Genomic DNA, 56,906 nt, shown 5'->3' with positions numbered 1-56,906 from the left:
CCGCGTCGACACGACGACGACATTGCCGTGACTGTCGGCCAGGCACTGGGTCTCGACGTGCCGGGGCCGGTCGAGGTAGCGCTCGACGAAGCACTCGCCACGGCCGAAGGCGGCAACCGCCTCGCGCACCGCGGACTCGTACAGCTCGGGGACCTCCTCCAGCGTCCGGGCGACCTTCAGGCCGCGACCGCCGCCGCCGAAGGCGGCCTTGATCGCGATCGGCAGACCGTGCTGCTCCGCGAACGCCACCACCTCGTCGGCGCCGGACACCGGGTCGGGCGTACCGGCGACCAGCGGCGCACCGGCGCGCTGGGCGATGTGGCGCGCGGCCACCTTGTCGCCGAGGTCGCGGATCGCCTGCGGGGGCGGACCGATCCAGGTCAGCCCGGCGTCGATCACCGCCTGCGCGAACTCCGCGTTCTCCGACAGGAAGCCGTAGCCGGGGTGAACGGCGTCGGCACCCGATTCAGCGGCCGCGCCCAGGACTTTGGCGACGTCCAGATAGCTGCTCGCCGGGGTGTCGCCGCCCAGCGCGTAGGCCTCGTCGGCCGCGCGGACATGCAGCGCGTCCCGGTCGGGCTCTGCGTAGACGGCTACGCTGGCGATCCCGGCGTCCCGGCAGGCACGGGCGACGCGGACTGCGATTTCACCGCGGTTGGCGATGAGCACCTTGCGCACGATGGCTCCCTCCTTGAAACAAGCCGAGTTTAGGTACTGGTGACACTTCGTGCCGAGGCACCCCTGGGGGTGAGCTTGCCCACACGGAGGGTGATCCGGACGCGGCGGTGGTGTCGTATTGCCGCGTAATTCCACGCTACGGCCGTATATCTCCGGGCGCTTGCACCACGCTTGAGTGAGCTGCATCTCTGCACCCCACCGTGGCCGACGTGACTCGAGCTTTGTGGGAACTCCACGAAGGCGCGGCGAAAACTTTGCCCGACGTCCGCCCCGTAAGGGTGGTGCCCTCCGAACTCTTGCCGCGGCACTTACCCGTTAGTAGCGTTTGCGATGCGGGATACCGCCGGTAAGGAGCTTGCAATGACGCAAGGGGGCACAGTGCGAAGAGGTGTGGCCGCTACGGCGGCGGTGGTGCTGGTCCTGGAGGCGCTCGGACTGGCCTTCGTCAACTGGGTGATGGGCATAGCCGTTCGCCACCAAGCCATGTCTCTTGCCGGCCTCGACCCGGCCGCGATGGCCGCCGGTGCCTGGGTAGCCGGCGGCCTTCTCGCCCTCTTCCTCATCGCCTGCGCCGTCGTCCTCGCGGGCACCGCCCGCCACGACCGCCCGCCGCGCGGCTTCGGCCGCCTGCTCCTCATCGCCGCCGCCGTCCTCAACGTCATCCTCGGCGCCGTCGTCGTCGGCCTCGTCGGCTGGCCCGCGTACGTCCTGATGATGCTGATCTTCGCCCTCATCGTCCTCAGCCTCACCCTCTACGCCGTCGAGCGCCCCGCCCCCACCGACGACGACGCCCCGCCCCCGGGCGCCCCCGTCGCCGCCTAGGGCCTGTCCGGCCCTAGACCCACAGGTCCGTGATCCGGACCCCGAGCTCGGCCAACAGACGCCGCAGCAACGGCAACGACAGCCCGATGACATTGCCGTGGTCGCCCTCGATGCCCTCGATGAACGGCGCCGACCGACCGTCCAGCGTGAAGGCCCCCGCCACATGCAGCGGTTCGCCGCTGGCCACATACGCCGCGACCTCCGCGTCATCCGGCGTCCCGAACCGCACCGTCGTCGACGCCGTGGCCGACACCCGCGCCCCGGCGGCGACATCGATCACGCAATGCCCCGTCTGCAGCACCCCCGCCCGCCCCCGCATCGACTTCCAGCGAGCGATCGCCTCTTCCGCATCCGCCGGCTTCCCCAGCGCCTCGCCATCCAGCTCCAGCACCGAGTCACACCCGATCACCAGCTCGCCGCCGGCCAGCTGACCGGCCACCGCCTCCGCCTTCGCCTCCGCCAGCACGCGGGCCAGCTCGCCGGGCGTCGGCGCGGTGATCGCGTCCTCGTCGACCCCACTGACGATCACCCTCGGTGCGAGCCCCGCGCTCTTCAGGAGCGCGAGCCGGGCAGGAGACGCGGAGGCGAGCACGACGGTGCGGGGGCCTGGGCTGGTGGTCATGCCCGCCATCGTAATGAAACGCTCAGAAGTGCCACCCCACGATGAACATGATGATCGGCATGGCCAGTGCAATGAGCCAGATCGCGCGGCGCATCATCCTCTGCGCCTGGCGCATCTCCTCCGGGGGCTCTTCGGGCGGATCCGACCACAACATGCGTTCCAGGTTCCGCCGGAACGCGGGCCGGCGCCTGAGTACCCGTACCTAGGCACGACCTATTTCCGGGGTAATCCGGGCCCGGGCGGCCACCCGCCGTGGGGCTGCGGCCCGTCGCCGGGTGCCCGGGTTGGGCCAGCCTCCCCCAAAGCTTCCTTTGGGAGGTGCCCCCACCCCAGCCTTCGGCCGGGGGGACCCCCACCTCGCTTCGCTCGCCCAGGCGGACGGCCTACCCCCAACCCGGAGGGGAGAAGTAGACGGCGCGAGGACCAGAGTCGCACCCACCCACCCACCCACCCACCCACCCACCCGACCGGCAGGCAACAGCGGTGGGGAGGGCCGGGGTCGGAGGGGTGGGGGTTCTGGACGCTCCGCATATTTGTGTGCGGCATGCCGGGCAAGGCAGCGGAGGGACCCGTCACGCACGTAAATATGTCGGTCCAGGACCCCCAGCCCCGGAGGCCCCGGACCGGACCGTCAGCGCGGCCAGTACGTGGCCCGCCAGGCCCCGGCCCCGTGGCGCAGCGCGCGGCTGGGGACGTTGCGGGCCGGGTCGGCCCATTCGTCCTGGGTGCGCGGGCCACCGTCAAGACCGCCGGAGGCCCCGGCGCCTGCGGCGGCCCGCGCCTGGACCAGGGCGACGACGGCCGCGAGCTCCTCAGGGGTGGGGTTGCCCCGCTCGACCTTTATGACCATGTCAGAGCACGCTCCTTCGACCAACCTCAGAGGGGAATGTTGCCGTGCTTCTTCGGCGGCAGACTCTCCCGCTTGTTCCGCAGCGTCCGCAGCGCCTTGACCAGATGCCCCCGCGTCTCGGACGGCACGATCACCGCGTCCACATAGCCCCGCTCAGCCGCGACGTACGGGTTGAGCAGTGTGTCCTCGTAGTCCGCGATGAGCTCCGCGCGCCGCGCCTCCGGGTCATCGGCGTCAGCCAGCTCGCGGCGGTGCAGGATGTTGACCGCGCCCTGGGCGCCCATGACCGCGATCTGGGCGGTCGGCCAGGCCAGGTTGAGGTCGGCACCCAGGTGCTTGGAGCCCATGACGTCGTACGCGCCGCCGAAGGCCTTCCGCGTGATCACGGTGATCAGCGGAACCGTGGCCTCCGCATACGCGTAGATCAGCTTGGCCCCGCGCCGGATGATGCCGGAGTGCTCCTGGTCGACGCCCGGCAGAAAGCCCGGCACATCGACAAAAGTGATCACCGGAACGTTGAAGCTGTCGCACGTCCGTACGAACCGCGCGGCCTTCTCGCTCGCGTCGATGTCCAGGCACCCCGCGAACTGCATGGGCTGGTTGGCGACGACACCGACCGGCCGCCCCTCGATGCGGCCGAAGCCGGTGAGGATGTTCGGCGCGAACAGCCCCTGGGTCTCGAGGAATTCACCGTCGTCCAGGACATGCTCGATGACCTTGTGCATGTCGTAGGGCTGGTTGGCGGAGTCCGGGATGAGAGTGTCGAGCTCAGGATCCGGCTCCAGGTCGGCCTCGGCCGGATACGCCGGGGCCTCCTCGAGGTTGTTGCTCGGCAGATACGACAGCAGCGCCTTGACGTACTCGATGGCGTCCTTCTCGTCGCCCGCCATGTGGTGCGCGTTGCCGGAGACGGTGTTGTGCGCGCGGGCGCCGCCCAGCTCCTCGAAACCGACGTCCTCACCGGTCACGGTCTTGATGACGTCGGGCCCGGTGATGAACATGTGCGAGGTCTGGTCGACCATCACCACGAAGTCCGTGATGGCCGGCGAGTACACCGCGCCGCCGGCGCACGGCCCGACGATCAGCGAGATCTGCGGGATGACACCGGACGCGTGCGTGTTGCGGCGGAAGATCTCGCCGTACAGGCCGAGCGCGCTGACGCCCTCCTGGATACGGGCGCCGCCGGAGTCGTTGATGCCGATGACCGGGCAGCCGTTCTTGAGGGCCCAGTCCATGACCTTGACGATCTTCTGGCCGTAGACCTCGCCCAGGGCTCCGCCGAAGACGGTGAAGTCCTGTGAGAAGACCGCCACCGGGCGGCCGTCGACCGTGCCGTAGCCGGTGACGACGCCGTCACCGTACGGGCGGACCTTGTCGAGGCCGAAATTCGTGGAACGGTGTCGGGCAAGTTCGTCCAGTTCGGTGAAGGAACCCTCGTCCAGGAGCAGTTCGATCCGCTCCCGGGCGGTCAGCTTGCCCTTGGCGTGTTGCTTCTCCACCGCACGGGCGGAGCCGGCATGGGTCGCCTCCTGGGTACGGCGGCGCAGATCCGCGAGCTTGCCCGCGGTGGTGTGGATGTCGATCTCCGGCTCGGCCATGGGAGGCGGCTCTCCTGCTCTCGTCGGGTCGCATTTGACTGGCGAGTAACTCTGTTTCGTAGCGTAACCGCGTGGCTGCTGCGCGAGCACTGCGGCGTTCGACACACTCCCGCTCATAGGGTGGGGCACATGACCTCAAACCGCTGGTCCGACCTGGACCGGCCGCCGCTCAACGCGGCGGCGCTGCAGCGCGCGATCGTCACTCCGGACGGCCTGTGGACCGCCCTGGACGTCGTCGAGACCACCGGCTCGACCAACTCCGACCTCGCCGCCCGTGCCAAGGCCGGGGCTGCCGAGGGCGCGGTACTCGTCGCCGAGGAGCAGACCGCCGGGCGCGGCCGCCTCGACCGGCAGTGGACGGCGCCGCCGCGCTCCGGGCTCTTCTTCTCCGTGCTCCTTCGGCCGTCCGAGGTGCCCGTGCGCCGCTGGGGCTGGCTGCCGCTGCTCGCCGGGGTGGCGACCGCCACGGCGCTGGCACGGGCCGGGGGCGTCGACACGGGCCTCAAATGGCCCAACGACCTGCTGGTGACGATCGACGGCGAGGAGCGCAAGACCGGCGGCATCCTCGCCGAGCGGGCCGGCGACGACGGCGTCGTCATCGGCATCGGCCTGAACGTCACGCTCCGCGAGGACGAGCTGCCCGTGCCGGCCGCCGGATCGCTGGCCCTCGCCGGCGCCAAGGGCACCGACCGCGACCCGCTGCTGCGGGCGGTGCTGCGGTCCCTGGCCGAGTGGTACGCCGAGTGGCGTGCCGTCGGCGGCGACCCCGACGCCTGCCGGCTGCGCCAGGTGTACGCGGCCGGGTGCGCGACGCTGGGGCGGCCCGTACGGGCCGAGCTGCCGGGCGGGGAGACCGTGACGGGGAGGGCGGTGGCCCTCGACGACGACGGACGGCTGGTCATCGCGACGGAGGGCGGCGAGGAGCGGCCGGTCGGTGCGGGCGACGTCGTACATGTGAGGGCGGCATAGGCCGCTGTGCGAGAGTGAGCTACGGCACACCTGCCGTATTGTTGAGGCGGCAGCCGACCCAGTGATCGGAAGGGCAGTGCGCACGCGCAGGGACCGAAGAGGGGGCGGGCGGTGACCGTGGACGACGCGAGCATCCCCCCGCCGCACGGCGAAGAACCGGCGCGGCCGGATGAGCCGGACGGCGGCGCCGAGCACGCCGCCGAGCACGCCGCCGGGCCCGCCGCCGGGCCCGCCGCTCCGGATCACCTCGCCGACGAGCGGGCCGCCGAGCATGTCGACGAGCATCTCGACGGCGAGGATCCCATCGCTCTGCAGCTGGAACAGCTCATCCTGGGCGCCGAGCGCAAGTACACCCCTTTCCAGGCCGCCCGCAGTGCCGGCGTCTCCATGGACCTCGCCGCCCGCTTCTGGCGTGCCATGGGCTTCGCCGACATCGGCCAGGCCAAGGCGCTCACCGAGGCCGACGTCCTCGCCCTGCGGCGGCTGGCGGGTCTCGTCGAGGCCGGGCTGCTCAGCGAGCCGACCGCCATCCAGGTGGCCCGTTCCACCGGGCAGACCACAGCCCGGCTCGCCGAATGGCAGACCGACTCCTTCCTCGAGGAGCTGACCGAGCCGCCCGAGCCCGGCATGACCCGGGCGGAGGTCGCCTACCCCCTGGTCGAGCTGCTGCTGCCCGAGCTCGAGGAATTCCTGACCTACGTCTGGCGGCGCCAGCTCGCGGCGTCGACCAGCCGGGTCGTACGGTCCGACGACGAGGAGGCGGTGGACCGCCGCCTCGCGGTCGGCTTCGCGGACCTGGTGGGCTTCACGCGGCTGACGCGACGGCTGGAGGAGGAGGAACTCGGCGAGCTCGTCGAGGCCTTCGAGACCACCGCCGCGGACCAGGTGCACGCCCATGGGGGGCGGCTGATCAAGACTCTGGGCGACGAGATCCTCTACGTGGCCGATGATCCCGGCACCGCCGCGGAGATCGGGCTGCGGCTCATCGAGACGATGACCGGTGACGAGACGATGCCCGCCCTCCGGGTCGGCATGGCCTTCGGCACGGTCACGACGAGGATGGGTGACGTCTTCGGGACGACGGTGAACCTTGCGAGCCGGCTGACGTCGATAGCGCCCCGGGACGCGGTCCTGGTCGACGGTGAGCTGGCGCAGGCGCTCGGCGAGAGCGGCGACGCGCCCGTGTCGGAGGTCGACGTGGAGGCGGGCTCCGAGGACAAGTACCGCTTTGCCCTCCAGCCGATGTGGCGCCGCCCGGTGCGTGGGCTCGGCGTCGTCGAACCCTGGCTCCTGTCCCGCCGAGGGTGACTCGCCGGGGCTGACTCTACGATGACCCCTGGGTTCGTGGTTCACGGTCGTTAACCAACCTCGGAGGGCGGGCGGCGGATGTCGGAGCAGCGGGTTTCGGAGCAGCGGTTCGGTGAGTTCGTGGCGGTGCGGCGCCACGGGGAGCACGGGCGGGTGGCGGAGCTGGTTCTGGACCGTCCGAAGGCGATGAATGCCGTGTCGACGGCGATGGCGCGGGCGATCGGGGAGGCGTGCGGGGCGCTGGCGGGCGATCGTGGTGTGAGCGTGGTGGTGCTGAGCTCCACGCATGAGCGGGCGTTCTGTGTCGGCGCCGATTTGAAGGAACGGAATTCTTTTACCGAGGCTGATCTGGCGCGGCAGCGCCCTTATGCCCGGGCGGCGTACACGGGGGTGCTGGAGCTGCCGATGCCGACGGTGGCGGCGGTGCATGGCTTTGCGCTCGGTGGCGGTTATGAGCTGGCGCTGGCGTGCGACGTGATTGTGGCTGATGTGACGGCGGTGGTGGGGCTGCCGGAGGTGACGGTGGGGGTGATCCCGGGGGGTGGTGGGACGCAGCTTCTGCCGCGGAGGGTGGGGTCGGCGCGGGCGGCGGAGCTGATCTTCACGGGGCGGAGGGTTGCTGCGGCGGAGGCTCTGGGGTTGGGGCTGGTGGATGTGGTGGCGGAGGAGGGTGCGGACCGTACGGAGGCGCTGGTGCTGGCCGGGCGGATCGCGGGGAATTCGCCGGTGGGGCTGCGGGCGGCCAAGCGGGCGCTGCGGTTGGGGCAGGGTGTGGATCTGCGGGCGGGGCTGGACATCGAGGACGCGGCTTGGCGTGCGACGGCGTTTTCGGGGGACCGGGCGGAGGGTGTGGCGGCGTTCAACGAGAAGCGTGCGCCGGAGTGGCCGGGGGAGTAGGGGGCGGCCGGGCCCTTCTGCGGTGCCGGTGCGGTCCGGGGCCTCCGGGGCTGGGGGTCCTGGACCGACATATTTACGTGCGTGACGGGTCCGTCCGTTGCCTTGCCCGGCATGCCGCACACAAATATGCGGAGCGTCCAGAACCCCCACCCCTCCGACCCCGGCCCTCCCCGCCGCCGTTGCCCGGTGGGTGGGTGGGTGGGTGGGTGGGTGGGTCGGTGGGTGGCCCTCCGTCGCTGTTGCCCGGTGGGTGGGTGGGTGGTTCCGGTTCTGGCCCTCCCTGTCGCTGTTGGCTGCCGGTGGGTGGGTGGGTGGGTGGTTCCGGTTCCGGACCTCTCCGTCGCTGTTGGCTGCCTGGGTGGGTGGCTCTGGCCCTCCCGCTGTTCTCTTTTGCTTCCTCGGGCTGGGCCAACCCGGTCGTACCCGGCGACGGGCCGTCCCCGGCGGGGCGTGGTGGGGTTGTTGGCCCTGCTGGGCCGAATGGAGCGCGCGGGTGGCCGGGGGAGTGGGGGGTGGCCGCGTGCCGCGTGCCTGTGGCGGGTCGGTGGTTCAAAATGGTGCAAACGTCCCGCGCGGGGAGTAAGCCTGAGGTGCGCGCTTGACGGTCGACGGCCGGCACGGATCTGCGGAGGCGAACCGAGCCTTGAAAAGAGAGGGAGATCGGCTGCGGGCCGTCGCTGAGCTGGCGCGGGCGGTGGCGGCGGCGAGGTCGCCGATGGAGGCCGTGGCGGCGGCGGCGACGTCGGCGCGGGTGGCGCTGGGTGGGTCGATGTCGGCGGTGTCGCGGTGGGAGCGGGACCGGGGGCGGCTGCGGGTGCTGGTCAATGACGGGGAGCTGGCGGAGGGGGAGGAGCCGCAGCCGAGGAATGAGGTGTACTCGGTCGCCGACTTTCCGGAGATCGTGGAGTTCCTGCACGGCCGGTGGACGGAGGGCGGCGAACCGCATGCCTGGGTCGAGACGGCGGACGGGCCGGCCGATGAGGGGGCGTACTGCCATCAGCGGGTGGCGGCGCTGCGGCGGCGGGGGCGGTCGTCGTGTGTGGTGGCGCCGATTTTGCTGCATGGGCTGGCGTGGGGTGAGCTGTACGTGGCCCGGGCGGCGGGCCAGCCGGTGTTCGACAGGGCGGATGCGGAGTTCGCCACGGTGCTGGCGGCCCTGATCGCGGCCGGGATCGCGCAGACCGAGCGGCTTGCGGAGGTGCGGAGGCTCGCGTTCACGGACCCGCTGACGGGGCTGGCGAATCGGCGGGCGGTGGATGCGCGGCTGGAGGCGGCGGTCGAGCGGCACCGGGGGGAGGGGACGGCGGTCAGTTTGGTGGTGTGCGACCTGAACGGGCTGAAGAGGGTCAATGACGAGCTCGGGCATGCGGTGGGGGACCGGTTGCTGGTGGGGTTCGGGTCGGTGCTGTCGCTGTGCGGGGCGGAGCTTCCGGGGAGTCTGGTGGCGCGGCTGGGCGGGGACGAGTTCTGTCTGCTGGCGGTGGGCCACAAGGCGGCGGAGGTGGTGCGGGCGGCGGAGGAGCTGTGCGACCGGGCGAAGTGGCTGGGGCTGGGGGACGGGGTCGCGGTGGGTGTTGCTTCTACGGATGCCGCTATCGGGCCGGTGACGTCGGGGCGGCGGCTCTTCCGGCTGGCGGACGCCGCGCAGTACCGGGCGAAGGCGCTGAAGTCGGACCGGCCGGTGGTGGCGGGGGTGGGGGCGCCGGAGGATCCCGTCGTGCGGCTGGCGGACGAGCCGCCTGCGCGGGAGAACGAGCGGCGCCGGTTCCGGGGGCGGGAGTAGGAGGTGACAGCTCGCGATTCAGTGCCTAAGGTGCGTGAATATGGATATGCATAACGTGGTCATCGGGGCCGGCGGGGTCGCCGCGGAGGATGTGCTGGCGGTGGCGCGGGGTAATGCGCGCGTGGAGCTGTCGGCGGAGGCGCTGGCCGGGATCGCGGCCGCGCGGGACGTGATCGAGGCGCTGGCGGCGAAGCCGGAGCCGGTTTACGGGGTGTCGACGGGCTTCGGGGCGCTGGCGGTGCGGCATATCAGCCCGGAGCTCAGGGCGCAGTTGCAGCGGAGCCTCGTACGGTCGCACGCGGCGGGGATGGGGCCGCGGGTGGAGCGCGAGGTGGTGCGGGCGCTGATGTTCCTGCGGCTGAAGACGCTGGCGTCCGGGCGGACCGGGGTGCGGCCGGTGGTGGCGGAGACGATGGCGGCGCTGCTGAACGCCGGGATCACGCCGGTGGTGCGGGAGTTCGGGTCGCTGGGCTGCTCCGGGGATCTGGCGCCGCTGTCGCACTGCGCGCTGGTGCTGATGGGCGAGGGCGAGGCGGAGGGCCCGGACGGCGTCGTCCGTCCGGTGCCGGAGCTGCTCGCGGAGTACGGGATCGAGCCGGTCGAGCTGCGGGAGAAGGAGGGCCTGGCCCTCATCAACGGCACGGACGGCATGCTGGGCATGCTGGTGATGGCCATCGCCGACCTGGAGCGGCTCTTCACCTCGGCCGACATCACGGCCGCGCTGTCCCTGGAGGCGCTGCTCGGCACCGGCAAGGTGCTCGCGCCCGAGCTGCACGCCATCCGCCCGCACCCGGGGCAGGCGGCGAGCGCGGAGAACATGCGGCGGGTGCTGGAGGGCTCGGGGCTCACCGGGCACCACCAGGACGACGCGCCGCGTGTGCAGGACGCGTACTCGATCCGCTGCGCGCCGCAGGTCGCGGGCGCGGGCCGGGACACCATGGCGCACGCCCGGCTGGTGGCGGACCGCGAGCTGATCTCGGCCGTGGACAACCCGGTGGTGCTGCCGGACGGCCGGGTGGAGTCCAACGGCAACTTCCACGGCGCGCCGGTGGCGTACGTCCTGGACTTCCTGGCGATCGCCGCCGCCGACCTGGGGTCGATCGCGGAGCGGCGTACGGACCGGCTGCTGGACAAGAGCCGCTCGCACGGGCTGCCGGCCTTCCTGGCGGACGACCCGGGGGTGGACTCGGGGCTGATGATCGCGCAGTACACGCAGGCGGCGCTGGTCAGCGAGAACAAGCGGCTGGCGGTGCCGGCGTCGGTGGACTCGATCCCCTCCTCGGCGATGCAGGAGGACCACGTGTCGATGGGCTGGTCGGCGGCGCGCAAGCTGCGGCAGGCGGTCGACAACCTGACCCGGATCATCGCGGTCGAGCTGGTCGCGGCGACGCGGGCGGTGGAGATCCGGGTGCAGGGCAGTGAGGTGCTGCAGGCCGCTCCGGCGACCGAGGCGATCGTGAAGGCGGTGCGCGAGGCGGGCGTGGTGGGCGTCGGTCCTGACCGGTTCCTGGCGCCGGATCTGGCGGCGGCGTACGAGTTCGTACGGTCCGGTGGGCTGACGGCGGCCGCCGAGTCCGTTACGGGGCCGCTGGCCTAGGCCTGTCGTCAAAATGGCGCCGGACAGGCGGGATTTTGACGACAAGGCCTAGGCCGGCGGGCCGGCCTCCGCCTCGCGGGAGCGGCGGGTGGCGTTGACGAGGAGGGCCGCGCCCATGCCGAGGAAGGCGGTACCGCCGATGAGGTAGGGCGTGGTGTCGGCGCTGCCCGTGTCGGCCAGCTGCTCCTGGTTGCCGGCGGTGGCCGCGGACGTCTTGACCGTGGTGGCGGCCTTGGTCGTGACGTGCTCGGCGCTCGCGGAGGCGTTCGGTACGAAGTAGAGCGCGCCGAGAACAGTGGCCGCGGCGGCGGCGATGAAAACGGGCGGGCGGTGCGAGGTCAACGGATCCCCCAGCGGTAGCGGCGACTTGACCGTGGAGGCCGATGGTAGTGAGCCGGTGGCCCCGGTGGGAAGCTCAGACCCGGAAGGCTTCCCTCCGGTCACCCTTTGTCCGCATAATGCGCGCCGCCTCCGCCTGAGCGGCCCCCGCGCCGCCTACGCTCCGTCGCATGAGCACTACTGACATCCCCCGCGGCGAGAGCGGACCGCGCTACGTACGCCTCCAGGTCGAGCTGGTCCTGGAGGTCAACGACCAGGACCAGCTGACCGGCGCCGCGCTCGACCACATCGGCGCCGACGAGTTCATGCCGGACGAGGAGCGGTCGCATGCGGAAGCGGCCGTCAGACAGGACGAGTCGGAGGCGCTGGCCTATCTGGTCGACCCGTTCGACCTCGTCACGACGGTGCCGGGGATCGAGCTGGTACAGGCGTCCTGGTCCTGCGCCCACACCGAGTATGATCCGGACTCCGATGAGTGGGACCTCTACGAAGACGAAGATGTCGCAGCGGACGAGGAACCGGACGGGCCCTGAACCCGTCTGAGACTGTGCGTGATTCACAGGCCCCGGGCTCATCATGGTCCGGGGTTTCCATGTGCCAGGCACGCACCTGCACGTGGTCTTCCCCACAGTTTCCCGAGGTGGGGAACGGACCAAAGACCCTGGAAGTTCCACAACGTACGACTGAGGCTCGAATGAGGGCTGCGGCTCGCGATGCACGGGTGCAGGCGGGCTGGGGGAACGCGTACCGAAGAACCATTGGAGATTCGTGTGAAGCCGTCCGACTCCGGCACCGGCATAGCCAACGACCCGCGCCCGACCGTCTCGCGACGGCACGGCCTCGCCGCCATCGCCGCCCTGGTCGCAGGCGGAGCGGTCACGCTGACCGCCTGCGGTGGTGACAAGACCAGCGCCGGCTCCGGTTCCAACGCGGTGAAGTCCGAGCAGTCCGCGGGCGCCGCGGCCGCCAAGGACACCTCGGACGCCGGCATCACCGTCACGCCGGGGGACAACAAGACCAACGCCTCGATCCAGAGCTCCGGCGTGGTGACGGTCACCAAGGGCACGCTGATATCCGTGTCCCTGAAGACCGACGCGGGCAGCAAGGTCTCGGGGACTCTTTCGACCGACCGCACGAGCTGGAAGCCGGACGCCCAGCTGCAGCGCGCCACCAAGTACACGCTGGTCGCGACTGCCGAGGACAGCCAGAAGCGCCAGGTGGTCGAGAACGCCACCTTCACCACCGTCTCCCAGGCCAACAGCTTCATCGGCTACTTCACGCCGGACAACGGCACCACGGTCGGTGTCGGAATGCCGGTGTCGTTCAACTTCGACAAGGCGATCACCAACAAGAAGGCCGTCCAGCAGGCGATCACGGTCACCACCAGCACCGGCCAGGAAGTCGTCGGCCACTGGTTCAGCGACACCCGCCTCGACTTCCGGCCCGAGGAGTACTGGACGGCCTACTCGACCATCACCGTCAAGATCGCGCTGGACGGTGTCGAGGGCGCCAGCGGCATCTACGGAGTCCAGGCGAAGACCGTCACGTTCAAGATCGGCCGCAAGCAGGTCTCCACGGCCGACGACAAGACCAAGACGATGACCGTGGTCCGTGACGGCAAGACGATCCGCACCATCCCGGTCTCGCTGGGCGCGCCGGGGCACACGACCTACAACGGCATCATGGTCATGTCCGAGAAGCTCAAGCAGACCCGGATGAACAGCCAGACCGTCGGCCTCGGCAAGGCGTACGACATCAAGGACGTGCCCCACGCCATCCGGCTGACCACCTCCGGAACCTTCGTGCACGGCAACTACTGGCGGCCTGTGTCGGTCTTCGGCCACACCGACACCAGCCACGGCTGCATCGGTCTGCACGACACCAAGGGCGGCAACGACACCTCGACGCCCGCCTATTGGTTCTACAACAACTCGCTGCTCGGCGACGTCGTGATCGTCAAGAACTCGCCCGACAAGACGGTCAGCGCGGACAACGGCTTCAGCGACTGGAACCTCTCGTGGGCCGCGTGGAAGGCCGGCAGCGCGGTCTGATCGACCCCGCGGTCTGATCCACCACGGCAGGCGCAGGGGCCCGGGACCTTTCGGTTCCGGGCCCCTGCCTCATTCTCCGGACCCTCAACCGGAGAAACTCAGCCGCGCCAGCCGCAGCGCCCCCCGCAGCGTGACGTGCAGGTCGTGCAACCCCGCCGGGAGCGCGTCGAGTTCGAGGCGGACGGCGGTGTACGCGTACGGGTCGCCGGTCGACGGGACGGTGACGGTGCCGACCCGGGTGCCGTCGCCGAGGTGCAGCTCCACCACGGCCTCGCCGGGCTCGGCGCGGGCGGCGTCCAGGACGACGGAGGCGGGGCCGGCGCCCTCGCCGCTGTGGGCGCCGAAGTCGCAGGCCCGGAAGACCAGTCGGCCCGGCTCGTCGGCGCCGGAGGCCACGGCGTCGCCGCGCACCTTCGTACGGTCGACGATCGCCACCGCGTGCTGCGCGTCGAAGTCGGCCGCCTCCAGGCCGCGTACGAGCACCGGGCGCGGCGCCGGGGGCTCGCCGGCCACGGCGAACGCGGCGGACAGGCCGCCGGCCAGGACCTCGTAGCCGCCCGGGTCGACGGTCCAGGCGCCGTGCGCGACGTCCCAGAAACCCAGGGTGTGCAGGGGGAGGGTGAAGGCGAAGTCGCGGGACTCGCCGGCGGTGAGGTGGACGCGCTGGTGGGCGGCCAGGCGGCGGACGGGGCTGGGCAGCCGCGGGTCGACGGCCCGGGTGTAGAGCTGGACGACCTCGTCGCTGTCGCGGGCGCCGGTGTTGGTGACGGTGAAGGACACGGTGAAGGTGTCCTGGCCGACGGTGACGTCCAGGTCCTCGTACCCGAAGGTCGTGTACGACAGGCCGTGCCCGAAGGGGTAGAGCGGGCTGCCGGTGAAGTAGAGGTAGGTCGCGCCCGCGCTGATGATGTCGTAGTCGAGCACCTCGTTCGGCAGGTCGGTGTCGCAGGCGTACCAGGTCTGCGGGAGCCGGCCGGCCGGGGAGACGTCGCCGAGCAGCACGCGGGCCAGTGCGGTGCCGGCCGCCTGGCCGCCGTGGGCGGTCCACAGCAGGGCGGGGAGGGCGGCGTCGGCGTCGGCGACCGCGTAGGGGTAGGCGCTGGTCAGCACGAGGGCGGTGCGGGGGTTGGCGGCGTGGGCGGCCCGCCAGAGGCGGTCCTGCTGCGGGGGGAGTTCGAGGGTGCGGCGGTCCTCGGTCTCGCGGCCGTTGATGTGCGCGTCGTTGCCGGCGACGACGATCACCGTGTCGGCCTGGGCGGCGGCCCGCGCCACCGCGTCCTCGCCGCGCTCGACGACCTCCAGCGAAAACGGTGTGCCCTCCTCGGCAACCTTCAGGCCGTCGGCGGCAACAGAGATGTACCGGCCTGTCCCTGTGTGCTTGAGGAGGTGGCTCCCTTGGCTTCCACCGTGTTCTTCGAGGCTGAACGTCTCCTGCACGATCCAGCCGCCAGGACGCTCGGCCGCCGCCCGTACGAAGCCGTCCTCCGCGACCGTCAGATACAGCCCGTTCGGGGCCCGCAGGGTCAGCGCCCCGCCGCCCCAGTCGATCAGGGCCAGGTCGGTCGGCTCGCCGCCGGTGGTCAGCGGCGGCAGATCGGTGCGCCCCTGCGCGGTCGCCGGGTTGAACGAGCCCTGGTCCGCCCGCTCCTCGACCACCGCGTCCGGCACCCGCACCCATCCGCCGTCGGCTGCCCGCAGGCGTACGGTGTCGGCGCCCTCGGCGAAGACCACCCGGTCGGGGCCCAGCCGCTCGGCCAGCGCCTCGCGCAGCGACGTACGGCGGATGAGGCTGCCGCTGTACCAGTCGAGCTTGACCTCGTCCGCGAGGAGGCCGACGACGGCGATCCGCTGGTCTGCGGCGAGCGGCAGGATCCCGTCGTTCTTCAGCAGCACGATCGCCTGCTCGGCGGCCTCCTGGGCGAGCGCCTGGTGCTCGGGCGTATCGAAGGACTCCTTGCCGATGCTTGCGTACGGGTCCTTGTCCGGGTCGAATTCGCCCAGCAGGAAGCGCATGGTCAGCAGCCGCCGGACCGCCGCGTCGATGTCCGACCCGTCGATCAGGCTCCGGTCGAGAGCCCCGCGCAGCCGGGCGGTGATCTGCGAGGAGTCCTGGTCGTGGTCGGTGAAGCTGTCGACGCCCGCGCGCAGGGAGGCGGCGGTGGCCTCCTCGTGGGTGTCGTAATAGTGCTCGGAGTTGACCAGGTTCGAGGGCGCGCCCGCGTCGGAGCACACCACCAGCTCCCGGTCCGTCCAGGCGCGCAACTGCTCGCGCAGCAGCGGCGACACGTGGTTCGGGCGGCCGTTGACCAGGTTGTACGCCGGCATCACACCGATCGCCCTGCCCGCCTCGATCGGTCCGCGGAAGGCCTCGAGGTCGTACTCGTGCAGCACGCGCGGGCGCACCGAGGACGAGGTGATGTCGCGCTCGGTCTCGTTGTTGTGCGCGAGCCAGTGCTTGAGGATGGGCGCGGTGCGCCAGTACGTGGGGTGGTCGCCGCGCAGTCCGCGCGTGTACGCGGTGGCGATCGCGGACGTGAGGCGCGGGTCCTCGCTGTACCCCTCCTCGTTGCGGCCCCAGCGCGGGTCCCGCAGCAGATTGACCGTCGGCGCCCACACATTGAGGCCGACCCGCTCGTTCCAGCCCCGCATGGCCCGTACCTCGGTGGAGACCGCCTCGCCGACCCGGCGCACCAGCTCCTCGTTCCAGGTCGCGCCGAGCCCGACCGCCTGCGGGAAGACGGTGGCCTGGCCCATCCACGCGACCCCGTGCAGCGCCTCCTGCCCGGTACGGAAGGCGCCCACCCCGAGCCGGGGCACTGCCGGCGCGAACTGGTGCAGCATCGCGATCCGCTCGTCCAGGGTGAGACGGCCGAGGAGGTCGTCGACCCGCTTCGATACAGGCAGGTCTTCATCCCGGAAGGGCAAGTGATCGGTGGTCACGGGAGGTACCTCTCGGTGGAACCGTCGGGGGAGACGGTCGAACGTTTCGAAGCGCTTCGATGCTGGGCCTTCTGACCAGGGCTGTCAAGACGCCGGTCGGCAACAACCCTTTAACCACTTGGGCGAGCTGCACTCCTGTATTTCCGCACCGCTCCGATGTTTCTTGAAGCCGACTCTTGCGAACTGCGCCCCTCGCATTTAACCTCGCAGCAACATCGAAGCGCTTCGACCAGACGCTTCAGTCCAGCCAGTTACGCCAGCAGTAACGCCAGCACCTCCACAGAAGAAGCCGACCGGCGGCAGACCCGCCGTGTGTCTTGGCGCGCCACGAAGGGTTGACGCTATGCCGAACTCCCAGGCCTCGGCCAACGGATCCGCCCCAAGTCGGAGAATGTTCCTGAGCGGGGCCGTGGCCGTTGCCGCCACCGCCGCAGGCGGCTCGCTTCTCTCCGCCTGCTCCACGCCGAACAGCACCTCGGGCAACGGTGGCGTGGCGACCGGCAGCTCACTGCAGAAGCTCCTTCCGGCCTACGTCGCCTCGAACGCGGTCAAGCCCGACATCGCCGGCGTGAACGGATCGACCCCCGGCTTCCTGAAGTACCCGGCGAACCTGGTCACCTCGGTGAGCGGCACCCCCGGCAAGGGCGGCTCCTACAAGGCCATGACCCCCGCCTGGTGGTCCATCCCGAACAGCGGCAACGCCTACTTCCAGGCGGTCAACAAGGCGCTCGGCACGAATATCAAGATCCAGGAATCCGACGGCAACACCTACCAGGACAAGATCGGCGCCATCCTCGCCTCGTCCGACATCCCGGACTGGATGACGCTGCCCACCTGGAACCTCACCGGCCAGATACCCAACGCGGTGGGCTCCAAGTTCGCGGACCTCGGCCCCTATCTCTCCGGCGACAAGATCAAGAAGTATCCCAACCTGGCCGCTATCCCCACCGCCGCCTGGCAGTACGCCACCTTCGACGGCAAGCTCAAGGGCATTCCGCTGTCCGGCGAGCTCAAGACCAGCAACCCGACGTACTACCGCAAGGATCTCTTCGACACCCTCGGTGTCGAACCGCCGAAGTCCGCCGCCGAGTTCCTCTCCCTCGCCAAGGAGATCACCGACGCCAAGAAGAACCGCTGGGCCTGCGACGACATGTGGGTGAGCGCCCAGGCCTTCTTCGGCTGCGTGCCGGACCGCCCCTCGTACTGGAAGCTCGTCAACGGCAAGCTGGTCAACAAGGTCGAGACTGAGGAATACCTTGCCGCCCTGGACTGGACGCGCAAGCTGTTCAAGGCGGGCGTGGTGCACCCGGACGCCGTGGCTCTCAAGACCGCCGATGCCAAGACCCGCTTCGAATCCGGCAAGACGCTCATCTACAACGACGGCAACGGTGCCTGGCACGAGGCGGTCGCCCGGCAGGCCGCGATCAATCCCAAGTTCGACATGCAGGCGATGGACTACTTCGCCGCCGACGGCGGAGACCCCACCCTCTGGTACGCCGCCCCTGCCTACATGTTCAGCTTCCTGAACAAGAAGCTGAACGCGTCCCAGATCGAGGAGCTCCTCGCCGTCGCGAACTATCTCGCCGCGCCGTTCGGTACCAAGGAGTACGAACTGGTGACGTACGGCGTCGAGGGCACCCACTTCAAGAAGGACAAGGACGGGATCCCGCAGACGACGGACCAGGGCAAGAAGGACGTCACCAGCTCCTACGGCTTCCTGTCCACTCCGCCACCCGCATACGCGTACGTCGCCTATCCGCAGAACGTCAAGGACTACTGCGCCTGGGACGCTCGGATGGCCCCCTTCTTCAAGAAGCCCCTCTTCTACGGCATGCAGATCCAAGAACCGACCCGCTTCGCGACCCTCGGGGCGGGCTTCGTCGACCTGCAGAACGACTACACCCGTGGCCGCAAGTCGTTGTCGGACGTCAAGTCGGCGATCTCGTCGTGGCGTTCGACCGGCGGCGAGGACCTCCGGACGTTCTACAAGAAGATCCTGGATGCGAACGGCGGCGCTTCCTGATGTCAGTCCAGGCGGACGGCCGGGCCGGCATCCAAGCACCCGCCGAGGGCACTCCCGCGTCCACCGTCACGGCAACCCGTACCACCCGCCTGGGCAGGCGCGGAAAGAAGAAGCCCGCTGTCCGCCTCGAGGGCGGCATCACCTGGCGTCACCGGCTGCGGCGGGACCGCACGCTGCTGCTGATGACCATGCCCGTCGTCGGCCTGCTGCTGGTCTTCAACTACATCCCGATCCTCGGCAACGTCGTCGCCTTCCAGAACTACGACGTCTACGGCGGCGGCATCTGGCACAGCCAGTGGGTCGGCTTCTACAACTTCCAGCGGATCTTCGAGGACGCCCGCTTCTGGGGCGTGGTCGGGAACACCCTGAGCATCACCTTCATCCAGCTGATCCTCTTCTTCCCGATCCCCATCCTGCTGGCGCTGTTGCTCAACAGCGTGATGAGCAACAAGCTCCGCACCGTGGTGCAGAGCATCCTCTACCTCCCACACTTCTTCTCCTGGGTCCTGGTCATCACCGTCTTCCAGCAGATGCTCGGCGGTGCGGGCCTGATCGCCCAGCAGTTGCGCGACCACGGAGTCAGCGGCTTCGACCTGATGACCAATCCGGGAATCTTCAAATTCCTGGTCACCGCACAGTCGGTGTGGAAAGACGCCGGCTGGGGTGTCATCGTCTTCCTCGCCGCGTTGTCGGCGGTCAACAACGAGCTGTACGAGGCGGCGGCCGTGGATGGCGCCAACCGCTGGCGCCGGATGTGGCATGTCACCCTGCCCGCGCTGCGGCCGGTGATCGCGCTGCTTCTGGTACTGCGCGTGGGCGACGCCCTGACGGTCGGCTTCGAGCAGATCCTGCTCCAGCGGGACGCGGTCGGCGCGGGCGCCTCCGAAGTGCTCGACACGTACGTCTGGTACATCGGAATCCGCACCGGCGACTACGCGTACGCGGCAGCCGCCGGCCTGGTCAAGGGCCTGTTCAGCCTGTTGCTGATCCTGCTGGCCAACAAGATCGCCCACAAGCTGGGCGAGCAGGGGGTGTACTCGAAATGACGGCACCGACGATCGGTCCGGCGGACAGCGCCGTGATGGCCGCCCCCGCAGCACAGATCCTTCGCAGCGACAGCCGACGGCCCGTATGGGAGGAGGAGCCCACCAAGGTGGGGCAGAGCCTCAAGGGCCTCACCCTGACCGTGGTCTGTGCGCTCATCCTCGGCCCCCTGTGGGTCGTGGTCGTCACCAGCCTCTCCGACCAGAAGACGATCACCGAGGCCGGTGGTCTGGTCATCTTTCCGAGGACGATCACCTTCAACGCGTACACCGAAATCCTCAGCGGCGGAGTGGTGACGCGAGCTGTGATGGTCAGTCTGGGACTGACGCTGATCGGTACGGCCATCTCCATGGCAGTGTCGATCCTCGCGGCCTACGGTCTTTCGCGACCGGGCTCGTTCGCGCACCGACCGCTGCTGCTGACCTTGCTCATCACGATGTTCTTCGGCGCCGGCCTCATTCCGACATACCTGCTGATCAGTGGGATGGGCCTGATCGACAGCTACTGGGCGTTGATCCTTCCGAGCGCTGTGAGTGTTTTCAACATCCTGGTGCTGCGGTCGTTCTTCATGTCCACCGCACCGGAGCTGATCGACAGCGCTCGGATCGACGGCGCGGGGGAGTGGCGGATCCTTCTGCAAATCGTTCTGCCGCTTTCCCGGGCGGTCACCGCGGTGATCGCGCTGTTCTACGCGGTCGGCTACTGGAGTTCGTGGTTCAACGCGATGCTCTACATCAACAGCCCCGAGAAGTGGCCGCTACAGCTGATACTCCGTTACTACGTGCTGATGCACCAGTCGTTCCCCGGTTCTGGCACGAACAACGGAATCATGACGGTGGGCGAGAACCAGGTCCCGGGCCTTGCCGTGCAGATGGCCGTCATGGTGCTGGCACTGATCCCGGTCGCGCTCATCTACCCCTTTGTCCAGAAGCACTTCACCAAGGGCATGCTCATCGGCGCGATCAAGGGCTGACGGCTCCCGCGCCCCACGATTCCGCCGTGCCCCCGGGTGCCTGACACCCCGGCGGGCGCGGCGGCCCCAGCCATCACGACCGCTCACGACAACGAGGTCACTGTCATGCCCCTGCCCAGCAGACGTGCCGTACTCGCCGGTGCCGCCGCGACCGCCGCGCTGACGGCGCTGCCCCTCGCGTCGGGGCGGGCGAGCGCCGCCGACGAGGCCGCGTCGCAGACGAACCGGTGGCGCAATGTCGTCATCGGCGGCACCGGCTTCGTCACCGGCATCGTCTTCCACCCGGCCGAACGGGGACTGGCCTACGCCCGCACGGACATCGGCGGCGCGTATCGGTGGGACGACCGGACGGCGCGCTGGACACCGCTGATCGACCAGCTCGGGTGGGACGACTGGAACCTGCTGGGGGTCGAGGCGATCGCCCTCGACCCGGCGCGCCCGGAGCGGGTGTATCTGGCCGTCGGCACGTATGCGCAGTCGTGGGCGACCAACGGGGCGATCCTGCGCTCCGACGACCGGGGCGCGACCTGGACCCGCACCGACCTCGGCGTCAAGCTCGGGGCGAACGAGGACGGCCGGGGCACCGGGGAGCGGCTGCTCGTCGACCCGCGCAGCGCCGACACGCTGTGGCTGGGCACCCGGCACGACGGCCTCTGGAAGTCCACCGACCGGGGCGCCAACTGGGCGCAGGTCAGCGCCTTCCCGGTGGCCGGGACCAGTGACGGCCAGGGCATCACGTTCCTGGTCGCGGCCGGGCGGGCGGTGTACGCGGGCTGGGGCGACGGGGGAAGCGACGGCCCCGCTCTGTACCGTACGAAGGACGGCGTGACCTGGGAGGCGGTCCCGGGCCAGCCCACCGGCGCCGCCGCCACGGTGCCGCAGCACGCGGCGCATTGTGCGGGCGGCGGCCACCTCTACGTGACGTACGCGAACGCGCCCGGCCCGAACAACCAGACCGACGGCTCGGTCTGGAAGCTGGACACGGCCAGGGGCAGTTGGACCAACGTCACCCCGGTCACCCCCGGCGGCACCACGAGCGAGGGCTCCGCCGACACCTTCGGCTACGCCGGCCTCTCGGTGGACGCCCGCCACCCCGGCACGCTGGTCGTGACGACGAACAACCGCTGGGCGGACGTCGACACCGTCTTCCGCTCCACCGACGGCGGCGGGAGCTGGACCTCGCTGAAGGACAAGGCGGTCCTCGACGTGTCGGAGACGCCGTACCTGAAGTGGGGCGGTGAGGCGAAGTTCGGCTGGTGGACGCAGGCCGTGGCCATCGACCCGTACGACTCCCGGCACATCGTCTTCGGCACCGGCGCGACCATCTACGGCACCCGGGACCTGGTGCACTGGGCACCGCAGATCAGGGGGCTGGAGGAGACGGCCGTCACCAAGCTGATCTCCCCGCCCACGGGCCAGGCCCACCTGCTGTCCGCGCTCGGCGACATCGGCGGCTTCTACCACGACACCCTCACCGCGTCCCCGGCCGCCGGGATGTACAGCAACCCGATCTTCGGCTCGGCTACCGGCCTCGACCAGGCCGCGCTCAAGCCCTCGTACGTCGTCCGGGCCGGCTGGGGCAGCAACGGCAACGGTGCGTCCTCGACCGACGGCGGCCGGACCTGGACGCCCTTCGCCGGCCAGCCGGACATCGCCTCCAGCGCGCCGGGTCCGATCGCGGTGAGCGCGGACGGCGGCACGCTGCTGTGGTCCTTCATCCACTGGGACGGCACCAAGTACGCCGCCCACCGCTCCACCGACGGCGGCGCCACCTGGGCCGAGGTCCCGTCCTTCCCGAAGGGTGGCACGCCGGTCGCCGACCCCGCCGACGGGACCCGCTTCTACGTCTACGACACGGACGCGGGGGTCGTGTACGGGTCGACGGACTCCGGCGCGACGTTCACGGCGGGCGCGACCGGACTGCCCTCCGGCGACAGCCAGTTCCGGATCACGGCGGCGCCGGGGCGCAGCGGCGACCTGTGGCTGTCGGCCAAGTGGAACGGCCTGTACCGGTCGACGGACGGCGGCGCCACCTTCACCAAGCTGAGCAGCTGCTGGGGCTCGTACGCCCTCGGCTTCGGCAAGGCGGCGGACGGCGCTTCGTACCCGGCCCTCTACCACGTCGGCAGCGTCAGCGACTTCACCGCCGTCTACCGCTCCGACGACCAGGGCGCCACCTGGACCCGGATCAACGACGACGCCCACCAGTGGGGCTGGGTCGGCCAGACCGTCACCGGCGACCCGCGCGTCTACGGGCGCGTCTACCTCGGCACGAACGGCCGGGGCATCCAGTACGCCGACACTAAGTGAGTCACAGGTCATGCCTGAACTGAGCGACGCCACCCGCGGCCGCATCCTCTACGGCGGCGACTACAACCCCGAGCAGTGGCCCGAGGAGGTGTGGGCCGAGGACGTCCGGCTGATGAAAGAGGCGGGCGTCAACAGCGTCACCCTCGGCGTCTTCTCCTGGGCCAAACTCGAACCCCGCCCAGGAGCACGGGACTTCGGCTGGCTCGACCGGCTAATGGACCTGATGCACGAGGCCGGCATCGGCGTCGTTCTGGCCACCCCGACCGCCTCCCCGCCGCCCTGGATGGGCTCCCGCCACCCCGAGACCCTGCCACGCAGGGAGGACGGGTCGGTGGTCTGGTACGGCTCGCGGCAGCAGTTCTGCGCCTCCTCGCCGGTCTACCGGGAGTACGCCCGCCTCATCACCGAGGACCTGGCCGCCCGCTACGGCGGTCACCCGGCCCTGCGGATGTGGCACATCAACAACGAGTACTGCACCCACTGCTGGTGCGACGAGACCGCCCGCCACTTCCGGCGCTGGCTTCGCGGGAAGTACGGCGACTCGCTCGACACCCTCAACGAGGCCTGGGGCACCGCCTTCTGGAGCCAGCGCTACGACTCCTGGGAGGAGATCATCCCGCCTCGCTCCGCCCAGTACATGCGCAACCCGGGCCAGGTACTGGACTTCAGGCGCTTCACGTCCGACGCCCTCATGGAGTGCTTCGTCGCCGAGCGCAACATCGTCGCCCGGCACACCCCGCACATCCCGGTCACCTCCAACTTCATGCCCTTCTGGGCCGGCCAGGACGGCTGGGCGTGGTCGGGGCAGCAGGACGTGGTCTCCATGGACATCTACCCCGACCCCAAGTCCGGCCTCGACGGCGGCCAGCACGGCGCGATGATCCAGGACCTCACCCGCTCCCTGGCCGCCGGGCCCTGGATGCTCATGGAGCAGGCGGCCGGGCCTGTCAACTGGCGCGGCGTCAACCACCCCAAGCCCCGCGGGCTCATGCGGCTGTGGTCGCTCCAGGCCGTGGCCCGGGGCGCGGACGCCGTCTGCTTCTTCCAATGGCGGCAGTCCCGGCAGGGCGCCGAGAAGTTCCACTCCGGGATGCTCACGCACGCAGGCGAACAGGGTCGTACGTTCCAGCAGGTCAAGGCCCTGGGCGCCGAGCTCGCCGGACTCGGCGGCGCGGTCGCGGGCGCCGCTGTCCCGGCCGGGGTCGCCATCCTCCACGACTGGAACGCCTGGTGGGCCGGCGGCCAGGACGGCCGTCCCTCCTCGAAGCTCGACTACGAAAGCACGGTCACCGACTGGCACCGCGCCCTGTGGGACAACCACCTCACCGCCGACTTCGCCCACCCCGAGGCCGACCTGTCCGCGTATCGGCTCGTCGTCATCCCGCAGCTGTATCTGCTGACCGACACCGCCATCGGCAACCTGGTGTCGTACGTACGCGGCGGCGGGACCCTGGTCTGCGGCTTCTTCACGGGCGTCGCCGACGAGGACGACCGGGTGCGGGCCGGCGGCGTCGACGCGCGGCTGCGGGAGCTGCTCGGCATCGGCACCGTGCATGAATGGTGGCCGCTGGACGAGGGCGAGACGGTGGCGGTCGGCGAATTCTCCGGCACGGTCTGGTCCGAGGACATCGAAGTCACCACGGCTGAGGTCGTCGCCGCCTACAAGGGAGGCGAGCTGGACGGCCAGGCCGCGGTGACCCGCAACCCGGCGGGCGACGGCACCGCCTGGTACGTCTCCACCCTCCCCGAGCGGGACGCGTTGCGTGCCCTGCTGGCCCGCGCCGCCGATGAGGCGGGCGTACGGGCCGCCCTGGCGGGCCTGCCCGCCTCGGTGGAAGGCGTGCATCGTGGCGACCTGCTCTTCCTGCTCAACCACGGGGTCGAGCCGGTGGCGTTGGCGATCCCCGGTGCGTACGAGGACCTGCTCACCGGCCTCACGCACGCCTCCGGCTCCGTGCCGCTCGGCCGCTACGGCGTCGCCGTCCTCCGGGAGGTCGCACCGTGACCTGGGAACCGACACCTGCGGCGCGCTGGGAGGACGCCTTCCTCTCCGGCAACGGACGGCACGGCGTCATGGTCCACGGCGACCCGACCGACGAACGCCTCATCGTCAACCACCACCTCCTCGCCCGCCCCAACGGCGCGCAGCATGCGCGCGCCCCGCACGTCGCCCCCGACCTCGAGCGCCTTCGCGACGACGTCCTCGCCGGCCGTGCCGCCGAAGCAGTCGCCCGTACGACGGCCGGCCTCTCCCTGCAATGGGTCCGGCCCTTCCACCCCGCCTTCGCGGTGCGTGTGGTCCGGCCGCGGGCCGGCGTCGCCGGCTACCGCCGCGCCGTCGACTTCGCCACCGGTGTCGTGAGCGCCGGGTGGACGGAGGACGAGGGCCCCTGGCGTGCCGAGACCTTCGTCTCCCGCGCCGACGACGTCATCGTCCACCGCCTGGTCGCTCCCGCCGGCGCCGCGATTGCGGCCGACCTCAGCCACGACGCGGAGCTGGACGGTGCCCCGGCCGACCTGTCCGTCACCCGCGCGGTGGAGTCCGAGGCTCTTCTCCGTACGGACGTCGCCTACCCGGCCGGCCCCGGGCTCGGCTACACGGGGTGGACGCGGGTGACTGCGCTGGGCGGCACGCTGCGGGCCGACGGCGCGGTGCTGCGCGCGGCGGGGTGCGCCGAGCTCATGCTGCTGACGTGGGTCGAGCCTTGGGAGGGTCCCCCCACCCCGCCCCTTCCCGAAACCGGGCTCCGCCCGGACCCGCCCCCAGCCTGGCGGCTGGGAGGTGCCCCCAGGTCCTCGAACGCTGGACGGGCCGGAGGCAACCCGGCCACGGGCCCGCAGCCGCCAACCGACCGCAACGACCCACTCAGCACGAGCGCGGCGGCGCCCCCGGCACGGCGGACGGAGTCCGGCGCAGCCGTCCCGAAGCCTGTGAGGCCCCCTGGGGCTGAGCAGTGCGAGGGCGGCGTCCAGGAATCGGGCAGGGGCGGGGTGGGGGAAGAACCGCCGACCGACGCACCGTACGAGACGCTGCTTGCCCGCCACACCGCCCGGCACCGCACCGCCTACGACCGCGTCACCCTCGACCTGGGCGCACCAGAAACCGACCGGGCGCAGCCGGGATCCGCCGTCCTGGCGGAGCCGGAGGCGCGCCGAGCCGCCCTGCTGGAGCGGTTTTTCGCGGCGGGCCGGTACCACCTGCTGTCCTCCTCCGGCATGTTGCCGCCCCGCCTGACGGGCCTATGGACCGGTTCCTGGGAAACGGCTTGGGCGGGCGCCTTCACCTGCGACGCGAACCTCAACCTCCAAGTGGCGTCCGCGGCCGTCGCCGGGCTGCCGGAGGTGTCGCTCGCCCACGCCGAGTTCGTCAAGGCGCACCTCGACGACTGGCGGGACAATGCGGCCCGCCTCTTCGGTGCCCGAGGCGTTGTCGCGCCGGCGCACAGCGACGGGCTGTCGGGCAAGGCGTACCACTTCGACGACGACTACCCGCTGCACCTCTGGACCGCCGGAGCGGACTGGCTGGTGCACCCCCTGCTCGACCATGCCGCGGTCACCGGTGACGAGGGATTCGTACGGGAGACGCTGGTCCCGCTCCTGGGCGAGGTCGCGTCCTTCTACCAGGACTTCCTGACCCGGGCCGACGCGGACGGCCGAGTGCTCATCGTCCCCTCCTACTCGCCGGAGAACACGCCGGCCGGCAGCGACAGCCCCATCTCCGTCAACGCCACCATGGACATCGCCGCCGCCCGCCACGCCCTGCGGGCCGTCGGGGACAACGCACTCGCCGACCGGCTGCCGCCCTACCGGGTGAACGAGGACGGGGCGCTGGCCGAGTGGGTGTGGCCGGACGCGGCGGACGCGTACGACCACCGGCATGTCAGCCACCTCTACCCCGTGTGGCCGCTGGACGAGATCAACCCCATCGACACCCCGGAACTCGCCCGTGCCGCGCACCGCGCGCTGGAACTGCGCGGCACGGAGAACGACTCCGCCCACGGCTACCTGCACACCGCCCTCGTCGCCGCCCGCCTGGGCGACGCGGACCGTGTCGAACGCGCCCTGACCGCCGTCCTGGACAGCGACTTCTTCCACCCCTCCCTCATGAGCGCGCACTACCCGAACCGCCACGTCTACAACGCCGACGCCGCCCACACCCTCCCCGCCGTGCTCATCGAGGCGCTGATCCACTCCTCCCCGGACCGGATCGTGCTCCTCCCCGCCGCACCCCCCTCCCTCCTCCCCTCGGGGACGCTGCGCGGCATCCGTACGCGATGCCGCGTGACCGTCACCGAGCTGACCTGGGACCACGGGACAGGGAAGGTCCGGGCGGTCCTCAACTCCGATGTCGACCTCACTGTGAACGTACATGTGGGCACTGACAGTGACCCGATCGCCCTTGAACTCCCCGCCGGCCGGGACATCGCATTCGGCGGGGTGATCCCCCACTTCCCCCCACCAGACAAGGGAGACGTACCGTGCAACGAGCCGCACGAGCCGCACGAGCAGGCCGCAAGCTCCTCCTGACCCCGCTGATAGCGCTGCTCGCGCTCATCGGCTTCGCCGCCGCACCCGCGCAGGCCGCCACCTGGTCCTCCTGCGACCAGTGGGGCAGCTGGACCAGCGGCAACTACACCGTCTACAACAACATCTGGGGCAGCGGCGCCGGCAGCCAGTGCGCCTGGGCCAACTCCGGGAGCAACTTCGGCGTCTGGGCCCAGCACCCCGACACCGGCGGCATCAAGTCCTACCCGAACTCGACCCGTTACGTCGGCAAGACGATCACCTCACTGGCCTCGCTGACGAGCAGCTACAACGTCACCGTCCCCAGCTCCGGCGCGTACAACACCGCGTACGACGTCTGGGACAGCGGCAAGACCAAAGAGATCATGCTCTGGGTCAACTACAACGGCGCTGTCGGCCCGCTCGGCAGCTCCATCGGGAATGTGACCCTCGGCGGCCACACCTGGACGGTGTACGTCGGTAACAACGGCTCCAACGACGTCTACTCCTTCCTCCGCACCTCGGACTCCACCTCGGGGACGGTCAACATCCTGTCCATCCTGAAGTGGCTCAAGGACACCAAGGGTTACGTCTCCAACTTCACGGTCGGCGACGTCCAGCTCGGCTGGGAGATCACGTCCTCGTCAGCCGGTCTGAACTTCCAGGCCAACAGCTACAGCGTGTCCTTCAGCTGACACCTCTGATCTTGCTCAAGTCGTGATTCCCGCCTCCGGCCCTGCGGAAAACTCCCCCGCAGAGCACGCCTCAACGGGGGGAATCACCATGCGACACAAGCACATCATCGGCACCGCGGCCGTGGCGCTCGGCATCCTGCTGGGCGCCACAGCCTGCACCGACTCGACACCGGCCACGGCGAAGCCCGCGAGGGCGGCCAAGGCGTCCTCGTCGGCCAAGGCGGCCAAGGCGGCCGACGCGGCCGACGCGAAGAAGGCCAAGGAGGCGCAGTCCGTGCTCACGTCGAGCACGGACCCCAACTACCTTGAGAGCGCCAGCGGAAGCCTCGGGGTTCCGACCGGCAACGAGGACGCCTCCATCAAGGCCGGCACGCGTGTCGTGGTGGAGTTCGCGTGCATCGGCACCGGTTCGGTCACCGTCCGCCTGACCTCCGGTGACGCGTACGACAAGCACGAGGTCAGCCAGAAGGTCACGTGCAGCGAGGGCGGGACCTCCAACCATTCCGTCGCTTACCGGCTCACCGCCAAGGGCCTGACGGTCACGATCGATTCGTCCGAGGGCGCCAAGGGCGGCTACGCCTACGACGTGCTCAAGGCCTGAGCCCAGTCCTGCGGGTCGTCCAGCACCGCCCGGACCGCGCTGTACGCGGCGCCCAGCAACACTCCGTCGCGGCCCAGCCGGGACACCAGCAGGGCCTCCGCCGGCCACTGGCGGTCGGTGACCCGGTACGTCAACTCCCGTTCCAGGGACGGGCGCAGCCATGGCGCCAGTTCGGCGAGCGGGCCGCCGAGGACGACCGCCTGCGGGTCGAGCAGGTTCACGGCGCCGCTCAGCGCGATGCCGAAGGCCTGCCCGGCGGCGGCCAGCGCCTCCACGGCCGCCGGGTCGGCGTCGGCGGCGGCCGCGTGCAGCGCCTTGAGGGCGCCGGGCTGCTCCGGGGGGATCCCGGCGGCCCGGAGGACGGCCTCCTCGCCCGCGTACTGCTCCAGGCAGCCCCGCGCCCCGCAGGAGCAGCGCGGCCCGTCGGGGTGCACGGGTACGTGGCCGAGCTCCCCGGCGAAGCCGCGGGCGCCCCGGAAGAGTTGCCCGTCGACGATCAGGGCGGCGCCGATGCCGATCTCGGCGGAGACATGGATGAAGTCGGTGACCGCGGTGTCGTGGCCGCCGAGCCACAGTTCGGCGAGCGCGCCGAGGTTCGCCTCGTTGTCGATGCCGGCCGGCGCCGGTATCAGGACGTTCTCCCAGCCGAGGTTGGGTGCCCGGACCACGGTCCGCCGGTCCCGGCCCACCAGTCCCGGTACGGCGACGGTCAGCCCGGCGGGGCGCAGGCCCAGGCTTTCGGCTTCGGCCTGTACGTCGCCGATCAGCGCCGTCAGCTCCCGCAGGACGTCAGCGGGTGGCCGGTCGCGGTTGTGCGCCTCCACGGAGGCCCGGACCCGTACGGTGCCGCGCAGATCCACCGCGCAGGCCGCGAGGTGGTCGACCCCGACCTCGGCCCCGATGCCGGCCGGGCCGCTGTCGTTCAGGGCGAGGGCGGTGCCGGGGCGGCCGACGGTGCCGGGGCGTTGCGTACCCAGCTCGACGAGCAGCCCCGCGCCCAGCAGTTCGTCCACCAGGGTCGACACCGTCGCGCGGGTCAGCCCGACTTCGGCGGCCACGGCGGCCCGGGAGATCTCACCGCGCGCGGCGACGGCATGCGCCACCAGCGCCAGGTTGTGGCGGCGCAGTCCTGACTGCGATCCGGGGCCCTTGGGCACGCTGCGGTTCCTCACTTCCTTACGTCCTTCGGATGTTGATCAGTTGATCGGCTCCACCCTCACGCGGTGCCGAACGCCCGCGCAAGCTCACCGCCCAGCCGCGCCAGCCCCGCGTCGTCCCGGGCCAGCGGCTCGTACAGCGGCCCCTCCGCCGTGTGCCAGCGCCGGGCGACCTCGGCCGGGGCCTCGCCGGTGAGGAGTCCGGCGGCCTGCGCGGCGGCGCCGAGGGCGACCAGTTCGTCGGCCACGGGGACCTGGACGGCGCGCCCGGACAGCCGGCGCACCGTTTCGCGCCAGGCGGTGCCCCGCGCGCCGCCCCCGATGAGGAGCAGCGGCGCGTCGGAGGGGGCGCCGTCGACCGCCAGCACCTGGTCGAGCGCGGCGAGCAGGGCGTACGCGGCCCCGTCGTACGCGGCCTGAAGCACCTGGCCGGGGGTCGTGTCGTGGCGGAGGCCGCTCAGGACGCCCGAGGCGTACGGCAGATTCGGGGTGCGCTCACCGTCGAGGAAGGGCAGCAGGGTCACCGAGCCCCCGGGATCCACGGCCTCGCGGTCGAGTGAGAGCAGGGCGGCGACCTTGTCCACGGCGAGCGTGCAGTTCAGGGTGCAGGCGAGCGGGAGCCAGCCGCCGTGCGCACCGGCGAACCCGGCGACCGTCCCGGAGGCGTCCGCGGGGCGCGTCACGGACGGGGTGTACACGGTGCCGGAGGTGCCGAGGCTCAGCGCCGCCTGCCCCGCCGCCAGGCCGAGCCCGAGCGCGGCGGCGGCGTTGTCCCCGGTCCCGGAGGCGACGAGGGCGCCCTCGCGCACCCCGAGCCCCGGCAGGGTGACCCCGGCCGCCTCGGCGGGGCCCAGCACGCGGGGGAGCAGCGCGGGGTCGAGCCCGACGGTGTCCAGCAGCTCGTCGTCGTACGCCTCGGCCCGTGTCGACCACCACCCGGTGCCGGACACGTCGCCCCGGTCGGTGATGGCGGCCCCGGACAGCCGCTCGGTGAGGAAGTCGTGCGGCAGTCGCACCGCGGCCGCGGCCTTGGCGACGTCGGGCTCGTTCTCGTGGAGCCAGGCCCATTTGGTCACGGTGAAACTGGCGCCCGGCACGCTTCCGAACCGCCCGGCCCACCACCCGGCCCCGTACCGCTCGACCAGCGCGGCGGCCTGCGGCGCGGACTGTACGTCGTTCCACAGCAGCGCCGGACGCAGTGGCCGCCCCTGCCCGTCCAGCACGACCAGCCCGTGCTGCTGCCCGCCGACCGAGACCGCCTCGGCGCGCCCGGCGTACTCCCCGACCTGCGCCAGCGCCTCGCCGAGCGCCCGCCACCACACCTCGGGGTCGGTCTCGCGGGCCGCGCCCTCACTGACGACGTGCCTGGCCTGTCCCCGGGCCAGCACGCGCCCACTGTCGGGGTCGACGGCGAGCACTTTCGTCGACTGCGTGGAGCTGTCCACTCCGAGTACGACGCGTCCCATAACTGCGGCTCCCTTCACAACACGGCTTTTGCATACTAATTTGTTCAGCGGTCTTACGAATAGGAGCCGCAGCCATGAGTTTCACCCCGACCCCCGACGACAAGTTCACCTTCGGCCTCTGGACCGTCGGCTGGCAGGGCCGCGACCCGTTCGGCGACGCGACCCGTCCCGCACTCGACCCGGTCGAGAGCGTCACGAAGCTCGCCGAGCTCGGCGCGCACGGTGTCACCTTCCACGACGACGACCTGATCCCGTTCGGCTCCGACGAAACCGCCCGCGAGTCGCACATCAAGCGCTTCCGCCAGGCACTGGACGCCACCGGCATGAAGGTCCCGATGGCGACCACCAACCTCTTCACCCACCCCGTCTTCAAGGACGGCGCCTTCACCGCCAACGACCGGGACGTACGCCGCTACGCCCTCCGCAAGACCATCCGCAACATCGACCTCGCCGCCGAGCTGGGCGCCCAGACCTACGTCGCCTGGGGCGGCCGCGAGGGCGCCGAGTCCGGCGCCGCCAAGGACGTACGCGTCGCCCTGGACCGCCTGAAGGAGGCCTTCGACCTCCTCGGCGAGTACGTCCTCTCCCAGGGCTACGACCTGCGCTTCGCCGTCGAGCCCAAGCCCAACGAGCCCCGCGGCGACATCCTCCTCCCCACCGTCGGCCACGCCCTCGCCTTCATCAACGAGCTGGCCCACCCCGAGCTGGTCGGCGTCAACCCCGAGGTCGGCCACGAGCAGATGGCGGGCCTCAACTTCCCGCACGGCATCGCCCAGGCACTCTGGCACGGCAAGCTCTTCCACATCGACCTCAACGGCCAGTCCGGCATCAAGTACGACCAGGACCTCCGCTTCGGCGCCGGCGACCTGCGCTCCGCCTTCTGGCTCGTCGACCTCCTGGAGTCCGCCGGCTACGCCGGGCCCCGCCACTTCGACTTCAAGCCCCCGCGCACCGAGGACTTCGACGGCGTCTGGGCCTCCGCCGCCGGCTGCATGCGCAACTACCTCATCCTCAAGGAGCGCGCCGCCGCCTTCCGCGCCGACCCCGAGGTCCAGAAGGCCCTCAAGGCCTCCCGCCTCGACCAGCTCGCCCTCACCACCCTCGGCACCGGCGAGTCCCTCACCGACCTCCTCGCCGACCGCACCGCCTTCGAGGACTTCGACCTCGACGCCGCCGCCGAGCGCGGCCTCGCCTTCGAACACCTCGACCAGCTCGCCCTGGACCACCTCATGGGCGCCCGCTGACGCCGTACGCGTATCTCCCGGGGCCACCCGCGACGGCCGGGCGGCCCCGGCGACCGCGCTGAACACAGCCCGCTAGGCCGACCCCTGTCGGGCGAACCGGTCGAGGGCGGCCAGCACCAGGTCGGTGGTGGCGTCGTCGCCCTGGTGGCCGGCGTCGTTGATGACGGTGAGCTGGGCGTCGGGCCAGGCGTGGGCGAGGTCCCAGGCGGTGGTGAGGGGGGCGGCGAGGTCGAGGCGGCCGTGGATGAGGATGCCGGGGATGCCGGAGAGGCGGGGGGCGTCGCGGAGCAGGGCACCCTCGTCGAGCCAGGCGGCGTGGGAGAAGTAGTGGGCGCAGATGCGGACGAGGGCGAGACGGGCGGCCGGGGGGCGGCCGGAGTAGGGGGCGGCGGAGCCGGCGGTCTCGTGGGAGAGGACGGCGTCCTCCCAGGCGCACCAGTCGGCGGTGGCCTTCTCCCGCACCTGGGGGTCGGGGTTCTCCATGAGGCGGGCGTAGGCGCCGACGATGTCGCCGTCGCGGCCGACGCCGGGGGCTCCGGCGAGGAAGCGTTCCCACGCCTCGGGGAAGAAGTGGCCGGCGCCGCGGTAGAGCCAGTCGATCTCGGAGCGCCGGGTGGTGGTGACGGCGCGGATGACGATCTCGGAGACCCGCCGGGGGTGGCGTTCGGCGTAGGCCAGGATCAGGGTGGAGCCCCATGAGCCGCCGTGCAGCAGCCAGCGGTCGACGCCCAGGTGCTGCCGCAGCAACTCCATGTCGGCGATCAGATGGTCGGTGGTGTTGTGGCGCATGTCGGTCGCGGGGTCGCTCGCGTGCGGTGTGCTCCGGCCGCAGCCGCGCTGGTCGAACAGGATGATGCGGTACCGCTCGGGGTCGAAGTACTCGCGCCACCAGGGCCCGCACCCCGACCCCGGCCCGCCGTGGACGACGAGGGCGGGCTTGCCGGCGGGGTTGCCACAGGCCTCCCAGTGGACGAGGTTGCCGTCGCCGACGTCGAGCATTCCCTCGTCGTACGGCTCGATCGGCGGATAGCGCTCAGCCATGCCGGGGGCTCCGTGCTGTCGTCATGCGGACGCGCCCGTGCCGCCGGTGGCGGCCGCGCCGTCCGCGAAGTCGGCCTTGAGTTTCTTCAGTTCGCTGTCGGAGACGGCCCGCGCCCAGGCGTCGGGCAGGCCGCGCACCGTGTGGTCGCTGTAGCGGGAGGCGGAGTACGTGGCGCGGCAGCTCAGCGAGACCTTGCCGTTGGCCTTCATCGTGCGCTGGAAGGCGCAGTGCTTGACCTTGTGGCCGTCCAGCTTGACGTCGATGGTGATGACGGCGTGGACCGGGTCGCCGGAGGCGGTGCCGAGGGGGTCGTAGACCACGTTCCGGATGGAGAATTTGGCGGTGCAGCCGGAGTTGGAGCAGGGGCTGAAGCTGGGCTTGCCGGTGGTGGAGAAGCTGATGTCGGGGTCGACGGCGGAGGTGAGCGTGCCGAGGTCCTTCTTGTACGCCGAGGTGAAGCCGGAGAGGTCGGCGCCGGTGAGCTCGGTGACCGTGGCGTCCGTCCCGTCGGGCAGGGCGAGCGGGCCGGTCGAACCGGACGACGAGGACGATGACGACGAGGCGGCGGACTCGACCCGCACCAGCGTGTGCGGTGCGGAGAGGGTGACGTAGTAGCGGCCCTCGGGGGTGTAGAGGCGCTGGGCGCGGGCGCCGTCGAGGATGGTCTCGGTGCCGGGGGTGACGTGGCCGCGGTTGGCTGCGTCGCGCATGAGGGCGGCCAGGTTGGCGGGGGCGAGCGGGGTGGTGAGGTCGCCGATGTCGGGGAGCTCGACGGCGGAGTCGACCCAGTGGCCGGAGAAGTGCGTGACGTTGGTGCCGGAGTAGTCCTGGGCCTTCCAGTAGGCCTTGTCGGCCTTCATGAGGCGGTTCCCGCCGGCGGTCAGCAGCCGGATCGTGTGCGTACCGGATTTCAGTGAGCCGCGGCTCCACCCCGCGCGGGTGGTCTGCAGGGCGAAGTCGGAGGCCTTGCCGTCGCTGTCGGTGAAGCTGCCCTCGTACGAGACGGCCTGGGCGCCGTCCAGGGCCTCCGCCGCCTCGCGCAGCGACGCCTCGGCGATTCTGGCGGGGTCCTGGGAGGAGGCCAGGGTGGAGGGGGCGGCCGCGTCACCGGGTGTGCCGGAGGCGCTGTTCCATGGGCTCCAGATGAGAAGCCCGGCTATGACGGCGGCGGTGACCACGCCCGCGATGATGAGAACCGGACCGCGTCTTCGCGGGGGCGGTCCGCCCACCGGGGGCGGATAGGGCGCGTATGCGGGCGGCGGAGGGGTGGCCGGATAGTGGCCCGACGGGTAGGTCTGGGGCGGGAGTTGTGGAGGTGGCCCGTAACCGTCGGCGTTCCATGGTGATTGTTCTGACATGTCCGTTTCCCCCCACCTTGGAGCGGCCCCCGCGCCCCACTCTCATACCCGCATGAGTGCGCTTCTCATTCAGCGGCTGACCTTCTCATGCGCCCCACATCTGCGACTCAGTGTTCCGTAAACATCAGTCCATAGCTTTCTCGCGTGGCCCCGCACGGGCTGTCCTGCAACCCACAGTCCCCACGGGGCGATACGCGAGGATTTGGCATGTTTCTCATCTATCTCAGGCGTGAGCTGCGCCGCCGCAAGAAAGCGGCCCTGGTCATCTCCATGGGGCTCGCACTGGGAATCGCTCTGGTCATCACCGTGACCTCGGTGTCGGCGGGTATGACAACCGCCCAGGACAAGGTGCTGCAGTCGCTCTACGGTCTCGGTACGGACATGACCGTCACCAAGGCCCAGACGAGCACCACGGGCACCAACGGCGCTCCGAAGTTCAGCTTCGGCGCCAAGGACGACAGCAGCAAGTCGCAGAGCTCCGACAACGTGAGGGTGCAGGGCTTCCAGACCCTGAAGTCCTCCGTCGTCACCGACGTCTCCTCGCAGAAGGGCGTCGACCAGGCCGTCGGCGGTCTCAGCCTCTCCGTGACCAAGGTCGACGGCTCCTTCACGCAGGGCAAGGCCAAGTCCACGACCGGCAGCGGCCAGCGCGGCGCAACCGGCCAGCCGCAGGTGCAGGGCGGCGGCGCCGACTTCAGCGTCAACAGCTACACCGTCTACGGCACCGATGTCGCCAACCAGGACCTCGGCCCGATGACCACCTCGAAGATCACCAAGGGCACGACCTTCACGAGCTCGCAGTCCAACTCCAAGGTCGCGGTCGTCGACAGCGCGTACGCCAAGACCAAGAAGTACTCGGTCGGCGACAGCCTCACCATCAGCGGCACCAAGTTCAAGATCATCGGTATCGCCACCGCCGACAGCGGTGACTCCACCGCGAACGTCTACATCCCGCTGAAGCAGGCGCAGACCCTCTCGGACTCCAAGAACCTGGTCACGACGATCTACGTCAAGGCCACGGACTCCAAGCAGATCGACACCGTCAAGGCGACGATCCAGAAGAACGTCTCCGGCACCACGGTCACCACCTCCGCCGACCTGGCCTCCACGGTCTCCGGTTCCCTGTCGACCGCCTCCAACCTCGCGACCAGCGTGGGCAAGTGGCTGTCCATCGCGGTCCTGATCGCCGCCTTCCTGGTGGCCGCGCTGCTGACCTCCTCCGCCGTCAGCCGCCGGGTCCGTGAGTTCGGCACCCTGAAGGCGCTGGGCTGGAAGTCCGGCCGCGTCACCCGTCAGGTCATGGGCGAGGCCTTCGTCAACGGCCTCCTCGGCGGCGCCCTCGGTATCGCCCTCGGCCTGGCCGGCGCCTACACCGTGACCGCGATCAGCCCGACCCTCACCGCGTCCCTCGGCTCCACCTCCTCCTCCGGCGGAGGTCCCGGCGGCGGCGCCCGTCCGGGCCAGCAGGCGGCCTCCAAGGCGATCGACATCGCGCTCACCGCGCCGGTCAGCCTCAACACCATCGCCATCGCGGTCGCCCTCGCCGTCGCGGGTGGCCTGATCGCCGGCACCTTCGGCGGCTGGCGCGCCTCGCGCCTGCGCCCCGCCGACGCGCTGCGCCGCGTCGAGTAGCAGGCAACGCCTCGTACGACGACGTACGAGCCCTACGAGACCGGGCGCCGGGCCCCCTCCTTCCCCCCGGGGGGTCCGGCGCCCAACACACACCCTCCCTCGCAGACTTCACGACGATCGAAACCCCAGGAGTCACCCCATGTACAAGCTGAGCGGCGTGACCAAGCAGTACTCACGCGGCAAGGAGACGGTGCACGCCCTGCGCGGCATCGATCTCGTCATCGAGGACGGCGACCAGGTCGTCATCCAGGGCCCGACCGGCGGCGGCAAGTCCACCCTGCTGCAGATGCTGGGCGCACTGGACCGGCCGACCGCCGGCAGCATCGAGTTCGACGGCGTCGACCTCGCGAAGCTGAGCGAGACGAAGCTGACCCGGCTGCGGGCCGAGAAGATCGGCATCATCTTCCAGAGCTTCAACCTCATCCCGACCCTCACCGCCCAGGAGAACGTCGAGACGGCCCTGGCCCCGATGGGCACCAAGCCCGCCGAGCGCCGTCGCCTCGCCGCCGAGGCGCTGGAGTCCGTCGGCCTGGGCGAGCGGCTGCACCACCTCCCCGGCGAGCTGTCCGGCGGTCAGCAGCAGCGCGTCGCCATCTCCCGTGCACTGGTGAAGAAGCCCAAGGTGCTGCTCGCCGACGAGCCCACCGGCGCCCTCGACGAGGGCACCCGCGACGAGATCCTGGCGCTGCTCGACGGCCTGTGCAAGGAGTACGGACTGACCTTCATCATGGTCACCCACGACTCCCACATCGCCAAGAACGCCCCGCGCCTGGCCACCATCAAGGCCGGCCAGGTCACCATCACCGACCAGGCCCGTCAGGCGGCGGCGCCCGTGTCGTACTGAGCGGCTCGTACTGAGCGGCTCGTCCCGAGTGGTGAGCACCGGATGAGCGTGGTCTGAGGCGCGGATGAGTGTTTCTCATCCGCCTCTCACCCACGCCTCACACGTTCATCACAGCTGATTCCTACCGTCGCCGCAGCGGGAGGGAGGCTTCTCTGCCTCCCTCCCGCTTCCCATCCCTGAACAGATCCCCCGCAATGGGGCGGCATCGGCGAGGAATCGCATGTTCTTCACATATCTCCGGCGCGAGCTGCGCCGCCGCAAAAAAGCGGCGATCGTCATCTCGATGGGCCTCGCCCTCGGGATCGCGCTGGTCATCACGGTCAACTCGGTCTCCGCCGGCATGTCGCAGGCCCAGGGCAAGGTGCTGCAGTCGCTGTACGGACTCGGCACCGACATGACCGTCACCAAGGCGGCAGCGCCGGCGACGAGCACGTCGGGCCAGCCCCGGTTCAACTTCGGCGCCCGTGACGACAGTAAGAACCAGAGCAGCGACCGGGTCATGGTCCAGGGCTTCGAGACGCTGAAGTCGTCCGTCGTCACCAAGGTCGCCGACCAGACCGGCGTCAAGAAGGCCGTCGGCGGGCTGAGCCTGTCGGTCGTCAAGGTCAGCGGTACGTTCGACCGCGGCACCTTCAAGCAGAACCAGAGCGCCGGCGGCAAGCCCAGCGGCGGCGCCAGCGGCGCGCCCCAGGGCCAGGTGCAGGGCGGCGGCGCCGACTTCAGCATCAACTCCTTCAGCGTCTACGGCACCGATGTCGCCAACCTCGACCTCGGCCCGCTGACCTCGTCGAAGATCACCAGCGGCAAGGGCTTCACCAGCGCCGACACCAACGCCAAGGTCGTCGTCCTCGACAAGTCGTACGCCAAGACCAAGAAGCTGGCGGTCGGCGGCAGCGTCACCATCAGCGGCACCAAGTTCACGGTCATCGGTATCGCCACCGCTGACAGCGGCGACTCCGCCGCCAACGCGTACATCCCGCTCAAGCAGGCCCAGACGCTGGCCGACTCCAAGGACAAGGTCACGACGGTCTACGTCCAGGCCGCGGACTCCAAGAAGATCAGCGCGGTCAAGACCGCGATCCAGAAGAACATCTCCGGCACCACGGTCACCACCTCGGCCGACCTCGCCGACACCGTCTCCGGCTCCCTGTCGACCGCCTCCAACCTGGCGACCAGCGTGGGCAAGTGGCTGTCCATCGCCGTTCTGATCGCCGCCTTCCTGGTGGCCGCGCTGCTGACCTCCTCGGCCGTCAACCGCCGGGTCCGTGAGTTCGGCACGCTCAAGGCGCTGGGCTGGAAGTCCGGCCGCGTCACCCGCCAGGTCATGGGCGAGGCCTTCGTCAACGGCCTCCTCGGCGGCGCCCTCGGTATCGCCCTCGGCCTCGCCGCCGCGTACACCGTGACCGCGATCAGCCCGACCCTCACCGCGTCCCTCGGCTCCACCTCCGGCGGCGGTGCCGCCGGTGCCGGTGCCGCGGGTGGTGGCAGGTTCGGCGGCGCGGGCGGCCCCGGTCAGCAGGCGGCCTCCAAGGCCCTGAAGATCGCCCTCGAAGCCCCGGTCAGCGTCAACACCATCATCCTCGCGGTGGCCCTCGCCGTCGCGGGTGGCCTGATCGCCGGCACCTTCGGCGGCTGGCGCGCCTCGCGCCTGCGCCCCGCCGACGCGCTGCGCCGCGTCGAGTAGTCGCTCGGTTCGCACCCTCTTTCCTTCTTCAGGAGTTCAGGAGTCCACCCCATGTACAAGCTGAGCGGCGTGACCAAGCAGTACTCACGCGGCAAGGACACGGTGCACGCCCTGCGCGGCATCGATCTCGTCATCGAGGACGGCGACCAACTCGTCATCCAGGGCCCCACCGGCGGCGGCAAGTCCACCCTGCTGCAGATGCTCGGCGGCCTCGACCGGCCCACGGCCGGCAGCGTCGAGCTCGACGGCGTCGACATCGCCCGCCTGAGCGAGACCAAGCTCACCAAGGTCCGCGCCGAGAACATCGGCATCATCTTCCAGAGCTTCAACCTCATCCCGACCCTCACCGCCCAGGAGAACGTCGAGACCGCTCTCGTCCCCCTCGGCCTCAAGGTCTCCGAGCGCCGCTCCCGCGCCGCCGAAGCCCTGGAATCCGTAGCCCTGGCCGAGCGCCTCCACCACCTGCCCGGCGAGCTCTCCGGCGGTCAGCAGCAGCGCGTCGCCATCGCCCGCGCCTTGGTGAAGAGGCCCAAGGTCCTCCTCGCCGACGAGCCCACCGGCGCCCTCGACGAAGGCACCCGCGACGACATCCTCGCCCTGCTCGACGGCCTCTGGAAGGAGTACGGGCTGACCTTCATCATGGTCACCCACGACTCCCACATCGCCAAGCGCGCCCCCCGCATCGCGACCATCAAGAAGGGCCAGATCACCGTCTCCGACCGCACCGCGGCCAAGAAGTAGCCCCCGGGCGACCCGGCCCGGCCCACTGGTCGTACGACTCCGGAAGCCTCGTCACGGCGGTGACGGGGCTTCCGGCCTGCCCGGGAGGACTCAGAAGAGCCAGATGACGCCGCCCACCACGACGCACAGCAGCGCTCCGACCCCGCAGACCACGTACAGCGCGTTGAGGGACTTTCCGAGCCGGGTCCCCTTGATCCCCTCGTCGGCCTGGGAGTACGTCAGTCCTCCCCACCTGCCGAAGGTGCAACCGGTGACGAGACACAGCAGTCCGACGGGGAGGGCCAGCAGCACGAAGAACGCGCCCGCGATCTCGTAGACGGCGCGAGTCCAGCTCGGAAGCCCGTAGCTCCACCCTTGGGACAGAACGTCCGTTCCGGTCCGCTGCACCGAGACCTTGGTGCCCGCGGCGTAGTTCTGGTGCGTCTCGACGAGGGCGGCGGCGTCTTCGTCGCCGTCGCCGTCGCCCACGAACGTGCCGTGGCAGTCGTAGTTCTTGGTTGTGAACAGACGAGGCTTGCGGTGATAACTCGTTCGGTACTCGCAGTGCCCGACTGTCAGTGTTCCGTGAGTGCCGGCGAAGCCTGCCGAGTACGCAGCCTCGTGCACGAGCCAGCCGGGAACGAGCAGCCCTGCCAGCACGAGAAGGAGTCCGGCTCCACGCCCGTAGGCGAGGACCTTCCACCCCGGCGCGCTGTCCGGCTGACTCCTCGCCACGTCCGTGTCTGCCATTCCGTTGCTTCCCCATCCCATGAGAGCGACAGCGAGCGACGTTACCCGACCGTCTCAGCCCGGCCCGGGCGGGTACCCGAAGGTGCTGGAGAGAGCGTGCGGAGAACCCGGGGAGACGGACCGTCCGGCTTTGGGGCCCCCTACGGCTGCTATAAGCTACGGCCCCTGACTTTACGTAGGGGGACGGTATGACAGGCCAACAGTTCCAGGCCGACCCGCAATCGCTCAGGTCCGCCGGGGCGGCATTCCACGGCGTAGGTACTGACTTCAGCGCCGCTGCCGGGCGACTCAAGAGCACTCTCGACGGCCTCGGCAAGCCGTGGGGCGAGGACTCGACCGGGGAGATCGTGTCGATGGTCTACGACCCGATCAAGGGCGGCATGGACGATTCGATGCCCCACCTCGCCAAGGTGCTGACGAACATGGGTCTGTCTCTCGGCACCATGGCCGACAACTACCAGCAGAGCGACGACGCGACCGGTGGCTCCCTGGGCACGCTCAGCGCCCGGCGTCCCGACCTCTCGTACTGATCCCGCTCATCCGAAGTCGTTCACGGGGAATCTGACGCCATGTCTCTTATGCTGCCCGGCGAAGTCGCCTGGGTCCTGGATCTGCTGGGCTACGAGTGGCCCGAGGCCGACGAGGACAAGATCGTCGAAGCCGCCAATGCCTGGCGGACCTTCGCCAACGAGGTCGCCCAACTTGAGGCTCGTGGCGTGACGGCCGCAGGGCAGGTCACATCGGCCAACGCCGGTGACGCTGTCGACAGCTTCACCGAGGTCTGGAAGAAATTCAGCGACGGAGGGGACGGCTACCTGTCGGACGCCCGGGAGACCGCTGAGTTCATCGCCATCGCCCTGGACGCCGTTGCCGTCGAAGTCGTCATCGTCAAGGCGATGGTCATCGCCCAGCTCATCGCGCTGGCCTTCGAGATCGCCGCTGCCCAGGCCGCTGCCCCCTTCACCTTCGGGCTCTCGGAGGGGGGCGTGCTGGCCGCCACGCAGGCAGCACGGCTGGCCGTTCGGGAGCTCTTCCTCCGGCTGAGGCGGGTTATCGCCGAGAAGATCGCCCAGATCGCCGAACGGGGCGCCGTGCAGGTGATCAAGGAGTTCATGCGGACCGAGGGGAAGGACCTGGCCAAGCGCGGCATGAAGCTGGCGACCGAACACGTCATCAAGCCGATGCTCCAGGACGCGGAGAAGAAGGCGGCGATCGCCGTTGGCCAGGACGCGGTCAAGCAGGGCATTGACATGCACTACGGGGCCCAGGACGGCTACAGCGTGAGCGAAACGGTCAAAAGCGGCTACGGGGCGGGTGTCGAGGACTTCAAGAAATCCGACGCGTACGTGGAGAAGGCCACCGAAGCGGCCACGGAAAAGGGCAAGGAATACCTCGCCCCCAAGGTGCAGCCGCACATCAACCGCCTGACCGGCCGCACCGACGAAGCGACGGGCGAGGGCGACGGCGACAGCACCAACGACGGCGAAAGCACCAGCCGCACCCAGCGCGCCGTCCGCGCGGTCTTCGGCTGACCCGGAAGAGACCGGAAGGAACAGCCGACATGGCACAGGAAAACGAGCTCCACGACGCGGCCCTCGATCCCGAGCAGGCCGCCCACCTCAACCGCACCCTCCGCAAGGTCGTCGGCAACAGCGCTGTCGGCCCCGACCTCCAGGACGTGGCGCGCAGGCTGCTGTCCGGTCGCATGGAACTGCGGGACGTCCTCGACAGCCCCGCCGGGGCACGGGCCCTGGGCGCCGGACTCGAACCGGTGCGGTCGAAGTGGGAGAAACTGACAGCGGCCGAACGCCAGGCCGTGCGCGACGCCGAGCCCGAGCAGTCCGACGCACCGGGTAAGGACGACGACCCCAAACCGCGCGGCCGACGCCCCCGTGGCGAGGCGGCGCCGTCCGCCCGCCATACGTCGGGCGGCTGGTCGGCCTACTGAGGGGCGGGTCCGGAACTCGCCCGGACCGTCAACTGCGGCTCGAGGAGGCGGACTTCCTCCTTGAGCCGCCCTTCGAGCTTGGCGATGACGAGCTCGACCGCGCGGCGCCCCATCTGCTGGGCCGGGATGGCGACGGAGGTGAGCTGGGGCGCCGACTGGGTGGCGACGGGTTCGGGGCAGATGGCGACGACCGATACGTCCTCGGGCACGGCGCGGCCCTGTTGCCGGAGGAGGGCCAGCAGGGGCCCGATGGCGGCCTCGTTCTGGACGACGAGGGCGGTGGTGTCGGGGCGTTCCTCGAAGATGCGGGAGACGGTGCCGGCCGTGGACTCGTACGTGCCCTCGCAGGGGCGGTGGATGAGGCGAAGCCCGCGCGCGGCGGCGCGGGTGCGCAGGCCCTGGAGGGTGCGTTCGGCGAAGCCGGTGTGGCGCTGGTAGACGGCGGGGGCTTCGCCGAGGACGGCGATGTCGCGGTGGCCGAGGTTGGCGAGGTGGTCGGAGCAGAGGGCTCCGGTGGCCTCGAAGTCGAGGTCGACGCAGGTGAGTCCGGCGGTCTCGGCGGGGAGGCCGATGAGCACCGAGGGCCGTTCGGAGGCCTGGAGGAGCGGGATGCGCTCGTCCTCCAGCTCGACGTCCATGACGATCATCGCGTCGGCGAGTCCGCTGGCGGCCACCCGGCGGACGGCCTGCGGCCCTTCCTCGCCGGTGAGCAGCAGGACGTCGTATCCGTACCCCCGGGCCGTGGTCGCGACGGCGATGGCGATCTCCATCATCACGGGTACGTACATGTCTGTACGCAGGGGCACCATGAGCGCGATGATGTTCGAACGGCTGCTGGCCAGCGCGCGGGCTCCCGCGTGCGGGTGGTAACCCAGCTCCTGGATACTCTGCTCGACCCGTCGTCGCGTGGTGTCGGAGATCGACCGCTTGCCGCTGAGGACATACGACACGGTGCTTGCGGAGACTCCGGCGTGCCGGGCGACCTCGGCGAGCGTGACCATCCAGATTCTCCGTCCAGCCATCACAGCAGCAGGGCATCAGGTGAAGCGCTTCGATACCAGACCGTAGACCGGTCCGGAGCAGGTGTCCAGAGGAATAATCGAAGCGCTTCAACGCCACGTCAACGCCTGCGCAGCATGCCCTTTCTTGACGTGTTGTTCACGGAGTGGCTATTGAGAATCACAAAAGATGACTACATACTGCGTATGTAATCGGGGGTTTTGTGGGGGGATCGCTCGTGGGGGAACACGACGTGTGCATGTCTCAGCACGGGACCCTCGTGTCTTCAGACGACGACACCAGGGGAAAAGTTGTACGCAGGCTGGAGAAAAGCGCGCGCGATTGCGCTCGCGGCGGGGGTAGCGGCGGCACTGACCGCCGGGGCGGCGATGACGCCGGCCGGAGCGGCGCCGGCGCAGACGGCGGCCGGGCTCAAGGCGGCGGCGAAGCAGTCCAAGGCCACATGGATCACCCTGATCACCGGTGACCGGGTCGCGGTGAGCGGCACGGGCAAGGTGCTGGGCGTCCAGCGCGCCGAGGGCCGCCAGGACGTACCGATATCCGTGCGGAAGCTCAACGGGCATACGTACGTGATCCCGGAGGACGCGGCCAAGCTGATATCCACCGGCAAGGTGGACAAGCGGCTGTTCGACGTCACCACGCTGAGTCGCGCGGAGTACCGCAAGGCGCAGGCGAAGAACCTCGGCTACATCGTCACGTACAAGGGCAGCAAGCCTGCCGCCAAGGCCGAGCTGCACGCGGCCGACGGCACCGACGTGACGCACACCTACGGCAAGCTCAACGGTGAGGCCGTCACCACTCCCAAGCAGGACACCGGCGCCGTGTGGTCCGCGCTGACCAACGAGCCCAAGGGCAGCAGCCCCTTCGCCACCGCCGAGTCGGGCCTGAAGACGGTCTGGCTGGACGCGGTGCAGAAGGCCGCGGCCACCGACGTCAGCACCAACATGCAGCAGATCAACGCGCCCACCGCGTGGAGCGCCGGTTACGACGGCACCGGCGTGAAGATCGCCATCCTCGACACCGGTATCCGCAAGACCCACGCGGACCTGGCCGGCCAGGTCGTGGACGAGAAGAACTTCTCGGCCGCGAACAACGTCGACGACCACTTCGGCCACGGCACCCACGTCGCCTCCATCGCGGCCGGTACCGGCGTGAAGTCCAGCGGCAAGTACAAGGGTGTCGCGTACGGCGCGAAGCTCCTCAACGGCAAGGTCCTGGACGACACCGGCTACGGCGAGGACTCCGGGATCCTGGCGGGCCTCGAGTGGGCCGCCCAGTCCGGCGCCAAGATCGCCAACCTGAGCCTCGGCGGCACCGACACCCCCGGCACGGATGTGCTGGAGGAGGCCGTCAACACGCTCTCCGCGCAGTACGGCACGCTCTTCGTGATCGCCGCCGGAAACGAGGGCGAGCTCGGCGAGTCCACCGTCGATTCCCCCGGCAGCGCGGACGCCGCGCTCACCGTGGGCGCGGTCGACTCCAGCGACGCCCTCGCCAGCTTCTCCTCGCGCGGCCCGCGCGTCGGTGACGGCGCGATCAAGCCGGACGTCACGGCCCCCGGTGTGGACATCACCGCCGCCGCGGCCTCGGGCAGCGTCATCGACAAGGAGGTCGGCGAGAACCCGGCCGGCTACCTGACCATCTCCGGTACGTCGATGGCCACCCCGCATGTCGCGGGCGCCGCCGCCCTGCTGGCCCAGGAGCACCCGTCCTGGACCGGGCAGCAGATCAAGGCCGCCCTCACCGCGTCCACCGTGCCGGGCAGCAGCTACACCCCGTTCGAGCAGGGCACCGGCCGGATCGACCTCTCCAAGGCGATCAGCCAGACCGTCACCGCCGACCCGTCGTCGGTGAACTTCGGCACCGCCCTGTGGCCGCACGCCGACGACCAGAAGCTGACCAAGACGGTCACCTACACCAACTCCGGTTCCGCGGACGTCACTCTCGACCTCACGGTCTCCGGTCTGGACCCCAAGGGCGGTGCGGCCCCCGACGGCTTCTTCACCCTCGGCGCCAACCAGGTCACCGTCCCGGCCGGCGGCACCGCCACGGTCGACGTCTCGGCCGACACCACCCTCGGTGGCGACGTCAACGGCGCCTACAGCGCGTATGTCGTCGGCACCGCAGCCGACGGCCAGACGGTCCGTACCGCGGCCGCCGTGACCCGCGAGGCCGAGTCGTACACGCTGACCCTCAAGCACCTCGACCACAGCGGCAACGCGGCGTCGAGCTACCTGACCACGGTGTCCGGCCTCGACGACGCCAACGCCGATGTGTACGAGACCGCGTACGAGGCCGACGGCACCGTCGACGTGCGGCTGCCGAAGGGCAACTACGCCCTGGACAGCGTCATCGACCAGCTCAGCGGCAGCAGCGTGACCGGCGAGGACTTCATCGTCCACCCGAAGGTCTCGCTCACCCAGGACACCACGCTGACCTTCGACGCCACCAGGACCAAGGCCGTCAAGATCTCCGTGCCGGACAGCAGCGCCAAGCAGGTCGGCGGCACTCTCAGCTACGAGTTCTTCACCGAGAACAGCGGCACGTACAACGCCTGGCTGCTGACGAGCTTCAAGAACGTCCGCACCCTGCACGACGGTGCCGCCCAGAGCGCCGACGACTTCAGTGCCAGCGTGACCAGCACCTGGAAGGACGGCAGCAAGGAGTACAACACCTCCGCGAGCCGCACCAAGTCCTTCTACACGGGCTACAGCCACGCCGCGAAGGCCTCGGAGTTCGCGAAGATCACCACCAGGGCCGGCTCCGTCAAGGCGAACACCCACGGCACGATCATCACGTTCGACGACAACGGCGACGGCGGCCCGGCGACCGTCACGGTGCGCAAGCTGCCCTACACCGCCACGATCTACGTCACGGCCAAGACCGCGAAGTGGGGCCAGCTCTTCGCCCAGGCGAAGCCCGACCTCACGCTGCAGTCGCTGTACTCGGTCGACAACAAGACGTACACGGCCGGCAAGAGCTACAGCCGCACCTTCAACGTCGGTCCCTTCGGCCCGGTCGTGAACACGGACAACGGCATCTACCGCTCGGGTGACGTGCTCTTCGCCTACGTCGGCCTCTTCACCGACGGCGCGGGCCACCAGGGCCAGTCGCTGTACGACTCGGCGACAACCACGCTCTACCGCAACGGGACCAAGCTCCAGTCCTACAGCGGTTCGGTCGACGAAGTGGCCTTCGACGTGCCGAAGGCCGGCGCCGACTACAAGCTGACCACGACGGTCTCCCGCAGCAGCGTGGCCTCCGTCAGCAGCAAGATCGTGTCGACCTGGACCTTCACGTCCAAGCACGTCGCGGAGGGCGACTACGTCAAGCTCCCCGCCTCGACGGTGAAGTTCAGTCCCTCCCTCTCCACCACCAACACCTCCAAGGCCAAGGCCTCGGTCAAGGTGCCGGTCAAGGTGCAGGGCTCCGCGGCGGGCTCGAACCTCAAGTCGCTGAAGGTGTACGTCTCCTTCGACGGCGGCAAGAAGTGGACGAAGCTCACCGTCAAGAGCGGCAAGGTGACGGTGAAGAACCCCAAGGCCGGCAAGGGTGTCTCCCTCAAGGCCAATGTCACCGACAAGAAGGGCCGCACCCTCTCCGAGGTGCTCTACAACGCCTATCTCACCAAGTAACCGCTGGTAGGCGGTGACAGCGAGCGGCCCCGGACCTTCCACGGTCCGGGGCCGCTCGTCTGTTGCACAACTGGCCTGATTTGAACGCCTGTTCCTGAAGTGACTCTTGTGAATCTTAAAAAATGATTACATACTCGGTATGCAATCGGGGGTTCAGTGGGGGATCGCTCGTGGGGGAAACATCGCGTAGGCGCGCCTCAACACAGGCTCCCGTGTGTCCAGACGACGACACCAGGGGAATCAGTTGCACGCAGGATGGAGAAAGGCGCGCGCTGTCGCGCTCGCAGCGGGGGTCGCGGCCGCGCTGACCGCCGGAGCCGTGTCACCCGCGGGAGCGACGGTCGACCGGACGACCGCCAACGACCAGCTCACCGCGTCCGCCCTCAAGGGCAACGCCAAGACGTGGATCACCCTCATCACCGGTGACCGCATCGGCGTCAACGCCAAGGGCAAGCCGGTCGCGCTCAAGCGCGCCAAGGGCCGCGAGGGCATACCCGTCCAGGTCCAGACCCTGGACGGGCACACGTACGCCATACCGCTGGACGCCGCCCGGCTGATCCAGAAGGGCCGCGTCGACCGCAGGCTGTTCGACATCACGACCCTGAGCCGTGCCGAGTACCGCAAGGCGCAGGCCAAGGGCCTCGGCTACATCGTCACGTACAAGGGCAGCAAGCCTGCCGCCAAGGCCGAGCTGCACGCGGCCGACGGCACCCAGGTCACCCACGCCTACAAGCGGCTCGACGGCGAGGCGGTGACCACGCCCGCGAGCGACGCCGCCGAGGTCTGGAAGGCGCTGACCAACGAGCCGACGAACGGCACGCCGTACGCGACCGCCGAGTCGGGCCTGAAGACGGTCTGGCTGGACGCGCTGCAGAAGGCCGCCGCGGACGACGTCAGCACCAACATGAAGCAGATCAACGCGCCGACCGCGTGGGCCGCAGGCTACGACGGCACCGGCGTGAAGATCGCCATCCTCGACACCGGTATCGACAAGGCCCACGAGGACCTGGCCGGCCGGGTCGTGGACGAGAAGAACTTCTCGGCCGCGAACAACGTCGACGACCACTTCGGGCACGGCACCCACGTCGCGTCCATCGCGGCCGGCACCGGCGTCAAGTCCGCCGGCAAGTACAAGGGCGTCGCGTCGGGCGCACAGCTGCTCAACGGCAAGGTCCTGGACGACGACGGCTACGGCGACGACGCCGGCATCATCGCGGGCCTGGAGTGGGCCGCCGCGTCCGGTGCCAAGGTCGCCAACCTGAGCCTCGGCGGCACGGACACCCCGGGTGTCGACCCGATCGAGGAAGCGGTCAACACGCTCTCCGCCGACACCGGCACGCTCTTCGTCATCGCCGCCGGCAACTCGGGCAGCGCCGCCGGCACGGTCGGTTCCCCGGGCAGCGCGGACGCCGCGCTCACCGTCGGCGCCGTCGACTCCACCGACACCCTCGCCGACTTCTCCTCGCGCGGCCCGCGCGTGGGCGACGGCGCGATCAAGCCGGACGTCACGGCCCCCGGCGTCGACATCACCGCCGCCGCGGCCCCCGGCTCGGTCATCGACGACGAGGTCGGCGAGAACCCGCCCGGCTACCTGACGATCTCCGGTACGTCGATGGCCACCCCGCATGTCGCGGGCTCCGCCGCGCTGCTGGCCCAGGAGCACCCGAGCTGGACCGGGCAGCAGATCAAGGCCGCCCTCACCGGCTCCACGACCCTGGGGGCGTACAACCCGTTCGAGCAGGGCTCGGGCCGGATCGACCTCAGCAAGGCGATCAAGCAGACCGTGGTCGCCGACCCGGTCTCGCTGAGCTTCGGCACCGCCGCGTGGCCGCACCAGGACGACCCGAAGGTCACCAAGACCGTCACCTACAGCAACACCGGCTCCGAGGCCGTCACCCTCGACCTCACGGCCACCGCCACGGGTCCCAAGGGCGACGCGGCCCCTGACGGCTTCTTCACCCTGAGCACCAACCAGGTCACCGTCCCGGCCGGCGGCACCGCCACCGCCGACGTGACCGTCGACACCACCCTCGGTGGCGACGTCAACGGCGCCTACAGCGCGTACATCGTGGCCACGGCCGCCGACGGCCAGACCGTCCGCACCGCCGCCGCCGTGACCCGCGAGGTGGAGTCGTACAACGTCACGATCAAGCACCTCGACCGGGCCGGCAACGCGACCGCGAACTACGACGACACCATCCAGGGCCTCGTCGGCGACATCGCCGGCAACTACTACACCCCCTACGACCCGAGCGGCACCTCCACCATCCGGGTGCCCAAGGGCCGTTACCTGCTGAGCAGCGACGTCTTCGTCGGCGATGGCACCAGCTGGCAGGGCGCCGACTGGATCAACCAGCCGAACCTCACGGTCTCCGGCGACACCACCATCACCGTCGACGCCCGCACCGCCAAGCCGATCGACCTCACGGTCCCGGACAGCTCGGCCGTCTCCCAGTTCGCCTCGCCGGAGTTCTCGGTGCAGGTGGGCGACAACTTCGGCACCACCTTCGGCTGGTGGCTGGACTCGTACCAGGGCTTCCGCTCGGCGCACCTCGGCCCGGCCACCGGCGCCGGTGAGCTGCACGAGACGTACGCGGGCACCTGGACCCACGGCGCCACCGAGTACAACCTGGCGTACGGCCGCAGCAAGACCAAGCTCGCGACCGGCTTCACCAAGCACGCCAAGGCCGCCGACCTCGCCAAGATCAATGTCAAGCTCGGCGCCTCGGCGAAGAACAAGACCGGCCTGCTGTTCGCCGTGCCGGACACCGGCGGCTCCGGCAGCTCCAGCACCGCCTTCGAGCACAAGCTGCCGCGCAGCTACAAGCTCTACGTCAACGGCGGCAGCTCGGTGAAGTGGTCCTTCGAGTTCGTACAGCTCGACAGCGACAGCAACTTCGAGGCCGACTACTCCACCGGCAACGCCACCTTCAAGGGCGCCAAGACCTACGCCAGGACCTTCAACGTCGGCGTCTTCGGCCCGAAGGTCGACAGCACCTACGGTCTGTTCCGTGACGGCAACCAGATCTACGGTTACCTCCCGCTGCTCGCCGACGGCTCCGGCCAGGTCGGCAGCACCACGTACGACAAGGCCGCCACCACCCTCTACCGCAACGGCGTGAAGGTCGGCTCCAACACCGACCCGGTGACCGGTGAGCCCTTCACCGTCAAGGCCGCCAACGCGAAGTACAAGCTCACCACTTCGCTCACCCGCAGCGGGGTCGCGGGCGTCACCACCAAGGTGACCGCCGCCTGGACCTTCAGCTCCAAGAAGACCTCCGACCGGGTCAAGCTCCCGGCCTCGGCGGTGAAGTTCAGCCCCTCGCTGACCACCGCCAGCACCTCCAAGGCCAAGGCCTCGGTCAAGGTCCCGGTCACGGTCCTCGGCTCCGCCGCCGGCCGCAACCTCAAGTCCCTGAAGGTGTACGTCTCCTTCGACGGCGGCAAGCACTGGACGAAGCTCACCGTCAAGAGCGGCAAGGTGACGGTGAAGAACCCCAAGGCCGGCAAGGGTGTCTCCCTCAAGGCCAACGTCACCGACAAGAAGGGCAACACCCTCTCCCAGGTGATCTACAACGCCTACCTGACCAAGTAGCGCGCAAGCGGCCGGCCCCGGACCTGACACAGGTCCGGGGCCGGCCGTCGTTCCGCGAGGCCTGGTTCCACCGCCCGGCCCCCGGGCTCTGATTCAGCGCCGCGTCCGCTTGGCCGCTGCCTCGCGCACCGAGGACAGCCGTGCGTACATGGTGCCGCCCGGGCAGCCGGTACTCATCCAGTCGCGGTGCCCGGCGAGCGTCGTCACCTCGCGCGTCGCTTTGCTGACGGGGTTGGTGTACGTCGTCCTGGCCCTCGGGTCCAGTCCGTGGAACCGGCTCATCGCCGCCACCAGCCGCACGAGCGACGCCCCGGCCGCGTCGGTCGGCGGCCGGTCCGTCAGGGTCCCGAGCAGTGCGATCCCCAGGTTGCCCGCGTTGAAGCCCTCCACGTGGAAGCCGGTGACCACCCTGCCCTGGCGGTCGTGCGCCGGCAGACCGTCGTCGCCGGACCAGCGGCCCTCGTAGATGCGGCCGGACTCGTCGATCAGGAAGTGGTAGCCGATGTCGCCCCAGTCGTTGCTGACGGCGTGGTGCTCGTAGATCGCCCGCACGGTCGCCGCCGGGTCCGGATCGTCGTTCGCGGTGTCCGTGTGGTGCACCGTCAGCGCCTGCGCCGGGTAGTACACCGCCGGCGAGTTCTCGGCCCCGTCCGTCGTGAACCGCTTCTGCTCGTCCGCCCCCCACGCCGCCCGTGACACGTACTCCACGTCGTAGGCTGTCGCGGCCGCCGCCGCGGAGCTGAAAGCCGCCCCGGCCGCCACGGCTCCCACGGCGACCAGCACTCCCCGGCGGGTCAGCGGGGACGGAGTGCGGCGCGTGGGATTCGACATGAGCCCACCATAGGAAGATCATCCTTGGCAGGTCGGGCAAATCACCGCAATATCACCCATATGGGTTGCGCGCCTCACCCTCCGGCGGGACGCTGAACGTACACCTCCGCATTTCCCCTCGGAAGGGGTGAGCACCATGCGCATGCTCCTCAGCGCCCAGCTCGACACCGAGAACACCAACCAGCTGGCCACCGACGGGACCTTGACCAAGACCATCGAAGGCATCATCGAGCACCTCAAGCCCGAAGCGGCCTACTTCACACCCACCGAAGGCGTCCGCTCCTGCCTGCTCGTCTTCGACATGCAGGACTCCTCCCAGCTGCCGTCCATCGCCGAGCCCTTCTTCCAGGCCGGCGCCAAGGTCACCGTCCAGCCCGTCATGAACCTCGACGACCTCCGCACGGGCCTCTCCAACATCACGGGCTGACCGGGTTCACCGGGTTCACCGGGTTCCCGTTCGCGTCATCCGGCGTGCCCGTGGTCGCTGAGGACTTCACCGATCACGTGTCGCGCGATCCTCGCCATCACCGGATTGGTGATCCGGTAGTACGAAAGCTCCATGACCGCGATCGACAACGCCCAGCCGCGCCCCCGCGCCCAGGTCGCGTCATCGACCCCGAGCGCGGCGCGGAAGGCGTCCCTCGCCCCCGGGGTCAGCAGACTCCACCCGGCGATCAGGTCGACGGCCGGCTCCCCGACACCCACGCACCCGAAGTCGATCACCGCGCTGAGCCGGCCATCGCCGCTGAGCAGCACGTTCCCCGGTGAGAGGTCCGAGTGCACCCACACGGCCGGGCCCTGCCAGGCGGGCGCTCGCAGGGCCGCCTTCCACGCGCTGGTCGCCCGGTCGGTGTCGATGACCCCGTGCAGCTCCTCGATCGCGGCGCGCGTCGCGGCATCCCGCGTCACCAGGGGCTCATGGCGATACGCCGGCGGCCCGTCCGCGAGATCGACCCGCTGCAGCGCCGCGACGAACGCCGCGAGATCCTCCGCCAGCCCGCCCGGGTCCGCGATGCGACCGAGGGCCGGGTTCTCCCCGCCGAGCCACGGATAGACCGACCACGGCCACGGATACCCCTCCGCGGGCCGGCCCCGCCCCACCGGAACCGGAATGGCGACCGGAAGCAGCGGCGCGAGGCGCGGCAGCCACTCCTGTTCCCTGTCCACATCCCTGGCCCCGCCCTCGATGCGCGGCAGCCGCACAGCCATGTCCGCACCGAGCCGGTACACCGCGTTGACCGTCCCGGCGGAGTCCACCCACTCCACCGGAAGCCCCGCCCACTCCGGAAACTGCCCGGCGAGCAGCCGCCGCACCAGCGGCACGTCGGTGTCGATCTCGTCGGCATGCATCTTGCCGGCAGCCATGAACTCCCCTGAACCGGACCGGATCCCACCGCGACAGCGACAGGACGACGATGCAACCGGTCCGGTCCCTCGCCGGGCAACCCATTTTCCGACGGAACCCGCAGACCGGGACTCAGGCGGAAGGCCGCAGCCGCACGATCCGCTCCAGGTCTCCGGCGAGCAGATCGTCGTGGGCGATGGCGAAGTCGCCGTTGGGGAGCGACTGCCCGCCGAAGTACGCGCCCACGACCGTGTCCGGCAGAAAACGGCGCAGCCGGTGGCGCATGTTGCCCTCGTAGCCGACCGGTTGTCCCCAACCGTCCGGAGCCTCGTCCGTCCCGAAGACCACCCAGTGGTCCACGGGTACGTCGGCGTCCAGGTCGGGTGGCTCGCCGGTATGGCAGTCCAGCGCGGGGAGAGTCAACCGGTCGGGGGACAGGGGCGAATACCACATCAACAGCGGCTCGGCCCGTCCTGCTTCGGCGTTGTCGAAGCAGCACACCGCGATCGGGTGCCCCGGGTACTGGTCCGCGTAGAACTCCAGCAGGAGCGGATTGAGAGGCGGCCGTTTGCGCAACGGCACCTGGGCGAGGGCCGCTTGAAGCAACGTCGGGTCGGTGCTGAGCAGCACGGTGTAGATGCCGTGGTCGAACACCTCGGCCCCTTGGCCGCACACCCAGTCCATCCAGTCGACGCCGTCACCGACGGAGCGAGGCCGGACCGCGTCGACCATCCGGCTGAGGACCTCGGGATTGCGCCCGACCGGGATGAAGTTCTCCCGGGTCATGCGCTGCGCCGGCAGGTGGAGAAGCATCGCGTTGGGACCGTCCGCGAGGTTCACAGCCGTGTTCTGGTAGCCCAGCACGTGGATCAGGCCGTGCACGTCGTGGCGCTGGCGCCCGACATACAACGTGGTGCCGGAGAACTCGGCCTGATCCATCGAGACACACATGCACTCAAGCTACCCGCACGCCGCTGCGTGCCGTCCGATGGTCATTCAATCCCCAGAGGCCCGATGCCCAGATCCTCACGCATCAGGCCGCGCATCTCGGCCATGGCCGCGCGACGTTGTGCGACCAGCGGCCCGTCCTCAGCGGAGCCGACCGCCACCCCCTGCGCGTACGCGTCGCGCAGCCTGCGCAGGCTGCGAAACGCCTCGTTCCCGGCCGCCACGACCTGCGGCGGCCCCACGAGCCACAGACGCTCGCTCGCCGTATACATGCCGCTGCCGCGGAAGGCTTCCCGCACGGCCGCATCCCGCGCCGACTCGGACATGTGATCCCCCAAAGCGACGGCCCGTATCTCCTCACCTGCTGCTTTGAGCGCCGAGACATACTCCGTGTACACCTCGCGCCGCAACTCCTTCGCGTGCCGGCTCTCCTCGCGCCGCCACCGGCTACGGTCGGCGATCAGGGTGGCGGTGATGCCGATTACGGCACCGGTCAGTGTGGAGAGCAGCGGCATCCAGTCCATGCGCCGCAGCTTGCCCGAATCACTGCGCCCGCACAGCGGCTTTCGCTGCCCGGCGAAGCCTCAGCCGTCGCCGCGGGCGACGCCGATGGGGCAGGACTGGCCGGTGCCGCCGATGCCGCAGTAGCCGTTGGGGTTCTTGTCGAGGTACTGCTGGTGGTAGGGCTCGGCGTAGTAGAAGGGGCCGGCGGGGAGGATCTCGGTGGTGATGTCGCCGTAGCCGGCGCGGGTGAGGACGGGCTGGTAGGCGGCGCGGGAGGCGTCGGCGGCGGAGGCCTGGGCGGGGGAGTGGGTGTAGATGGCGGAGCGGTACTGGGTGCCGGTGTCGTTGCCCTGGCGGAAGCCCTGGGTGGGGTTGTGGGCTTCCCAGAAGACCTTGAGGAGCTGGTCGTAGGTGACGAGGGCGGGGTCGTAGACGACGCGGACGGCCTCGGTGTGGCCGGTGAGGCCGGAGCAGACCTCGTCGTACGTCGGGTTCGGGCTGTGGCCGCCCTGGTAGCCGACGAGGGTGGTCCAGACGCCGGGGGTCTGCCAGAAGATGCGCTCGGCGCCCCAGAAGCAGCCCAGGCCGAAGTCGGCGATCTCCAGGCCGACGGGGTACGGGCCGGCGAGGGGGTTGCCGAGGACGGTGTGGCGGGCGGCGAGGGGGAATTCGGGGGTGGCACGGCCCGGGAGGGCCTCCTCGGCGGAGGGGAGGCGCGACTTGTGGCGGTCGAAGAGCATGCGGTGGCTCCAATTCCGGAATTCCGGGGCGGCTCGAAAGGTCGTACTCCTGAAACGTACGAGAGGTGCCGCGGCATTCCGAGTGCTTCCGCAACGTGAACATACGTGACCGCTCCAGGCGCCGACCAGGCCATCACGCCGCGCGGCGACTACCCTCGGCGGCATGACCGACAGGCACCAGCAGCAGCACCAGAACTTCGAGACCCTGGCTATTCACGCGGGGCAGGCCGCGGACGCCCAGACCGGCGCCGTCGTGACGCCGATCTACCAGGTCTCCACGTACAAGCAGGACGGGGTCGGCGGGCTGCGCGGCGGCTACGAGTACAGCCGTTCCGCGAACCCGACCCGTACCGCGCTGGAGGAGAACCTCGCCGCGCTGGAGGGCGGCCGGCGGGGGCTCGCCTTCGCGTCCGGCCTCGCGGCCGAGGACTGCCTGCTGCGTACGATCCTGGTCCCCGGCGATCACGTGGTGATCCCGAACGACGCGTACGGCGGCACCTTCCGGCTCTTCGCCAAGGTCGCCGAGCGGTGGGGCGTGCAGTGGTCGGTGGCCGACACGTCCGACCCGGCGGCGGTACGGGAGCAGATCCGGCCGAACACGAAGGCGATCTGGGTCGAGACGCCGAGCAACCCGCTGCTCGGGATCACCGACATCACGGTGATCGCGGACATCGCCCGGCACGCGGGCGCCAAGCTCGTCGTCGACAACACCTTCGCCAGCCCCTACCTGCAGCAGCCGCTCGCACTGGGCGCGGACGTCGTCGTGCACTCCACCACCAAGTACATGGGCGGCCACTCCGACGTGGTCGGCGGCGCGCTCATCGCGGCGGACGCGGGCCTGGGCGAGGAGCTGGCCTACCACCAGAACGCCATGGGCGCGGTGGCCGGGCCCTTCGACGCCTGGCTGGTGATGCGCGGCATCAAGACGCTCGCCGTCCGCATGGACCGGCACAGCGAGAACGCCACCAGGGTCGCCGAGATGCTGCGGTCGCACCCCAAGGTGGCGCAGGTGCTCTACCCGGGGCTGCCCGAGCACGCCGGGCACGAGATCGCCGTCAAGCAGATGAAGGCCTTCGGCGGCATGGTCTCCTTCCGGGTCCAGGGCGGCGAGGAGGCGGCTGTCGAGGTCTGCAACCGCGCCCGGCTCTTCACGCTCGGCGAGTCGCTCGGCGGCGTCGAGTCCCTCATCGAGCACCCCGGCCGCATGACCCACGCCTCGGCGGCGGGTTCCGCACTGGAGGTCCCGTCCGACCTGGTCCGGCTCTCGGTCGGCATCGAGTCGGCGGACGACCTGCTGGCCGACCTGCGGCAGGCGCTCGGGGCGTAGCCGCTGGCAGCCCCCCGGCTCACCCGCCCCCGACCGTCGGCGTCGTGTCCAGCGGGGCCGGCGTCGGCCACCACAGGGCGAGCAGGACGATCGCGGTGACCACGGCGGCGAGGAGCAGCACCCACAGGACGATGTGCGCCCTGCGGCGGCGGCGGAGGACACGCCGCCCCCGGTCGACGGCGCGGGCGGGGAGGTCCGCGGCGACGACCGGGTGCGGCGTGTCGAGCAGGCGGCGGACCTGCTCCTCCTTGCGGTCCATGGGGCCATGGGACGGCACGGTGGACCGTGGGTCAAGGGTCCCGGGGGTAGCCGTGTACGGCGGACGGAGTCCGGCGCAGTCGGGCGAAGCCCGGGAGGCCCCTGGGGCCGAGCGGTGCGAGGTCGGCGTTGGGGATCGGGTCGGCACGGTGGACCGTGGGTCAAGGGTCCCGGGGGTAGCCGTGTACGGCGGACGGAGTCCGGCGCAGTCGGGCGAAGCCCGGGAGGCCCCTGGGGCCGAGCGGTGCGAGGTCG

Annotated in this window: 47 protein-coding genes (1 of these 47 cut by a window edge); 28 read left to right on the top strand and 19 right to left on the bottom strand. The window is 70.3% G+C overall.

All coding sequences use genetic code 11. The features are described 5' to 3' along the window. Positions 1 to 678 carry the 5' portion of an acetyl/propionyl/methylcrotonyl-CoA carboxylase subunit alpha gene (locus tag ACFXJ5_RS01425; protein WP_384625245.1) on the bottom strand. 1,077 nt of this gene lie to the left of the window's left edge, so the window shows 678 of its 1,755 coding nt (coding positions 1–678); the start codon lies at positions 676 to 678; the stop codon falls past the left edge of the window. Positions 679 to 1,056: 378 nt separating this feature from the next. Between ACFXJ5_RS01425 and ACFXJ5_RS01420 the strand changes: the two genes are divergently transcribed. Beyond that, positions 1,057 to 1,500 (top strand): hypothetical protein, encoded by a 444-nt coding sequence (locus tag ACFXJ5_RS01420; RefSeq protein ID WP_384625242.1) that lies wholly within the window; start codon positions 1,057 to 1,059, stop codon positions 1,498 to 1,500. Positions 1,501 to 1,513: 13 nt separating this feature from the next. Here ACFXJ5_RS01420 and ACFXJ5_RS01415 read toward each other — a convergent pair whose 3' ends face one another. The 4 genes from ACFXJ5_RS01415 to ACFXJ5_RS01400 form a co-directional block, all read right to left on the bottom strand. Beyond that, entirely contained in the window at positions 1,514 to 2,131 is a 618-nt protein-coding gene (locus tag ACFXJ5_RS01415) for a nucleoside triphosphate pyrophosphatase (protein WP_384625240.1), read from the bottom strand. A 13-nt stretch (positions 2,132 to 2,144) separates the two neighbouring features. Then, positions 2,145 to 2,276, bottom strand: coding sequence for a morphogenic membrane protein MmpB (gene mmpB, locus ACFXJ5_RS01410; protein WP_384625238.1), 132 nt, complete (start codon positions 2,274 to 2,276; stop codon positions 2,145 to 2,147). A 477-nt stretch (positions 2,277 to 2,753) separates the two neighbouring features. Then, positions 2,754 to 2,972, bottom strand: a complete 219-nt coding sequence (locus ACFXJ5_RS01405; RefSeq protein ID WP_384625235.1) for an acyl-CoA carboxylase subunit epsilon — start codon at positions 2,970 to 2,972, stop codon at positions 2,754 to 2,756. Between the two features lie 26 nt (positions 2,973 to 2,998). After that, complete coding sequence (locus ACFXJ5_RS01400; protein WP_384625233.1) at positions 2,999 to 4,570, bottom strand: acyl-CoA carboxylase subunit beta; 1,572 nt, start codon at positions 4,568 to 4,570, stop codon at positions 2,999 to 3,001. A 129-nt stretch (positions 4,571 to 4,699) separates the two neighbouring features. On the opposite strand from ACFXJ5_RS01400, the gene ACFXJ5_RS01395 reads away from it, so the two are divergent. From ACFXJ5_RS01395 to hutH, 5 genes are all read left to right on the top strand, one after another. Next, on the top strand, positions 4,700 to 5,539 hold the full coding sequence (locus ACFXJ5_RS01395) for a biotin--[acetyl-CoA-carboxylase] ligase (RefSeq protein WP_384625231.1): 840 nt from the start codon (positions 4,700 to 4,702) through the stop codon (positions 5,537 to 5,539). A gap of 111 nt (positions 5,540 to 5,650) precedes the next feature. Next, entirely contained in the window at positions 5,651 to 6,847 is a 1,197-nt protein-coding gene (locus ACFXJ5_RS01390; RefSeq protein WP_384625228.1) for an adenylate/guanylate cyclase domain-containing protein, read from the top strand. 78 nt (positions 6,848 to 6,925) lie between these two features. Beyond that, positions 6,926 to 7,744, top strand: a complete 819-nt coding sequence (locus ACFXJ5_RS01385) for an enoyl-CoA hydratase/isomerase family protein (RefSeq protein ID WP_384625227.1) — start codon at positions 6,926 to 6,928, stop codon at positions 7,742 to 7,744. Positions 7,745 to 8,459: 715 nt separating this feature from the next. Beyond that, positions 8,460 to 9,527: a GGDEF domain-containing protein gene (locus ACFXJ5_RS01380; protein WP_384626515.1), complete on the top strand. Its 1,068-nt coding sequence runs from the start codon at positions 8,460 to 8,462 to the stop codon at positions 9,525 to 9,527. A 46-nt stretch (positions 9,528 to 9,573) separates the two neighbouring features. Next, positions 9,574 to 11,124, top strand: coding sequence for a histidine ammonia-lyase (gene hutH, locus ACFXJ5_RS01375; protein WP_384626513.1), 1,551 nt, complete (start codon positions 9,574 to 9,576; stop codon positions 11,122 to 11,124). A 48-nt stretch (positions 11,125 to 11,172) separates the two neighbouring features. Here the strand turns inward: hutH and ACFXJ5_RS01370 are convergent, their stop codons facing one another. After that, positions 11,173 to 11,466, bottom strand: a complete 294-nt coding sequence (locus ACFXJ5_RS01370) for an LPXTG cell wall anchor domain-containing protein (RefSeq protein WP_384625224.1) — start codon at positions 11,464 to 11,466, stop codon at positions 11,173 to 11,175. Between the two features lie 167 nt (positions 11,467 to 11,633). On the opposite strand from ACFXJ5_RS01370, the gene ACFXJ5_RS01365 reads away from it, so the two are divergent. Then, the gene (locus ACFXJ5_RS01365) at positions 11,634 to 11,996 is read left to right on the top strand and encodes a hypothetical protein (RefSeq protein WP_384625223.1); all 363 of its coding nucleotides are present in this window, start codon (positions 11,634 to 11,636) and stop codon (positions 11,994 to 11,996) included. A gap of 237 nt (positions 11,997 to 12,233) precedes the next feature. Then, positions 12,234 to 13,514 carry an Ig-like domain-containing protein gene (locus ACFXJ5_RS01360; protein ID WP_384625220.1) on the top strand — a complete coding sequence of 427 codons (1,281 nt, stop codon included), beginning with the start codon at positions 12,234 to 12,236 and terminating at the stop codon, positions 13,512 to 13,514. Between the two features lie 84 nt (positions 13,515 to 13,598). On the opposite strand, the gene ACFXJ5_RS01355 is transcribed toward ACFXJ5_RS01360, so the two are convergent. Then, positions 13,599 to 16,454: a glycoside hydrolase family 3 C-terminal domain-containing protein gene (locus ACFXJ5_RS01355; RefSeq protein WP_384625217.1), complete on the bottom strand. Its 2,856-nt coding sequence runs from the start codon at positions 16,452 to 16,454 to the stop codon at positions 13,599 to 13,601. Positions 16,455 to 16,845: 391 nt separating this feature from the next. Between ACFXJ5_RS01355 and ACFXJ5_RS01350 the strand changes: the two genes are divergently transcribed. The 8 genes from ACFXJ5_RS01350 (at position 16,846) to ACFXJ5_RS01315 (ending at position 28,603) form a co-directional block, all read left to right on the top strand. Next, positions 16,846 to 18,477, top strand: a complete 1,632-nt coding sequence (locus ACFXJ5_RS01350) for an extracellular solute-binding protein (RefSeq protein WP_384625215.1) — start codon at positions 16,846 to 16,848, stop codon at positions 18,475 to 18,477. Further along, positions 18,477 to 19,523: an ABC transporter permease gene (locus ACFXJ5_RS01345; protein WP_384625213.1), complete on the top strand. Its 1,047-nt coding sequence runs from the start codon at positions 18,477 to 18,479 to the stop codon at positions 19,521 to 19,523. The genes ACFXJ5_RS01350 and ACFXJ5_RS01345 overlap by 1 nt, the downstream gene beginning before the upstream one ends. A gap of 35 nt (positions 19,524 to 19,558) precedes the next feature. Next, a complete protein-coding gene (locus ACFXJ5_RS01340) occupies positions 19,559 to 20,494 on the top strand; it encodes a carbohydrate ABC transporter permease (protein ID WP_384626511.1) in 936 nt (311 codons plus the stop codon). A gap of 105 nt (positions 20,495 to 20,599) precedes the next feature. Then, positions 20,600 to 22,804, top strand: coding sequence for a WD40/YVTN/BNR-like repeat-containing protein (locus tag ACFXJ5_RS01335; protein ID WP_384625210.1), 2,205 nt, complete (start codon positions 20,600 to 20,602; stop codon positions 22,802 to 22,804). Positions 22,805 to 22,814: 10 nt separating this feature from the next. Continuing rightward, a complete protein-coding gene (locus tag ACFXJ5_RS01330; protein ID WP_384625208.1) occupies positions 22,815 to 24,809 on the top strand; it encodes a beta-galactosidase in 1,995 nt (664 codons plus the stop codon). Then, positions 24,806 to 27,331 carry a glycosyl hydrolase family 95 catalytic domain-containing protein gene (locus ACFXJ5_RS01325; RefSeq protein WP_384625206.1) on the top strand — a complete coding sequence of 842 codons (2,526 nt, stop codon included), beginning with the start codon at positions 24,806 to 24,808 and terminating at the stop codon, positions 27,329 to 27,331. Before ACFXJ5_RS01330 ends, ACFXJ5_RS01325 begins: the two co-directional genes overlap by 4 nt. Then, entirely contained in the window at positions 27,283 to 28,002 is a 720-nt protein-coding gene (locus tag ACFXJ5_RS01320; protein WP_384625203.1) for a GH12 family glycosyl hydrolase domain-containing protein, read from the top strand. The genes ACFXJ5_RS01325 and ACFXJ5_RS01320 overlap by 49 nt, the downstream gene beginning before the upstream one ends. 88 nt (positions 28,003 to 28,090) lie before the next feature. After that, entirely contained in the window at positions 28,091 to 28,603 is a 513-nt protein-coding gene (locus ACFXJ5_RS01315) for a hypothetical protein (protein ID WP_384625201.1), read from the top strand. On the opposite strand, the gene ACFXJ5_RS01310 is transcribed toward ACFXJ5_RS01315, so the two are convergent. Both ACFXJ5_RS01310 and xylB read right to left on the bottom strand, forming a co-directional pair. Further along, positions 28,582 to 29,775, bottom strand: a complete 1,194-nt coding sequence (locus tag ACFXJ5_RS01310; protein ID WP_384625198.1) for an ROK family protein — start codon at positions 29,773 to 29,775, stop codon at positions 28,582 to 28,584. The genes ACFXJ5_RS01315 and ACFXJ5_RS01310 overlap by 22 nt on opposite strands. Before the next feature lie 44 nt (positions 29,776 to 29,819). Further along, positions 29,820 to 31,226, bottom strand: coding sequence for a xylulokinase (gene xylB / locus ACFXJ5_RS01305; RefSeq protein WP_384625195.1), 1,407 nt, complete (start codon positions 31,224 to 31,226; stop codon positions 29,820 to 29,822). Between the two features lie 74 nt (positions 31,227 to 31,300). Here xylB and xylA point away from each other — a divergent pair, with 74 nt between their 5' ends. Further along, positions 31,301 to 32,470: a xylose isomerase gene (gene xylA, locus ACFXJ5_RS01300; protein ID WP_384625192.1), complete on the top strand. Its 1,170-nt coding sequence runs from the start codon at positions 31,301 to 31,303 to the stop codon at positions 32,468 to 32,470. A 72-nt stretch (positions 32,471 to 32,542) separates the two neighbouring features. Here xylA and pip read toward each other — a convergent pair whose 3' ends face one another. Continuing rightward, the gene (gene pip / locus ACFXJ5_RS01295) at positions 32,543 to 33,511 is read right to left on the bottom strand and encodes a prolyl aminopeptidase (protein WP_384625190.1); all 969 of its coding nucleotides are present in this window, start codon (positions 33,509 to 33,511) and stop codon (positions 32,543 to 32,545) included. Between the two features lie 21 nt (positions 33,512 to 33,532). After that, complete coding sequence (locus ACFXJ5_RS01290) at positions 33,533 to 34,690, bottom strand: hypothetical protein (protein ID WP_384625188.1); 1,158 nt, start codon at positions 34,688 to 34,690, stop codon at positions 33,533 to 33,535. Between the two features lie 387 nt (positions 34,691 to 35,077). On the opposite strand from ACFXJ5_RS01290, the gene ACFXJ5_RS01285 reads away from it, so the two are divergent. The 4 genes from ACFXJ5_RS01285 (at position 35,078) to ACFXJ5_RS01270 (ending at position 39,771) form a co-directional block, all read left to right on the top strand. Further along, the gene (locus tag ACFXJ5_RS01285) at positions 35,078 to 36,502 is read left to right on the top strand and encodes an ABC transporter permease (protein WP_384625185.1); all 1,425 of its coding nucleotides are present in this window, start codon (positions 35,078 to 35,080) and stop codon (positions 36,500 to 36,502) included. 139 nt (positions 36,503 to 36,641) lie between these two features. After that, complete coding sequence (locus tag ACFXJ5_RS01280) at positions 36,642 to 37,346, top strand: ABC transporter ATP-binding protein (RefSeq protein WP_384625182.1); 705 nt, start codon at positions 36,642 to 36,644, stop codon at positions 37,344 to 37,346. A gap of 220 nt (positions 37,347 to 37,566) precedes the next feature. Continuing rightward, positions 37,567 to 39,030 carry an ABC transporter permease gene (locus ACFXJ5_RS01275; protein ID WP_384625180.1) on the top strand — a complete coding sequence of 488 codons (1,464 nt, stop codon included), beginning with the start codon at positions 37,567 to 37,569 and terminating at the stop codon, positions 39,028 to 39,030. Between the two features lie 51 nt (positions 39,031 to 39,081). After that, positions 39,082 to 39,771, top strand: a complete 690-nt coding sequence (locus ACFXJ5_RS01270; RefSeq protein ID WP_384625177.1) for an ABC transporter ATP-binding protein — start codon at positions 39,082 to 39,084, stop codon at positions 39,769 to 39,771. Between the two features lie 90 nt (positions 39,772 to 39,861). Here ACFXJ5_RS01270 and ACFXJ5_RS01265 read toward each other — a convergent pair whose 3' ends face one another. Further along, entirely contained in the window at positions 39,862 to 40,500 is a 639-nt protein-coding gene (locus tag ACFXJ5_RS01265; RefSeq protein ID WP_384625176.1) for a hypothetical protein, read from the bottom strand. A gap of 188 nt (positions 40,501 to 40,688) precedes the next feature. On the opposite strand from ACFXJ5_RS01265, the gene ACFXJ5_RS01260 reads away from it, so the two are divergent. Genes ACFXJ5_RS01260 through ACFXJ5_RS01250 form a run of 3 tightly spaced genes read left to right on the top strand, consistent with a single transcriptional unit; the run spans position 40,689 to position 42,448 of the window. After that, on the top strand, positions 40,689 to 41,030 hold the full coding sequence (locus tag ACFXJ5_RS01260) for a WXG100 family type VII secretion target (protein WP_384625174.1): 342 nt from the start codon (positions 40,689 to 40,691) through the stop codon (positions 41,028 to 41,030). Between the two features lie 39 nt (positions 41,031 to 41,069). Further along, positions 41,070 to 42,032 carry a WXG100-like domain-containing protein gene (locus ACFXJ5_RS01255; protein ID WP_384625172.1) on the top strand — a complete coding sequence of 321 codons (963 nt, stop codon included), beginning with the start codon at positions 41,070 to 41,072 and terminating at the stop codon, positions 42,030 to 42,032. A 29-nt stretch (positions 42,033 to 42,061) separates the two neighbouring features. Beyond that, positions 42,062 to 42,448: a hypothetical protein gene (locus tag ACFXJ5_RS01250; protein WP_384625169.1), complete on the top strand. Its 387-nt coding sequence runs from the start codon at positions 42,062 to 42,064 to the stop codon at positions 42,446 to 42,448. On the opposite strand, the gene ACFXJ5_RS01245 is transcribed toward ACFXJ5_RS01250, so the two are convergent. Beyond that, the gene (locus ACFXJ5_RS01245; RefSeq protein ID WP_384625167.1) at positions 42,442 to 43,449 is read right to left on the bottom strand and encodes a LacI family DNA-binding transcriptional regulator; all 1,008 of its coding nucleotides are present in this window, start codon (positions 43,447 to 43,449) and stop codon (positions 42,442 to 42,444) included. The genes ACFXJ5_RS01250 and ACFXJ5_RS01245 overlap by 7 nt on opposite strands. A 387-nt stretch (positions 43,450 to 43,836) precedes the next feature. Between ACFXJ5_RS01245 and ACFXJ5_RS01240 the strand changes: the two genes are divergently transcribed. Then, the gene (locus tag ACFXJ5_RS01240) at positions 43,837 to 47,103 is read left to right on the top strand and encodes a S8 family serine peptidase (RefSeq protein WP_384625165.1); all 3,267 of its coding nucleotides are present in this window, start codon (positions 43,837 to 43,839) and stop codon (positions 47,101 to 47,103) included. A 319-nt stretch (positions 47,104 to 47,422) separates the two neighbouring features. Further along, positions 47,423 to 50,698: a S8 family serine peptidase gene (locus ACFXJ5_RS01235; protein WP_384625162.1), complete on the top strand. Its 3,276-nt coding sequence runs from the start codon at positions 47,423 to 47,425 to the stop codon at positions 50,696 to 50,698. Between the two features lie 93 nt (positions 50,699 to 50,791). Here the strand turns inward: ACFXJ5_RS01235 and ACFXJ5_RS01230 are convergent, their stop codons facing one another. Further along, positions 50,792 to 51,529: an N-acetylmuramoyl-L-alanine amidase gene (locus ACFXJ5_RS01230; RefSeq protein ID WP_384625158.1), complete on the bottom strand. Its 738-nt coding sequence runs from the start codon at positions 51,527 to 51,529 to the stop codon at positions 50,792 to 50,794. Positions 51,530 to 51,665: 136 nt separating this feature from the next. Between ACFXJ5_RS01230 and ACFXJ5_RS01225 the strand changes: the two genes are divergently transcribed. Beyond that, a complete protein-coding gene (locus ACFXJ5_RS01225; protein WP_384625156.1) occupies positions 51,666 to 51,956 on the top strand; it encodes a hypothetical protein in 291 nt (96 codons plus the stop codon). A 35-nt stretch (positions 51,957 to 51,991) separates the two neighbouring features. Here the strand turns inward: ACFXJ5_RS01225 and ACFXJ5_RS01220 are convergent, their stop codons facing one another. The 4 genes from ACFXJ5_RS01220 to msrA form a co-directional block, all read right to left on the bottom strand. Beyond that, a complete protein-coding gene (locus tag ACFXJ5_RS01220) occupies positions 51,992 to 52,894 on the bottom strand; it encodes an aminoglycoside phosphotransferase family protein (protein WP_384625153.1) in 903 nt (300 codons plus the stop codon). A 112-nt stretch (positions 52,895 to 53,006) separates the two neighbouring features. Beyond that, complete coding sequence (locus ACFXJ5_RS01215; protein ID WP_384625151.1) at positions 53,007 to 53,813, bottom strand: hypothetical protein; 807 nt, start codon at positions 53,811 to 53,813, stop codon at positions 53,007 to 53,009. A 53-nt stretch (positions 53,814 to 53,866) separates the two neighbouring features. Next, positions 53,867 to 54,346, bottom strand: a complete 480-nt coding sequence (locus ACFXJ5_RS01210; RefSeq protein WP_384625148.1) for a hypothetical protein — start codon at positions 54,344 to 54,346, stop codon at positions 53,867 to 53,869. A 60-nt stretch (positions 54,347 to 54,406) separates the two neighbouring features. Further along, on the bottom strand, positions 54,407 to 55,066 hold the full coding sequence (msrA, locus tag ACFXJ5_RS01205) for a peptide-methionine (S)-S-oxide reductase MsrA (protein WP_384625145.1): 660 nt from the start codon (positions 55,064 to 55,066) through the stop codon (positions 54,407 to 54,409). Positions 55,067 to 55,229: 163 nt separating this feature from the next. Here msrA and ACFXJ5_RS01200 point away from each other — a divergent pair, with 163 nt between their 5' ends. Next, on the top strand, positions 55,230 to 56,393 hold the full coding sequence (locus tag ACFXJ5_RS01200; RefSeq protein WP_384625143.1) for a cystathionine gamma-synthase: 1,164 nt from the start codon (positions 55,230 to 55,232) through the stop codon (positions 56,391 to 56,393). Positions 56,394 to 56,412: 19 nt separating this feature from the next. On the opposite strand, the gene ACFXJ5_RS01195 is transcribed toward ACFXJ5_RS01200, so the two are convergent. Beyond that, positions 56,413 to 56,652, bottom strand: a complete 240-nt coding sequence (locus ACFXJ5_RS01195) for a hypothetical protein (protein ID WP_384625141.1) — start codon at positions 56,650 to 56,652, stop codon at positions 56,413 to 56,415. Positions 56,653 to 56,906 lie beyond the last annotated feature (254 nt).

The sequence above is a fragment of the Streptomyces sp. NPDC059373 genome, from assembly GCF_042751495.1.
Classification (GTDB): Bacteria; Actinomycetota; Actinomycetes; order Streptomycetales; family Streptomycetaceae; genus Actinacidiphila.
Note: the sequence above shows the minus strand (reverse complement) of the source record. Positions and strands in the feature narration are given on the sequence as shown.

What these genes read in the sequence shown, in the direction of transcription:
- ACFXJ5_RS01415 (WP_384625240.1), bottom strand. Translation starts at nt 2,131, where the DNA reads ATGGCGGGCATGACCACCAGCCCAGGCCCCCGCACCGTCGTGCTCGCC.
- mmpB (WP_384625238.1), bottom strand. Translation starts at nt 2,276, where the DNA reads ATGTTGTGGTCGGATCCGCCCGAAGAGCCCCCGGAGGAGATGCGCCAG.
- ACFXJ5_RS01405 (WP_384625235.1), bottom strand. Translation starts at nt 2,972, where the DNA reads ATGGTCATAAAGGTCGAGCGGGGCAACCCCACCCCTGAGGAGCTCGCG.
- ACFXJ5_RS01400 (WP_384625233.1), bottom strand. Translation starts at nt 4,570, where the DNA reads ATGGCCGAGCCGGAGATCGACATCCACACCACCGCGGGCAAGCTCGCG.
- ACFXJ5_RS01395 (WP_384625231.1), top strand. Translation starts at nt 4,700, where the DNA reads ATGACCTCAAACCGCTGGTCCGACCTGGACCGGCCGCCGCTCAACGCG.
- ACFXJ5_RS01385 (WP_384625227.1), top strand. Translation starts at nt 6,926, where the DNA reads ATGTCGGAGCAGCGGGTTTCGGAGCAGCGGTTCGGTGAGTTCGTGGCG.
- ACFXJ5_RS01380 (WP_384626515.1), top strand. Translation starts at nt 8,460, where the DNA reads ATGGAGGCCGTGGCGGCGGCGGCGACGTCGGCGCGGGTGGCGCTGGGT.
- hutH (WP_384626513.1), top strand. Translation starts at nt 9,574, where the DNA reads ATGCATAACGTGGTCATCGGGGCCGGCGGGGTCGCCGCGGAGGATGTG.
- ACFXJ5_RS01365 (WP_384625223.1), top strand. Translation starts at nt 11,634, where the DNA reads ATGAGCACTACTGACATCCCCCGCGGCGAGAGCGGACCGCGCTACGTA.
- ACFXJ5_RS01350 (WP_384625215.1), top strand. Translation starts at nt 16,846, where the DNA reads ATGTTCCTGAGCGGGGCCGTGGCCGTTGCCGCCACCGCCGCAGGCGGC.
- ACFXJ5_RS01345 (WP_384625213.1), top strand. Translation starts at nt 18,477, where the DNA reads ATGTCAGTCCAGGCGGACGGCCGGGCCGGCATCCAAGCACCCGCCGAG.
- ACFXJ5_RS01340 (WP_384626511.1), top strand. Translation starts at nt 19,559, where the DNA reads ATGGCCGCCCCCGCAGCACAGATCCTTCGCAGCGACAGCCGACGGCCC.
- ACFXJ5_RS01335 (WP_384625210.1), top strand. Translation starts at nt 20,600, where the DNA reads ATGCCCCTGCCCAGCAGACGTGCCGTACTCGCCGGTGCCGCCGCGACC.
- ACFXJ5_RS01330 (WP_384625208.1), top strand. Translation starts at nt 22,815, where the DNA reads ATGCCTGAACTGAGCGACGCCACCCGCGGCCGCATCCTCTACGGCGGC.
- ACFXJ5_RS01315 (WP_384625201.1), top strand. Translation starts at nt 28,091, where the DNA reads ATGCGACACAAGCACATCATCGGCACCGCGGCCGTGGCGCTCGGCATC.
- xylB (WP_384625195.1), bottom strand. Translation starts at nt 31,226, where the DNA reads ATGGGACGCGTCGTACTCGGAGTGGACAGCTCCACGCAGTCGACGAAA.
- xylA (WP_384625192.1), top strand. Translation starts at nt 31,301, where the DNA reads ATGAGTTTCACCCCGACCCCCGACGACAAGTTCACCTTCGGCCTCTGG.
- pip (WP_384625190.1), bottom strand. Translation starts at nt 33,511, where the DNA reads ATGGCTGAGCGCTATCCGCCGATCGAGCCGTACGACGAGGGAATGCTC.
- ACFXJ5_RS01285 (WP_384625185.1), top strand. Translation starts at nt 35,078, where the DNA reads ATGTTTCTCATCTATCTCAGGCGTGAGCTGCGCCGCCGCAAGAAAGCG.
- ACFXJ5_RS01280 (WP_384625182.1), top strand. Translation starts at nt 36,642, where the DNA reads ATGTACAAGCTGAGCGGCGTGACCAAGCAGTACTCACGCGGCAAGGAG.
- ACFXJ5_RS01275 (WP_384625180.1), top strand. Translation starts at nt 37,567, where the DNA reads ATGTTCTTCACATATCTCCGGCGCGAGCTGCGCCGCCGCAAAAAAGCG.
- ACFXJ5_RS01270 (WP_384625177.1), top strand. Translation starts at nt 39,082, where the DNA reads ATGTACAAGCTGAGCGGCGTGACCAAGCAGTACTCACGCGGCAAGGAC.
- ACFXJ5_RS01265 (WP_384625176.1), bottom strand. Translation starts at nt 40,500, where the DNA reads ATGGCAGACACGGACGTGGCGAGGAGTCAGCCGGACAGCGCGCCGGGG.
- ACFXJ5_RS01260 (WP_384625174.1), top strand. Translation starts at nt 40,689, where the DNA reads ATGACAGGCCAACAGTTCCAGGCCGACCCGCAATCGCTCAGGTCCGCC.
- ACFXJ5_RS01255 (WP_384625172.1), top strand. Translation starts at nt 41,070, where the DNA reads ATGTCTCTTATGCTGCCCGGCGAAGTCGCCTGGGTCCTGGATCTGCTG.
- ACFXJ5_RS01250 (WP_384625169.1), top strand. Translation starts at nt 42,062, where the DNA reads ATGGCACAGGAAAACGAGCTCCACGACGCGGCCCTCGATCCCGAGCAG.
- ACFXJ5_RS01245 (WP_384625167.1), bottom strand. Translation starts at nt 43,449, where the DNA reads ATGGTCACGCTCGCCGAGGTCGCCCGGCACGCCGGAGTCTCCGCAAGC.
- ACFXJ5_RS01240 (WP_384625165.1), top strand. Translation starts at nt 43,837, where the DNA reads ATGACGCCGGCCGGAGCGGCGCCGGCGCAGACGGCGGCCGGGCTCAAG.
- ACFXJ5_RS01230 (WP_384625158.1), bottom strand. Translation starts at nt 51,529, where the DNA reads ATGTCGAATCCCACGCGCCGCACTCCGTCCCCGCTGACCCGCCGGGGA.
- ACFXJ5_RS01225 (WP_384625156.1), top strand. Translation starts at nt 51,666, where the DNA reads ATGCGCATGCTCCTCAGCGCCCAGCTCGACACCGAGAACACCAACCAG.
- ACFXJ5_RS01220 (WP_384625153.1), bottom strand. Translation starts at nt 52,894, where the DNA reads ATGGCTGCCGGCAAGATGCATGCCGACGAGATCGACACCGACGTGCCG.
- ACFXJ5_RS01215 (WP_384625151.1), bottom strand. Translation starts at nt 53,813, where the DNA reads ATGGATCAGGCCGAGTTCTCCGGCACCACGTTGTATGTCGGGCGCCAG.
- ACFXJ5_RS01210 (WP_384625148.1), bottom strand. Translation starts at nt 54,346, where the DNA reads ATGGACTGGATGCCGCTGCTCTCCACACTGACCGGTGCCGTAATCGGC.
- msrA (WP_384625145.1), bottom strand. Translation starts at nt 55,066, where the DNA reads ATGCTCTTCGACCGCCACAAGTCGCGCCTCCCCTCCGCCGAGGAGGCC.
- ACFXJ5_RS01200 (WP_384625143.1), top strand. Translation starts at nt 55,230, where the DNA reads ATGACCGACAGGCACCAGCAGCAGCACCAGAACTTCGAGACCCTGGCT.
- ACFXJ5_RS01195 (WP_384625141.1), bottom strand. Translation starts at nt 56,652, where the DNA reads ATGGACCGCAAGGAGGAGCAGGTCCGCCGCCTGCTCGACACGCCGCAC.